Source organism: Nonomuraea sp. NPDC049695 (assembly GCF_040674955.1).
GTDB lineage: Bacteria > Actinomycetota > Actinomycetes > Streptosporangiales > Streptosporangiaceae > Nonomuraea > Nonomuraea helvata.
This window is the reverse complement of sequence record NZ_JBFANV010000013.1, coordinates 112,433-168,480: the sequence shown is the minus strand read 5'-3', so window position 1 is coordinate 168,480 and position 56,048 is coordinate 112,433. Positions and strand designations below refer to the sequence as shown.

Below are 56,048 nucleotides of genomic sequence, written 5' to 3'. Positions count from 1 at the left end.
TGCCCGCTCCGGCGCACCAGCCCCGGCAGGATCCGGGTCTTCTCGCCGACCAGCCGCCCGTCGCCGTCCGCCTGGCGTTCCAGGTCCGGGCCCAGGTCGTCCCAGAGGCCGCGGAGCGTGTCTGCGTCGAGGAAATCCTCGATGATCACCGCTCCGTCGTGCTCGACCACGTCGATCGCCTCGTCGACCGTGGCCGACACGGGCAGTGTGGTCAGCTTGGAATCAGTCATTGCCAGCCTCCTGTCCGGGTGCGCCGAACCATCGGGTGAGAGCGTCCCGCAGCGATGCCGGGTCGGCGGGCGTGCTCCAGGCGACGAAGCCGTCCGGCCGGATCAGCAGGGCCTCCGCCGGGGCCTGCTCGCATTCGGCCGTGACCACGTCGACCCGGTCGGCCCAGGGTTCGGCGAGTGCGCGCAGCTCGGGACCTGCGCCGAGGTCGAGCAGCAGCGGCCGCCCGGTGCGCTGCAGTTCCGCGACCCGTACGGTGTCGCCGGCGCGCCGCAGCCGCAGGTCCGGGCTGTAGCGCCCGACCAGCGGACCGGTCAGCGACGGGTCGCCCATGTCGTAGCGGATGTGCAGGTCGTCGACCAGGGAGGTGAGCTGCCGGTTCGCCTCGTCGCGGAGCAGCAGCTCCCTGAGCAGCCGGCGCAGCGCGTCGACGTACGGGCCGGGCCGCATCAACGCGATCGAGGCACGCTGGATCTCCAGCGTCTGCTCGCCGATCGGGTGCCGCTCGGAGGTATAGGTGTCGAGCAGGTCCTCATGGCACCAACCGCGCGCGACCGCGGCGAGCTTCCAGCCGACGTTGAGTGCGTCTCCCATCCCGAGCCGCAATCCCGGGCCGCTCCAATGGGAGTGGACGTGTGCCGCGTCGCCGACGAGCAGCACCCGTCCGCTGCGGTACGTCTCGGCCTGCCGCGCGTTGTCGGTGAACCGGGTGATCTTCTTGACCTCGGTGACCTTCACCTTGGTGCCGCTGAGCCGGCGCAGCGCCTCCTGGAACTCCTCGAGCGTGATGGGCGCGTCCCGGTTCGCCGGTGGGCCGTCGAACTCCAACGTGATGAACCGGGGTGGGCCCTCCTCGTACACGAGGAGTCCGCCGTCCTTGCGGAACCAGCCGGGGAGGTGGAATCCGGGGTCGTCGATCTCGGCGAAGGCCCGGTATCCGGTCGTGACGCCGTCCGTTCCGGGAAAGGCGATGCCGGACAGCTTACGGACCACGCTCCGGCCGCCGTCGCAGCCGGCGAGCCATTCCGTCTCCATCCGGTACGGCCCGTCCGGGCCCTCGACGTCGATGAGCACCCGGTCGTCGTCCTGGACGAAACCGGTGACCGTGTGGCCGCGCCGTACCTCGATGCCCAGCTCCGCCGCGCGCCGCGCCAGGTCCTCCTCCAGGAGTTGCTGGGGCACCAGCAGGTCGGGGGACTCCGGGCGGAGCAGGAACATGGTGGCGAAATGCCGCGCGCCGGGGAAGGCCTTGGGGAGCAGGCTGTCCGGCCGTCGCTCACCTTCGGCGACGCGTGCCCGCTCCTCTGACGTCGGCGGCCTGGGGAGAGCGTCGGTGACGCCGATCATGAGACCGCGACGGTCCATGATGTCGATGGCCCGTCCGGTGATGCCCTCGGCCTTCGGCCGCCATTCGATCTCGGGCAGTCGTTCGAGCACGACCACCGGAACGCCGTGCAGGGCCACCTCGCACGCGAGCAGGAGCCCTACCGGGCCTGCACCGACAACCGCTACCTGCGCATCCAGATACGCCATCAACACCTCTGCTGGGGAAGACCGAGACTGCTGAAAGAGCTGCCGGGTTGCCGATCACAGACCGGGGATACGTACCGCGGTCTCGCAATCCGGGCGTTGACAGATGGATCTTCGGACGGTCAGCGCCGATGCTAATCGGATGATCCATAAATAACTAGTGGTGTCATTTTTCGGACTTAACGGTCATAATCGTCAGCGCCGATGATCAACAGCGTGCCGGGACGACCCCTGCCCGGTACGCGGATGGGAGATTGCCGGATGAGTGACGGTCAGACGGCCCAGCCGTTGGAGACCGACCGACCCACCCCCTTCGACCCGCCCGTCAAACTGCGGGAGCGAGCCCCGCTCAGCCGGCTCGCCTATCCCGACGGGCACATCGGCTGGGTGGCGACCGGGTACGGCGTCACCCGAGCCATCCTGGCGGATCCACGCTTCAGCACCCGGCGCGAGCTGCTGCACCAGCCGGTCGGCCGCGAGCGCGCGCACCAGCGGCCGACACCCGCGCCGCCGGGGATCTTTCCCCACATGGACCCGCCAGAACACACCCGGTACCGCCGCCTGCTGGGCCACCATTTCGGGCCTCGACGCGTCGCCGAGCTGACGCCCGCGATCCGGCGGTACACCGCGGAGGCGCTCGACGCGATGGCGGACGCAGGGCCGACCGCCGACCTCGTCACGTCGTTCGCCATGCCGATCCCGGCGCTGGTCATCTGCGAGCTGCTCGGCGTCCCGCCGCAGGACCGGCACGTGGTCCAGGCCGCGACGGCGGTGATGAACGACCTGGACTCCACGCCGGAACAGACCGCCGACGCCGTGGGGTCGATCATCGGGGTCATACGCGGCCTGCTCGCGCGCCTGCGCGCCGGGGCCGGCCCGTCGGACGACGGGCTGCTGGCTCACGCCATGGCGACGGGCGACCTGAGCGACGACGAACTCGGCAACCTCGGGATGGTGCTGCTGGCCACCGGCCATCTGCCGACGTCGAGCATGCTCGCGCTCGGGACGTTCGTGCTGCTGACCGACCCGGCCCAGCGAGCCCGCCTGGCCGCGGACCCGGAACTCGCGGAACCGGCGGTCGAGGAGTTGCTGCGGTACCTGTCGATCCTCCAGTTCGACGTACGGCGCACCGCGCTGGTCGACGTCGAGATCGGCGGCGAGGTCATCGCCACCGGCGAGACCGTGGTGCTGGCGCTGCCGGTCGCGAACCGGGATCCCGAACGCTTCCCCGACCCGGACACACTGGACGTGGCACGCCCCGCGACCGGGCACCTGGCGTTCGGGCACGGTATCCACCAGTGCCTCGGGCAGCACCTCGCACGGACCGAGCTCCGCATCGCGCTGACCGCGCTCCTCGAACGCTTCCCCGACCTGCGCCTGGCCGTTCCTGCGGCCGAGGTGCCGACCCGTGACCGCATGGCGGTGTACGGAGTTGACCGGCTACCGGTCACCTGGGGCGCTGCTCCGGCGGACCGTCCCGACGAAAGGTGACTTCGGAATCATGCGTTACAGGACCTTGGGCGCCTCGGGACTGCGGGTGTCAGTGGTCGGGCTGGGCTGCAACAGCATCGGCGCGCGCCTCGACGTGGCCGGCACCAGGGCGGTGGTGGACGCGGCGATCGAGGAGGGTGTGACGCTCTTCGACACCGCCGAGGCGTACGGCGCGGTGCACGGCGCCTCCGAGGAGATCCTCGGCGAGGTGCTGGCCGGCCGGCGGGACAAGGTGGTGCTGGCCACCAAGTTCGGCAGGCCTGGCAACCGCCCCGATCCCGGGCAGGGCGAGGCGCGCGGGACGCTGGGCGGCCGGTCGTACATCAGGCGGGCGGTGGAGGGGTCGCTGCGGCGCCTGCGTACCGACTACATCGACCTCTACCAGTACCACGTCCCCGACGGCGTCACTCCGATCGAGGAGACGCTGGATGCCCTGACCGAGCTGGTGCGTGAGGGCAAGGTGCGCTACATCGGCAGCTCCAACTTCGCCGGCTGGCAGATCGCCGAGGCCGCGCACGTGGCCCGCGAGAGAGGGTGCGCGTCGTTCGTGTCGGCGCAGAACCACTGGTCGCTGCTGGAGCGTGGCGCCGAGCGCGAGGTGGTGCCGGCGGCCCTGCACTACGGGGTCGGCGTGCTGCCGTACTTCCCGCTGGCCCACGGGCTGCTGACCGGGAAGGTGCGGCGCGGGCAGGAGCCGCCGGCCGGGACCCGGCTCGCGGAGCGTCCCCACCTCGTCACGCCGGAGAAGCTGGACCGGGTGGAGACGCTGGTTTCCTGGGCCGACAAGCATGACCGGTCACTCCTGGACGTGGCCATGGGCGCGCTGGCCGCGCTGCCCGGCTGCGGCTCGGTGATCGCCGGTGCGACGGGCCCGGATCAGGTCCGCGCCAACGCGGCCGCCGGCGACTGGGAACCGACCGCCGAGGAGCTGGCCGAGATCACCGGGTTGGTGCCGCTCTCCTGACAGAAGCGTCCTTCCAGCGGGCCGCGCGATCGCTGTCAGGTCCGCACCGATGTGGCCGATTCCGCGGTGATGTGGCCATGCACCAGGTCGCGCAGTAGGTCGATGCTCTCGGGGCACGACGTGGTCGGCCCGTCGCTCGGGTCGCTACCAGGGGCAAGGTAGCGCTGAGTAACGAGTTGACATAGAAGTACTCACCGGGCATCGCGACCTGCGAAAACCTGGTCGCCGTCGCTATCACGATGTCCGGCGCCCGACTCATTCTTGACCGTCCGGACCGAAACCTAGGAGCGGCGCGGGCAACTACCACCGGTGGCTACCTGCGGAAACACTCTACTTTGCCCGACTGGTCTGGGTGCGGACGGCCCGGCTTTGGGTAGCTACTTTTTGAGCATGAACAAATACACTAAGTAATCAGAGAGGGATCTATGGGGCTCCCAAACGGACGGTTCTCCATCTACCGGGGCACGGCGCTAGACGCGGCCGGCCGGATGGACTTCGTGTATGGCACGCCGGGCACCGGCGCCCACCCTACGCGTCTGGTGGACACCGAGTGGCTGTGCTGGGGCGCCGTCGGGTCCACCCAGGCGCGCTTCCACGTGGTGGACGGCCAGGAAGAGGACGGCGGCTGGAGCTGCCGAATGAAAATCGACGACGGCCCCTACAACGGCTACTGGCTGGACTCCAGCGACGGCTACGTCTGCGCCGTAGGTTCCTCCAACCAGCGGTGGAGGTTCCTGGGCAGCGGCGACCAGTGCGAATGGTGGCAAGGCGAACGGCCGGTAGTGATCACCGACACCAAGCCCTCCGGCGCGGGCAACGGCTATCACCTGCGGGCCCAGTACCGCGCCACGCCGCAGATGTACACCATCAGCCGGATCGACGGCTAAGAGCCGGTCGCTAAACCCTGCCCATCGCGATCACGGCAGCTTTTGCGATCGCGATGGGCAGGGTTGTGACACGCGCACGCCGAGTGCGGCTGGCGGACCGGGGAAACCCATCGAGCAATTACGGCAGGGCGCCCCGGTCCGCCCTAACCCGACACCCCGGAACCTAAGCGGCGCAGGCAACAGTCACCGCCGTTCACCTGCGGAAACGCTCTACTTCACCCCGGTGACGGCGACCCGACTTCTATGCCTGATCGCCCTCGCTGGCCACGATGGTGCGACTCGTTCCGAGAAATGGCCAGATCAGATGAACGGGTGCGGGCACGAGATGTCCGGGGTGAAGTGGTCACCCGCAGGTAGGAAACGTGATCAGTGGCCAGATCAACCCAAAACTGACAATCGCCACTGGATCGCGCGGCCCGGAACCGGCTCTCAGGCGTAGGAGTGCTCAGGCGCGGGGAAGGCGCCCGAGGTCACGTCGGTGGCGAAGGCGCGGACGGCGCGGTCCATCTCCGAGGCCAGGTCCGCGTAGCGCTTGACGAAGCGGGCCGGCCGCGGCGTGAGCCCCATCAGGTCCTGCCACACCAGGACCTGCGCGTCCGTCCCCGCGCCCGCCCCGATGCCGATGGTCGGGATCGCGAGCGACGCCGTCACCCGTTGCGCCAGGTCGGCCGGCACGCACTCCAGCACCACGGAGAACGCCCCCGCCCGCTCGAGGTCCTTCGCGTCCGCCATGAGCTCGTCACCCGACTGCCCGCGCCCCTGGACGCGGTAGCCGCCGAGGACGTTCACCGACTGCGGGGTGAGCCCGAGGTGGGCCATGACCGGGACCCCGGCCGAGACCAGCGCCTCCACCTGGGGCAGGACGCGCCGGCCGCCCTCAAGCTTGACCGCGTGCGCGCCCGCCTCCTTCATGAAGCGTGCCGCCGACTCCAGCGCCTGCGCAGGCGAGGACTGGTACGACCCGAACGGCAGGTCCGCGACCACGAGCGCCCGTGACGAGCCGCGTACGACGGCCGCCGTGAGGGGCAGGAGGTCGTCGACCGTGACGGGCAGCGTGGAGTCGTACCCGTAGACGACCATGGCCGCCGAGTCGCCCACCAGCAGGACGGGGATGCCCGCGTCGTCGAACACTCTGGCCGTCATGGCGTCGTAGGCGGTGACCATGGGCCACCGCTCTCCGCGCTCCTTTGCGGCGGTGAGATCGCGGACGGTGACGCGGCGCCCGGAGGCGCCCCCGTACAGCGTGGTTGAAGAGGACATGAGTTGTGAACCCTCCAGAAAACGTCTCGAGGCGCCCCAGCGGCGTCCCCGGACTCCTTCCGATGATGTCACGCGCTGTCACGCGGCGGAAAACCCGTGGCGAAACTGTCGGTGCCTCTTGCCAGAATCGGTGCGGAGGTTGAAACGACATGGCTCTCGCCCCTTACCGACGACTGCTCAAGATCCCGGGTGTCCCCGCGTTACTGCTGGTGGGGCTGCTGGCGCGGATCCCGTCCACGGCCATGGGCATCACGCTGACCCTGCACGTCGCCGTGGTGCTCGACCTGGGATACGGCAAGGCCGGCCTGATCACCATGGCCAGCACGATCGGCATGGCGATCGGGTCCCCGTTGTCGGGAAGGCTGGTCGACAAGCACGGCCTGCGTCCCATCCTCATCGTCACGACCGTGGCTCAGGCGGCGTTCTGGGCGTGCGCGTGGACGCTGCCGTTCCCCGTCCTGATCGGGGCGGCGGCGGTGGCCGGGCTGCTGGCGCTGCCCGTCTTCAGCGTGACCCGGCAGTGCCTGGCCGCGCTGGTGCCGGTGGCCCAGCGGCGCAGCGCTTTCGCGCTCGACTCGATGATCGTCGAGCTGTCGTACATGGCGGGTCCCGCCCTCGCGGTGGTGGGCATCACGGCGTACGGCAGCGGGGTGACGATGACCGTCATCGGCGTCGGCACGGCGGCCGCAGGCCTGGGCCTGATCGCGCTCAACCCGCCCACCCGATCGGCCGAGGAGCTGGAGGAGCACGCGACGAAGGTGCCCAGGCGGCAGTGGCTCACGCCCGGGCTGGTGGCGCTGCTCGGCACCGCCGCGGCGGCCACGTTCGTCCTCACGGCGACCGAGTTGTCGCTGGTCGCGACCATGAACAAGGCAGGCCAGACCGAGTGGGTGGGCCTCGCCGTGGCCATCTGGTGCGTTTACTCCCTCATCGGCGGGTTCGTGTACGGTGGCCTCTCGCGTGGGTTCTCGCCACTGACGCTGATCGCCTTCATGGGCCTGCTGACCATCCCGGTGGGGCTGGTGAGCGGCGGCTGGCAGTGGCTGGTCCTGGCGCTCCTACCGGCCGGGCTGCTCTGCGCGCCGTCGCTGTCGGCCACGGTCGACGTGCTCTCCCGGTGGGTGCCCGCCGGGGCGAGAGGCGAGTCGATGGGCCTCCACGGCACGGCCCTGCTGATCGGCGGCGCCCTCGCGGCCCCCGTCATCGGGGCAGTGATCGACGGGAGCGGGCCGGCGTGGGGGTTCATGCTGGCGGGCCTGGTGGGCGCGGCCATGGTGCTCGTCGCCGCCCCGTTCTGGTCCCGTCGACCGCCCGAGTCACGTACGACGCCGCTCGAGGACGAAGGGGCAGCGGCGGACGAACCGGCACCTTCCAGGGTGTAAGCCTCCGGGACTCTGTTGAACGTGCCTGGTGTCGGGCAGATCACACCGTATTTACGAAACGGGACCGTTGCGTATCGGAATAGCTTGCGATACGGTGTCGTTGCGAAACTCAGACGTATCGAAATTAGGGACGCAATCATGAAGGACACAGTCGTGGACCCGGCAACGGGTCATCCACGCCGTTGGGGGATCCTCGGCGTGCTGGTGTTCAGCCTGCTGGCCGTCGTGCTGGACAACACCATCCTCAACGTGGCGATGAAGACCATCGCCGACAAGACGGTCGGTTTGGGAGCGACGCAGAGCGAGCTGGAGTGGGCGATCAACTCCTACACACTCGTGTTCGCCGGCTTGCTGTTCACGTTCGGCGTGATCGGCGACCGAACAGGGCGCAAGCGGATGCTGTTCATCGGCATGGCGCTGTTCGGGCTGGCCTCGCTGGCCAGCGCCTACTCCCAGGATCCGATGCAGTTGATCCTGGCCAGGGCGGCGATGGGCATCGGTGCCGCGGCGATCATGCCGGCGACGCTGGCGATCATCTCCAACGTCTTCCCGCCCGGCGAGCGGGGCAAGGCGATCGGCATCTGGGCCGGTGGCGTCGGGCTCGCCGTGGCGATCGGACCGATCACGGGCGGCCTGCTGATCCAGCACTTCTGGTGGGGCTCGGTCTTCCTGATCAACGTGCCGATCGTGATCATCGCGATGTTCCTCATCGCCGGCCTCGTGCCCGAGTCGCGTGACCCCAAGCCGTCCAAGCTCGACCCGGTCGGCGTGGTGCTGTCCATCATCGGGCTGGTGGCCGTGGTGTACGGCATCATCCGCGGCGGCTACCTGGGCACCGTGGCCAGCGCCGAGGTGCTGGTTCCCACCCTGATCGGCCTGGCGGTCCTGGGCGTGTTCGTGTGGTGGGAGCGCCGCATCGACCACCCCATCTTCGACGTGCGCAACTTCGGCAACGTCCGCTTCAGCTCGGCCATCGGCATGATGGGCATGGTCTTCTTCGCGATGATGGGCGGGATGTTCTTCCTGACCTTCTACCTGCAGATCGTGCTGGGGTTCTCGCCGGTGCAGGCAGGGGCGTTGATGATCCCGTTCGCCGCCGCGCAGCTCATCTTCGCGCCGCTCAGCCAGCGCGTGAACGAGCGGTTCGGCGCCAAGCTGTCGGCCACCGTGAGCATGATCGTGGTGACGGCCGCCCTGGCCAGCTACGCGTTCATGGAGCAGGACACGCCGGTCGTGCTGATCGAGCTGATCTTCTTCGTGCAGGGCGCCGCGATGGCCAACATCATGCCGCCCGCCACCACCGCCATCATGGAGTCGCTGCCCAGGGAGAAGGCCGGTGTCGGCTCGGCCATGAGCAACACCGTCCGCCAGGTGGCCGGCGCCCTCGGCGTGGCCGTCCTCGGCTCGATCCTCTCGTCGAACTACCGCAGCGAGATCACCCCCTCGCTGACCGGTCTCCCCTCGAACGTCCAGCACACCGCGGGCGAGTCTCTCGTGCAGACCATGGGCGTCGTCCAGGCGCTCGGTGACAGGGGCCACGCCCTGATCAAGCCGGCGTTCACCGCGTTCCTCGACGGCATGCACGTCACGGCGCTGGTGTCGGCGGTGATCGCGCTGCTCGGTGTCGCGGTCGTGGCAAAGTGGATGCCGGGCAAGGCACGCCCGGTCCAGCAGGCGGAACAGAAGGAACCAGCGGTAGTGTGAGGCCGCGATGACGATCCAGGAATCGGGGACTGCCCGCCCGGCGGGCCGTCCGCGTAGCGAGAAGGCCGAAAAGGCGATCATCGAGGCGACCCTCGATCTGATCGGCGAGGGCATGGGGGTCTCCGAGCTGTCCATCGAGGCCATCGCGTCGAGGGCGGGCGTCGGCAAGACGACCATCTACCGGCGCTGGGCCAACAAGGAGGACCTGGTCGTCGACGCCCTGTCCACGCTCAAGGCGCCGCTGCCGCCGCTCAGCGGCACGTCGGTGCGCGACGACCTGATCTCCCTGCTCGACGCGATGCGCCGGGAGTCGGGCAACGTCCGCAACCGGTGCGTGATGAACATCGCGATGAGCGAGGCCGATCGCTACCCGCGGCTGATGGAGCGCTTCATGAAACGGGCGGTCGAGCCCCGCAGGGAGGCGATGCGCGCCGTGATCGAGCGCGGCATCGCCACCGGCGAGCTCCGCGCCGACCTGGATGTCTCCATGGGCATGGCCGTTCTCACCGGCACCATGATCTGGCACACCAAGTGGGCTCCGGCCGGAGACCTCGCTCCGGATCTCGCCGAACGTGTCGTGGACGTGGCCCTGGCGGGAATGGCCCCCTGACGGCCTCCCCGGATGATCGAGGACTCGCGGGCCTCGAGGCCGGGGAGGGCATCGGTTGCGTTTGAGTGATCTCCATCGTGCGGTGGTTCTCGTGGTGGCGCAGGGCGAGGGCGGCGATGATCGCTCCGGTCCGCGAGGGTTCGAGACTGACCCGGCGTAGGGAGAAGATCAGATTTGCCGAGCTCCCGATAGCGCTGGTTATGCGAAGGCGGTGACACCCTCGTACGCGCCTTGGCGTGCTCGGCCGGTCACCTCGTACTCCAGGAGCAGCAGGCCGTTCGGCGTGGCTTCGTGGCGGAGCAGGTGGAGGCCGGACGGGGCGCCCGCGCCGGTCAGCAGCCGCCGGCCGGTCCGGAGGACCGCGGGTGCGACCGCGAGGCGGATCATGTCGATCAGGCCCGCCGACAGCAGTGAGTCGCCGAGGCGGGCGCTGCCGTGGATCTGGAGTTCCCGGCCTGGCTGTGTCTTGAGTTCGGCGACCGCATGGACCGGGTCGCCCTTGAGTACGGTCGTGGGGTTCCAGGTTCCTTCGGTGAGGGTGTTCGTCACGACGTACTTCGGCAGGGTGTTCATCCGCTCGGTGAACGGGTCGGCCGGGTCGGTGATCTTCGGCCAATCGCGGGCGAACGCCTCGTAGGTCCGCCGTCCGAGCAGGAGGCCGTCGGCGAGGTCGAGCCATTCGGAGGCGCGCTGGACGAACGTCCGGTCCATGTGGGGGACGAGCCAGCCGCCACGGGTGAATCCGTCGCTGGTGTCCTCGTCCGGCGAGCCGGGGCCCTGACTGACCCCGTCGAGCGTGACGAACTCGGTGAGAGCGATCTTCATTGCCTGCCCTCGGTGAGTGCGGCCAGTTGGGCGGTGACCGTCCCCCAGCCGTCGGCGAAGCCGAGCTTCTCGTGCTGAGCGCGGGCCTCCGGGTCGCCGTGCCGGACGACGATCCGGTAGTCCGTGCCGTCCGGGTGATCGTTCAATGTGATCGCGGCGGTCATCACGACCGGGGTGCGGCTCGCGGGACGCCACGTGCTGTCGATCGCGTTGGTGAACACGATCCGCTCCAGCTCGTCCACGGCGAGAAAGCACGCGTTCAGGTGCGGGACGAACTCGGACCCGTCCTCGCTCAGCCGCGTCACGAACGCCCCGCCGGCCCGCAGGTCCAGGCGCTCCACCCGGCAGCGGGACGGAGCCGGGACCCACCACTGCTCAAGCCGGGACGGGTCCGTCCAGGCCCTCCATACGGTCGCGCGCGGGGCGCGGATGATCCGCTCCAGACCAAGGTCGAGATCGGGATTCACTGCCTGTTCTCCTCTGGGTCGGTGACGAACCGTTCGAGGCGGTCGGTGCGCTCTGTCCAGATCCGGCGCTGCTCCGCGAGCCAATCGTCGACCAAGGCGAGCCGCTCGCGGTTGAGCACGCAGGTGCGCACCCGGCCGGACTTGACCGTGCGGATGAGCCCGTTCGATTCGAGTGTCCGCACATGCTTCATGAACGAGGGGAGAGTCATCGGGAACTCGCGGGCGAGGTCGCCGACGCTCGTGGGCCCGTGGCCGAGGCGCCGGACGACGGCGCGCCGGGTCGGGTCGGCGAGGGCGACGAACACCCCGTCGAGCTGCGCCGAATACTGTGCCATGCGGCTAAGTATGGCGGTCTCGAAATAGTTAGCACAAGGGCTAAGTATCGAGGCCGCACAGTCGATCACAACATGTGACGTCACCGGCCCAGGGGGGTCGGTCGGACCGAGGCGAGCATGGCGTCGAGGGCGCGCTGGGAGGTCTGGAGCTGCTCGATCGTGGCGCTGATGCGCTCGCGCTCTCTGCGCAGGTTGCTCACCATGCCCGGACAGGCCGTCGGCACGATCCGGTCGCCGTCGTCGTGGACGCAGTCCAGCAGGCGGGCGATGACCGCCGTGGGCAGGCCGGCGGCGAGCATCGCGCGGATGTGGCGGACCGCCGCGACGTCCGGCTCGCCGTACTCGCGGTAGCCGTTGGGCAGCCGCACCGGGCGTAGCAGCCCCTGCTCCTCGTAGTAGCGGAGCAACCGCCTGCTCACCCCGGTCCGCCGGGCCAGGTCTCCGATCTTCATGCGCTCCTTGACCTTCACATCGATGTGACGCCTTAGCTTGCGATCACAACAACGGAAAGGAGCCGATGATGCCTGGAGTTGTGATCATCGGAGCGGGGCCGGGGATCGGCCGGTCCGTCGCCCGCCGGTTCGCGCGGGAGGGGCTGCCGGTCGCCCTCGTCTCGCGTACCGGCACGGCGCTCGATCTGGACGGGGTGCTCACGTACCAGGCCGATGTCGCCGACGAGGACGGGCTTCGGGCGGCCCTCGACGCGGCCTCCGCCGAGCTGGGCACGCCGGATGTCGTGGTCTACAACGCCGCGATCATCCGGCCGGACACGCCGGGCGAGGTGAGCGTGCGGGCCCAGCTCGACGCCTGGGCGGTGAACGTGGTGGGGGCCATGGTCGCGGCCGCGCACGTGGCGCCCGCGATGGCCCGGCGCGGCAGCGGGTCGTTCCTCGTCACCGGCGGGATGCCCGAGCCCAAGGCCGCGTACGTCAGCCTGTCGCTCGGCAAGGCGGGCGTGCGGACGCTGGTGCAACTGCTCGACCAGGAGTACGGGCCGTCCGGCGTGCACGTGGCGAGCATCACCGTGGCCGGGCCCGTCGCGCCTGGCACGGACTTCGACCCGGACGACATCGCCGAGCACTACTGGCGCCTGCACACCCAGCCCCGCGACCGATGGGAGCGGGAGGCACTCCACGCTAGGGCGTGAGCTTCCAGAGCCAGCCGACGGGACGGAGCCCGAGCCGCCCGGCCACCCGCTGTGAGGAGCGGTTGTCGGCGCCGGTGCTGTAGAAGATGGGGATGTCCGGCAGGAGGCGGGCCCACGCGGCGGTGGTCGCCGCGGCGTACCCGCGCCCTCGGAAGGCGGGCGACGTCCAGGTGCCCGCCTCGGCGCCCTCGGGGGTCAGGCGCGCGCTGTGGCAGACCGCGGCCACCTGCCCGTCCTCGACGATCATCGCCCACGGCGCCCCCTCGCCGCCGCCGACGAGCGCGTCCCATTCGCCGGGCGTCCAGGTGGAGGGCCGCAGGGGGCGTACGCGCTCCGCGTGTGCCGGATCGTCCGATCTGAGGACCTCGGCGGGCACCTCGTAGCGGACCCGCCGGCGCACCAGGTAGCTCGGCCCTCCGGACACCGCGTGATCGTCGCCGAGGAGCTCCCGGCACCGCGCCAGAACGTCCGGGGGGTGGCCGGGAGGCGACGGGACGCCCTGGGAGACGAGGTCGAGGAGGCGCGCGGCGAGCGGGCCGGGCACGCGCCCGGACACCGCCGCGGTCATGCCGTCGGCCGCCACGCCGATCACCACGTCCTCCGGCCCCGGCAGGCGGCCCCGCTCGTCGAGCCGCCAGATGACGCCCAGCTCCACCCGGAGCAGCTCCACGCTCACAACCGTCAGGCCCGGCCGGTGGTCTCGCGCCACCGGTTGGTGATGGGCAGGCGGCGGTCGCGGCCGAAGTTCTTCGGCGTGATCTTGGGGCCGGGCGGGTACTGGCGGCGCTTGTACTCGGCCAGGTCCACCAGCCTGATGACCCTCGTGACCAGCGCCGGGTCGTGGCCCGCCGCGATGAGCTCCTGCGAGCCCATGTCCTTCTCCACGTAGTCGTCCAGCAGGCGGTCGAGGACCTCGTACTCCGGCAGCGAGTCCGTGTCCCGCTGGTCGGGGCGGAGCTCGGCGCTCGGCTCCTTGACGATGGAGTTCTCGGGGATGGGGGCCTTCGCCTCGAGCAGGAACTCGGGCAGCGAGTTGGCGTTGCGCCACCTGGACAGGTCCCAGACCAGGGTCTTCGGCACGTCCTTGATGGGGGCGAAGCCGCCGGCCGAGTCGCCGTACAACGTCGAATAGCCGGTCGCGAGCTCGCTCTTGTTGCCCGTCGTCAGCACCAGGTGGCCGTGCTGGTTCGACAGGCCCATGAGGATCATGCCGCGCACCCTCGCCTGGAGGTTCTCCGCGGCCAGGCCCGAGAGGTCGATCTCCTTCTCGAAGGCGTCGACGATGTCGGCGATCGGGACGACCTGCGAGGTCACGCCCTGCCTGCGGACCAGTTCCTCCGCGTCCGCCAGCGAGTGGTCCGAGGAGTAGCGGGACGGCATGAGCACCACGTTGACGCGCGACGGGCCGATGGCGTCCGAGGCGATGGTGGCCGTCAGGGCCGAGTCGATGCCCCCGGACAGGCCGAGGATGACCGACTGGAAGCCGTTCTTGGCCACGTAGTCCCGCACGGCCAGGACCAGGGCCGAGTAGACCTCGGCGTGCAGGTCCAGGCGCTCCGCGATCGTCGCGGGGACCGGCTCATAGGGCTCCACGGGGGTGTCCGAGAGCACCGTGCGGTCCACCGTGATGGTGGTGCCGTCGCTCGCGTCGTACGGGAACGTGCCGGTCTCCGCGTCGGAGACCGGCAGGTCCAGGTCCACGACCAGGAGCTCCTCCCTGAACTGGCCCGCCCGCGCCACCAGCGAGCCCGAGCCGTCCACCACGATGGAGTCGCCGTCGAAGACCAGCTCGTCCTGCCCGCCGACCTGGTTCACGTAGACGAGCGCGCAGCCCGCCTCACGCGCCCGCCGCTCGCACAGCTCCAGGCGTACGTCGTCCTTCTCCTTCTCGTACGGCGACGCGTTCGGCACGACCAGCAGCCCGGCGCCGGCCTGCCCCACGACGGACACGGGGCCGCCCTCCTGCCAGAGGTCCTCGCAGACCGCGATCGCCACGTCCACGCCGTACAGCCGGAAGATCGGCAGCCGGTCGCCGCGCACGAAGTAACGGTACTCGTCGAACACTCCGTAGTTGGGCAGATGGTGCTTGGCCGTCCGGGTGACCACCTCGCCCTTGTGGAGCAGCGCGGCCGCGTCCAGCGGGGCGCCCTTCGGCTGGCCGACCCGGGGGGCCAGGCCCGCGCGGTCGACGTAGCCGACGACCACGGGCAGGTCTCCCAGACCCTCCCGCTCCAGCCTGCGCGCCACCTCCTCCAGGGTGCGGATGCTGGCGTCCACGAAGGACGTACGCAGGACGAGATCCTCCACGGGATAGCCGGTGAGGAACATCTCGGTGAAGACCACAAGATGGGCTCCGCGCGCGGCGGCATCACGGGTCCACGTGATCAGCCGGTCGGCGTTGGAGTCAAGGTCGCCGACGGTCGGGTTCGTCTGTGCGAGGGCTATGCGCAGTTGGGCCACGCCGCCAAGCCTAGTACGGCGTGATTTTTATCGTCAAAGAGACGAAAAGGAAGTCTTTTCGCCCGGTGTCACCAAACCTGACTCGTACGCCGCCATGACCAGCTGCGCCCGGTCGAACAGCCCGAGGTGCTCCAGGAGCGACTTGACCATGACGGCCACCTCCTCCTCGGGCAACGAGAGCGAGTGGCCGATCTGATGGTTCGTCAGGCCGCGCGCGACGAGTTTCAGCACGTCGAGCTGGGAGTCGGAGAGCCCGGCCAGCGCCGGGGGAGCGGCCGGGTCGGTGCGCCCGGCGAACGACGCGATCAGCCGGGTGGTGATCGTCGGGTCGATGAGCGCGTCCCCGGCCGCCGCCGCCCTGATCGCGGCCAGGAACTGCTCGGGGGCCGACGTCTTCAGCACGAATCCGCTCACTCCCGCTCGCAGCGCCGCATACAGGTTCTCGTCGCTGCCGAACGTGGTCATCATGATCACCTTGGGCGGCCGGTCCTCCGCCAGGATCCGGCGGGCGGCGGCCAGCCCGTCGAGGCGCGGCATCTGGATGTCGAGCAGGACCACGTCAGGACGGGTCCCGGCCACCCGCGCGATCGCCTCCTCGCCGTCGGCCGCCTCGCCGGCCAGCGTGACCCCGGGCTCGCCGGCCAGCATCGCCCGCACGCCGGCCCGTACGAGCGCCTGGTCGTCGGCCACGAGCACGCGCAGCGGCGCGGTGTCCGGTGCCTTCGGGGGAGCCTCCTCCATGGGCGGAGGACGCTCGTCCAGGCGCTGGGCGAGCATGTCGGCCTCCAGGCCCTGCAGCGCGGCCGACAGGTCGAGGCCCAGCTCCTCGCGCCAGGTCGCGCGCGCCCTGCGCAGCGCCGCCAGCGCGTCGCCCTGGCGTCCCAGCCGGTAGAGCGCCACCGCGAGCAGCCGCCACGCCTCCTCGCGCAGCGGGTACGCCGACGCGTGCGCCTCCAGGTCGGCCACCAGCGACGTCGCCCTGCCCAGCGCGAGACCGGCGTCCGCCCGGCGCTCGACGGCGATGAGCCGCAGCTCCTCCAGCCTGCCCGCCTCCGTCGCGGCCCAGCTCAGCTCCCCGAACTCGGCCAGCGCCGGCCCACGCCACAGCCCCAGCGCGGTGTCCATGGCCGCCCACACCTGCGCCGGCGCTCCGTCGGACTTCACGAGGCTCTCGAACCGCCAGGTGTCCACCTGGTCCGTCCCGGCGCGCAGCGCGTAGCCGGGCGGCGCGGAGACGAGCACGCGGGCCTCCTCGCGGGGCGCGCGATCGGGCTCGAGCGCCCGGCGCAGGCGGGAGACGTACCCCTGGATGGTGGACAGGGCCTGCGCGGGCGGCGCGCCCGGCCAGAGCTCGTCGATGAGCGTGCTCACGGGCACGGCGCGGCCGCCGGCGACGAGCAGGCGCGCGAGCACCGCCTGCTGCCGCTGGCCGCCGAGGTCGAGGAGGGAGCCGTCGGACCAGGCCTGGAACGGTCCGAGCGCGGTGAAGGTCAGCATGTCAGGCGTAACTTTAGAGGGAGAAGGCGCGCGGGTACATGGCGAATTCTCCCCACGGCCGGGGGGCGCCCGGCGTCGGTCAGCGGCGTCTGATGGCCGGTCCGAGGAGCAGCATGCCCGCCGCAGACACCAGCCCCACCCCGCCGATCGTGAACCACAGCGCCCACGTCCCGATCGCCAGCAGCGGCCCGCCGAGCAGCGGCGCCAGCACCGCGGCCAGCGACCATGCGAACCCGAACAGCCCCGAGTACCGCCCCCGCAGCTCGGCCGGGGCGAGCGCGGCCACGATCGCGCCGGCGATGCCGGCCTGGATGACCTCGCCGGCCGTCCACACGGCGATCGTCACCGCCAGCCCGAACGTGTCGTGGACGAACGCGGTCATGGCGAACCCGAGCGCCATCACCGCCACACCCAGCGCGAACGTACGAGGGGCGTCCCTGCGTCCCAGCCACCCCGACACCAGCGGCTGGACGATGACGATCAGCACGCCGTTCAGCGCCATGGCCAGCCCGAACTGCCCCGGCGACAGCCCCACGACCTTCGTCATCGCCACCGGCAGCATGGTCATCGTCTGCGAGTAGACCAGCGCCATGCCCAGGGTCACCAGCGTGAAGCCCACCATCAGCCGGTCCCGCAGCACCACGCCGAACCCGCCGGCGGACTGCTGGACCGCCGGCCTGGTCTCCGGGACGGCCCGCCACACCAGCACGGCGAAGGCCACGCTCGACACCGCGTCGATCCAGAACAGCCAGACGAACCCCAGCCCCGCGAGCCAGCCCCCGGCCGTCATGCCGACGGCGTACCCGAGGTTGATCGCCCAGAACAGCAGCCCGTACGCCCGGGGCCGCTCCTCCGGCGAGACCAGGTCCGCCACCAGGGCGTTCGAGGCGGGCCTGTAGACGTCGATCACCAGCCCGAGCACGAACATCGAGGCCAGGATCGCGGGCAGCGAGGTGCTGTAGCCGAGCGCCAGCATGGTCGCGGCCGTGGCCAGCATGCCGCCCGACAGCGTGGCCCGGCGCCCGATCCGGTCCGCGAGCACCCCCGCGAGCAGCTGCGACAGCAGCGAGCCCGCTCCGAACAGGCCCATCACCAGGCCCGCGGCCGTCACCGACAGGCCGCGGGCCTGCGTCAGGTAGACGCCGGTGAAGGGCATGACCATGGTGCCCAGGCGGTTCACCAGCGTGCCGCCCCACAGGGCCCAGAACGGGCGGGGCAGCCCGCCCACCATGGATCGCAGGAAGGCGGATCGCTCAACAGTTGCGCTCGTCACGCCATAAAGGGTGATATTTGGGGGTTTGTCGGGGCGAACGATTTAGTGCACGCTAAAAGCATGTCCGTTTCGTGGGTGATGAAGCCGGAGGACGTGGCCCGGATCCGGTTCGCGTTCTCGCCGGTGTGGGAGCTGGTCGCCAGCCTGCGGACCCTTCAGCGGCCGTCGCGGCACTCGATCCACCTGCCGTGGCTCAAGGCCGTGCGCCCCCGCCTCGCGGGGCTCGACCTGTCCGAGCTGTTCGCGCTCGTGCCCCTGACCGGCTACATCGCCGACTTCATCACGCCGCCCCCCGACACGCCGATGCCGGAATTCGCCGCCGAGCTCGACCGGGTCAGGCGTACGCCGCCCGAGCTGGCCCGCCGGGAGGCGGCGAAGATCGTGGGGGCCGACCGGGCGGTGATCGAGCGGTTCATGGCCGACCCCGAGGCAGGCGTGGCCAGGGTGGCCGCCACGCTGGAGACGTACTGGGAGAGGTGTTTCGCGGAGTTCTGGCCGCGGGTCTACGGGCTGCTGGAGCGGGACGTGCTGCGCCGCTCGCGGCAGCTCGCCCAGGGCGGGGCGCACGAGCTGTTCGCCGCGCTCGATCCGGCCGTGACGTGGACGGGGGAGCGGCTGATCATCGACCGGCCGTGGTGCGAGGCGGGCGGCCTGCACGGCGACGGGCTGGTGCTGGTGCCCAGCGCGTTCTGGGGGCAGGCCGTGGCGGTGATGACGGCGCCGTACCAGTCGACGCTGATCTACCCCGTGCTCGGCGTGGGCACGCTGTGGGAGCAGGGGCCGCCGCCCGCGCCCGGCGGGCTCTCCGCGCTGATCGGCAGGAGCAGGGCACAGATCCTGCTCGCGCTCGCCGAGCCGGCCACCACCTCCGCCCTGGCCGCGCGCATGTCGCTCACGCCCGGCGCGGTCAGCCAGCACCTCGGCGTGCTCAGCGGCGGCGGGCTCGCGGTGGGGATGCGGGTCGGCAAGCAGGTCGTCTACCGCCGCACCCCCATAGGGGACACCCTGGCGAGTCAGGCGTAACGCTTGGACTCCAGGAGCCAGTCGAGGTGGGCGCGCGGCGCCGCCAGGTACGCGCACGCGACCTTGCTGACGTCCCGCGCCTCCTTCGGCTCCAGGTCCTCCAGCGGCAGCCGCCTGGCGGCCTTCTGCATGTCCTGGCAGCGCGCGGCGATCCGGTCGAGCACCCAGGCCGTCGCCTCGCGCTCGCCCAGCCCGAGCTGGCGCATCGCGAGCACGACGAAGTTGTGCACGTCGCCGCGCTCCTTCGGCCGCGAGGCCACGTCGTTGCACCACGCCGTGATGTCACTGCACGCGCTCACGAGCTCCTGCCACGGCTCGCCCTCATGCACCCACGCCGGCACCTCCACCCGCAGGCACGGCTCGACCAGGTCATACAGGTACGGCCCCACCGTGCCCCTGCGCAGCGCCGGATACTCCTCCAGCGTCGGCATCCGGCCCGCCGCCCGGTTGTCGGCCTCGGTACGGCAGGCGTCGTGCTGACGCCGCAGCCCGACCGCGAACCTGGCCCGCCACCGGTCGCTCATCCGCGCGCTCGTCACCCGCCACAGGTCCGCGAACGCCGCCTCCAGCGGATGCCGCGCCGCGCCCTTGAGCATGCCGTCGAAGATGTCCAGCGAGCACGACCCCTCGTCCAGCTCGTCATCCAGGTGGAACAGCCACGTCAGCCACTGCGCGAACAGCGCCGCCGCGGCCGCGTCGAACTCGGCGAACGCCCGGCCGGCCATCCGGTGGTAGCCCACGCCGGGCGCGGCGCGCAGCCCCGTCCTCCTGGCCCAGTCGATGACGGCGGCCTCGATCGCGTACACGGCCGGGTGCATCCGGCACGGAGCCGCCATCGCGGGCACCCGCTCGGTGAGCGGCAGCAGCGCCAGCGCCGCCGAGCCGCCCCTGCGCGGCAGCGGCAGCATCGAGGTCAGGGCGGAACGGAGCGCGGTACGCGCGGTGGCGACCATGCTGGCGAACACCGTGGTGCTCATGGTGTTCACGGACGTCTTCTCAGAGGTGTTCACGGACGTCTTCACAGGGCTTTTCACAGGGGGCCGAAAAGCCAGTTGCCCGCGGCGTTCGGGTCCTCGCTGCGGTAGTAGTCGGAGGCCGCCAGGACCAGCTCGTCCACGGTGAGCCTGCCCCTGCCCGTCCGGTCGAGCCGGTCGAACGCCTCGTCCACGTCGTCGTAGGCGACGCCGAACGCGCTCAGCATCGTGCGGAACTCGCCGGGGCCGATCTCGCCGTCCCGGTCGCCGTCGCACAGCTCCGCCACCGCCACCGTGGCCGGCCGGAACACCGCGTCATACCGGTCGCCCATGACGAACGCCGAGATCATCCCGGTACGGAAGTCCAGCCGCGAGATGGTGAAGTCGGGGTCGCGCTCGAGCGTCTGCGACAGCGTGGCCCAGATCCCGCCGAAGCCGTCGACGAGGCTGGCCCCGGTGAGCGAGGTGGGGGACTCCCCGAAGCCCACCAGGATGCGGGCGCCGAGCCCCAGTAGGTCCTCACGCTCCACGACGCCGTTGCCGCTCGCGTCGATGTGGTCGAATGCCCGATCGAGCTTGTGATTGAGCAGGTCGATGGCCACCAATGCCTCCCCCGAGACTGAATGCGTGATCACATTAAGTCTGGGCGGGGGGCTTTGTCAGCGAGGCTCGCACCGGCGCCCCCCGTAACGTGTGTGAAACACGGACACGGCATGCTGGTACATAGACCCGTACTGTCAGATAGAGGGGACGCTGTGGACCGCCAGCAGGAGTTCGTGCTCCGCACGCTCGAGGAACGCGACATCCGGTTCATCCGGCTCTGGTTCACTGACGTGCTCGGCTTCCTCAAATCAGTGGCGATCGCCCCGGCCGAGCTGGAGGGTGCGTTCGCCGAGGGCATAGGGTTCGACGGCTCGGCCATCGAGGGCTTCGCCCGCGTCTACGAGTCCGACATGCTCGCCAAGCCCGACCCGTCCTCGTTCCAGATCCTGCCCTGGCGCAGCGAGACGCCTGGCGCGGCGCGCATCTTCTGCGACATCCTCATGCCGGACGGCTCGCCGTCGCACGCCGACCCGCGCTGGGTGCTCAAGCGCACGCTCGCCAAGTGCGCCGACATGGGCTTCACGTTCTACACCCACCCGGAGATCGAGTTCTTCCTGCTGAAGAGCCGGCCCGAGCCCGGCCAGCGGCCCGAGCCGATCGACTCCGGAGGCTACTTCGACCACACGCCGCACAGCTCCGGCCATGACTTCCGCCGTCAGGCGATCATGATGCTGGAGTCGATGGGCATCTCCGTCGAGTTCAGCCACCACGAGGGCGCGCCCGGGCAGCAGGAGATCGACCTGCGCTACGCCGACGCGCTCACCACGGCCGACAACATCATGACCTTCCGCCTGGTCATGAAGGAGGTCGCGCTGGAGCAGGGCATCTGGGCCTCGTTCATGCCCAAGCCGTTCACCGAGCACCCGGGCTCCGGCATGCACACGCACATGTCGCTGTTCGAGGGCGACAGGAACGCCTTCTACGAGGCCGGGGCCGAGTACCAGCTCTCCAAGATCGGCCGGTCGTTCATCGCCGGGCTGCTCAGGCACGCCGCCGAGATCACCGCCATCACCAACCAGTGGGTCAACTCCTACAAGCGGCTCTGGGGCGGGGCCGAGGCCATCGCGGGCCAGGGCGGCGAGGCGCCCTCCTACGTGTGCTGGGGCCACAACAACCGCTCCGCCCTGGTCAGGGTGCCGATGTACAAGCCGCACAAGGGCGGCTCGACGCGCATCGAGTTCAGGTCGCTCGACTCGGCGTGCAACCCGTACCTCGCCTTCGCGCTGATCCTGGCGGCCGGTCTCAAGGGCATCGAGGAGGGCTACGAGCTGCCCGCCGCGGCCGAGGACAACGTGTGGACGCTGACCAGCGCCGAGCGGCGCGCCCTCGGCATCCAGCCGCTGCCCGGCTCGCTCAACGACGCGATCGAGGTCATGGAGCGCAGCGAGCTGGTGGCCGAGACGCTGGGGGAGCACGTCTTCGACTTCTTCCTGCGCAACAAGCGGGCCGAGTGGCGCGAATACCGCCGCCACGTCACCGAGTTCGAGCTGGGGCGCTACCTGCCGGTGCTCTGAGCGTTCGCGCCTGTCTCGTCGAACACGATCTCCTGCAGCACGTCCGCCCCCGCCCGGTCCATGATGTACGCGCCGGAGGCGGGGGCGGGATCGCCGCCCTTCACCCTGGTCAGCAGGCTCTCCCACCTGCGCTGATGGCGGGCGAACGTCCTGGGCGCCACCACCCGGCCCCTGGTGTGCTGCCCCGCCAGCGCCGCCTCCGGCGGCGCGTCCAGGAGGAGCAGGTGGAAGCCCGCCCGGTGCCTGCGGGCCAGCCAGGCGAAACCGCGCAGCACGTACGGGCCGCAGCCCCGGTTGTGCGCGATGACCGAGTGGCCCCGGGTCAGCGCCTGGCGGATGCGGCTCAGGTGGGTGACGAAGACCACGGCGCGGCGTACCGGCTGCGGGGCCCAGGCGAGCCGCCCGTACCAGTGCTGCTTGGACTGGAACGAGTCGATCACCGCGACCGTGCCTATGGTGACGGGCAGGCTCTCCGCGCCCTGCATGCCGTACAGGCGTCGCAGCAGGGTGGTCTTGCCCGCGCCTGGAAGCCCCGTCAGGACGACCAGGGATCCGGACGGATACCGCAACCTCGCACCCCGCACAGGCTCACCTTCGCTTTCTCTCATGCTGCCGTGCTCTCCAGCCTTCCCGAACGCGGCCGAAGACGCGCACCTCGGTGGGCGGCCGTATCCGAGTATGGGTCGCGGGGTGGGGGTAAGCCGGGATAAGGTACTCCCAACGCCTTGATCGGCCTCACTCCAGGTGGAAGTCCGGAGTGAGGCCGATTTTCGTTGCTTCTGACCCCTGAGTCACATCCCGGCGATGTGCGGCGCCTAGCGTCTCGAGACACCTGGTGACAGGCCGGTCGAGGACGGGTGGGAAGTTTCGGGCCCCTTCGAGGCGTTATGCGTGGTGCCGATCAGCCTCAGGACCCCCGAGATCTGGCGAAACCGGGAGTCCAGTAAAATCGGCCTGCTTCTTTTGACGTTTCCGGACTTCTCGCCACATGTGGCGATATTGGAGGTTGTGGCATGACGACGGCTGCCCTGCAGACCGTGTTGACCGTTCCGCAGCGTTTCCGGGGCCCCGCGGGAGTCGCCAACGGCGGCTGGATAGCGGGCACCATGGCGGAGGCGCTGAACGGTGGTCGATCAGCCGTCGAGGTCACACTCCACGCGCCCACGCCGTTGGAGACCGAGCTGCGCCTCGAGCACGTCGCCAACTCCGTGTCCCTCTCGGACGGCGACAAGCTGCTGGTCGAGGCCATCCCCGTGGCCGAGGACCTGGAGGGCCCCGGGTTCGTGCCGTTCAACGACGCCGCGCGCGCCGAGGCCGGGTTCGTGGGCCTGAAGGCGCACCCGTTCGCCGAGTGCTTCGCCTGCGGCCTGCGTGAGCCGGGTGACGGCCTGCGCATCTTCCCCGGCCCGGTGGAGGGCACGGACCTGGTGGCGGCCGGATGGCGGGTGCCGTTCACGGTGACGGGCGAGGACGGGGTGCCCGCGTCGATCGTGGGCGCGGTGCTCGACTGCATCACCGGCTGGGCCCACTTCGGCCCCGGCGAGTCCGCGCTGCTCGGACGGCTCGCGGTGCAGATCCACCGCCCGGTCTACCCCGGCGGCCGCTACTCCGTGGTGGCCCGCCCGACCGGCCGCGACGGACGCAAGATGTACGGCCAGAGTGCCATCTACGAGGTGGACGGAACGCTCGTCGCCGCCGCCCGCGCGACCTGGATCGCTCCACGCTGACCCCCTACGACGGCTACGACGCGAAACGGCCCCTGAGCAGCTGACAAGCAGCTCAGGGGCCGTACGTCATTCACTCAGGTGTGTCACCACCGGTGTGTGCGGCGCCACCAGTGGCGGCCCCGCCACGCCCCGCGGCCGATGCCGTACAGCGCACCGGACAGGCCGCCGATCGCGCTGTTCTCCCAGTACGCCTTGGCGCACCCTCTCATGGTCCGCCTGCGGAGACAGCTGTAGGTGCCGAAGCCCACGCCGACGATGAAGGAGCCCCGGCTGACCCAGCGCCGGCCGCTGCTCGCCCACCGGTGGACGAAGCCGCCCAGGCCCCGGCGGGTGTTCCAGCCGTACCGGAACGACCGGTAGTGGACCTTGGCCCGGCGCCAGACGTGCCTGGCCTTGTGGCGGAGCTTGCGGCACCAGCCGCAGCCCCACTTGCCGTCCAGGTCGGTGCAGTTGACCGGGTCGCCCGAGCAGTACTCGTAGGCGTTGGCGCTGCCGCCCTCCACCGGGTCGAGCTGCAGGAACCGGCCCAGCGACGGGTTGTAGAGCCGCACGCCCATGAGCATGGTGCCGTCCAGCGTGTCGGCGGCGCGCTGCTTGCCGCCCAGCCAGCCGTACCTGCGGGCCGGGCCGCGCGCCACCCCGTACTCGTCGGCGTCCACCACGGTGGCGGTCGCGGTGCCCAGCGTGTACTCGGTGCCGACGTCGCCGTGCAGCGTGGTCAGCTGCAGGCGGATGTCGCCGTTCGCGCCGGTGATGGCCGCCAGGTCGCCGTCGAAGCCGGAGACGTTCCTGAGCACGTTGCCGCCGGGCTCGGCGCTCCAGCGCGGCGAGTCGCCCTCGGAGCCGTAGTGGTTCACGACGGTGCCCGCCGCGGCGGCGGTGGACCTGAACCGGTCGGCCGGGTCCAGCGACCAGGTCATCGTCTGGTCGCCCGCGGTCTGCCGGCGGGCCAGGTCGTTGACGTGGTAGTCGAACGTCGTCCCGCCCGGCAGGGCGGTCGTACGGCCGAGCGCGTCGTAGCGGTAGCCGTCACCGACCAGCCGGTCCCCGGAGTCGTAGGCGTAGGAGGTGATCTCCGCCGCGGCGTCGTCGGCCTCCGGGCACGTGCCCTCCTGGGACTGGGTGGCCAGGCGGGTCCGGTTGGAGTTGTCGTCGAAGGCGTAGCGGCGCAGCGTGCACACGCCGCCCGCCGACTCCCTGGCCGAGGTCAGGCGGCCGGCCTTGTCGTAGCCGTAGGCCCGCTCGTACCCGGCGTCGCCGCGCGCGTCCGCGGCCCACTGGCCGTGGACCGACTCGATGACCTGCTCGCTCAGCACGGGCTGGTCCAGCCCGTCCTTGGTGTAGACGCGCGAGACATCGGTGCCGGTCTCGTCGTCGGTCACGCTCACGTGCAGGCCTCCGGGCAGGTCGCCGGAGGCGAACTCCCCGTCGGCGTCGTAACGGGCGGTGAACGTGCCCGCCACCGAGTCCGTCATCGTCACGGCCAGGCCACGCGGCTCGGCCGCGGTGTCGTAGCCGTAGGTGACGGTGGACGGCGCGGAGTCGGTCACCTTCGTGGTCCGGTCGAGCAGGTCGTACTCGGTCTTGACCACCCCGGCGTCGGCGTCGGTGTAGGACATCCGCCGGCCGAGCTTGTCATAGGCCGAGACGATCCGCTCGGTGACGTTGCCCGCGGCGTCCAGACGCTGCAGCTCGGCCACCTCGCCGGAGTCGGGCGCGTACACCGTGGCCACGGCGCCCAGCGCCTCGCCGACGCCGCCGGTGATCCACTGGCGGATCTGGCGTCCCGCCGGGTCGTAGGCGGTGTTGGTGACGCGGGTGACGCCGTTGGCGGTCTCGGAGACCGTCAGCGGGTTGCCGTAGCGGTCGTAGGTGGTGATGGCGGTGGGCAGTTCGTCGGGGTTGTCGCCGCCTCCGGTGATCTTCCCGGCGGGCGCCGTCCGGCACACCAGTCCCGCCCACGCCGGCTTGCCGCCGCACGGCGCGCTGCCGGAGGCGGTGTAGTACGTGGTGATCGTGGTGGCCGCGTCGTTGCCCTTGGGCAGCACGCTCTTGACGGGGTTGCCGTCGCCGTCGTACGACGTGGCCGTCACCAGGTTCAGCCCGCCGGGGTCCTTGACGGTCTTGAGCGGCTTGCCGAGCGCCCAGTCGTACTCGGTGGCGGTCACGCGCGTGTCCCGGTCCTCGCCGCTGAGCAGGCGTGCGCTCACCTCGGTCCTGGTCACCAGGTCCTTGGTGGGCGCGTCACCGGGACGCCCCTGGTCGTAGGTGCTGACGGTGTGCTCCCTGGCCGCCGTGTCCTCGCCGCCCACCGACACGACGTGCAGCGGACCGAGGGTCTCCAGCTCCCGGGTGCCGTCGTCGTTGTACGTCGAACGCTTGGACAGCAGCTCGGCCCGTTCGGCCGTGGGCAGCCCGGAGAGGCCGAGCTCGGCCAGGCGCGGTGAGGCGCCGAGCGCCAGCTCGCGGTTGCCCTCCGACAGCTCGCGCACGACGTTGCCGAACTTGTCGTGCTCGGTGGCCGACAGGTGGCCGCCCGGCGTGAGCTGGTTGACCTGCCGCCCGTTGGCGTCGAGGTAGGTGACGGTGGCCCTGGTCCAGGAGCGGCCGTCGGGGATCTGGTCGCCGGGGAAGACGGCGGTGGCGTCGGTGGGGTTGTCGTGCTGCCCCCAGGCCGCGGTGTGCTGCGGCCGCAGGTCGGCCGGTCCACCTGCGGCCTTGTCCAGCGGCACGTTGTAGACGATGGAGGTGCGGTTCTCGCCCTCCACCTGGTCGGCCGTGCCCGCCTTGAGCGCCTGCCTGACCGCGCTGGTCAGCCTGCCGTCGGCGTCGTAGACGAACGTCCACGGGAGCTGTCCCGGGGAGGTGAGCGAGGTGAGGCGGCCGCCGGTGTCGTAGCCGTACGCCGTCTTGAGCGCCGGTGCGATGCGCGGGTCCCACGACTGGACCAGGCGGCCGGCGCCGTCGTAGGCGTACTGCGCGACGGCCACGGGCGTGCCGGAGTCGTGGAACAGCACCTGCTTGACCCGGCCCGCGTAGTCGCCGCCGCCGGTCTGCGTGGCGTAGACGAGCTCCAGCACCCGGCAGCCGGTCTTGGGCGAGGGCAGTGCGCAGTCCGTGCCGAGGTCGGACACCCCGCTGGTGGGCGCGATGACCGCCTTGAGCCGCTGGGCGCCGCTCGCGGCCTCGTAGACGTAGCGGGTGATGTTGTTCGCGCCGGGCGGGGTCGTCGTGGCCGGCAGGTACGACGTCGCGCCCGAGGGCTTGGTGAACGTGGTGACCACGCCGTCGGCGTCCTTGAGCGTGTAGGAGCCGGTCAGCGTCAGGTCCTCGGCGCCCTCCTCCGGCTTCCAGCCGCTGCCGGTCTTGGTGAACTGGATGGGCGTCCCGTCCACCAGGGTGACCTCGACGGAGCTGGCGGAGGTCTCGCGCAGCGCCGCGTACTCGGAGTCGGCGACGTCCGACACGCCGCCGGCCGACCATTCTGGGCCGAACGGAGACGCCTGAGAGGCGATCTTGGCGCCGGCCTTGGGGTCGCGCGAGGAGATCGTCCTCGACAGCGCCAGGCCGAACAGCTCGGCCTCGCTCTCCTCCACCCGGAAGTCGCCGGTCAGCAGGTTGACGCTGCCCGGTCCGACGTTCTGCGTCTCGGCCCCCGACGCCTGCCGGTCCGCGACCACGTCGGCGGCCGGCGTGCTCGCCGAGTCCGAGGCGTTGGCGAACACGGCGCGGACCTGGACGGCGCCGTCGCCGCCGAGCTGGTCGACCAGGTTCCAGGTCAGCCCCGACACCGTCGCGGTGCCGTCGGCCACCTTCGCCGCGACCGGCCAGGCCGTCAGCGGCTTGCCGTCGGCGCCGAGCACCTGTGCGACGGGGATGTCGGCCCAGGTGTCGGTCGACGCGCGCCGCCACTGGAAGGTCACCCGGTCGTACTCGCCGCGCCCGGTGGCGGCCAGCTCGGTGCGGCGGGCCGTACGCGTGCCGTCGGCCGGCGCGGCCAGCGCGCCCGCCCCGACGTTGAAGCGGTACGTCACCGCCTCAGAGGCGTTGCCCGCCCGGTCCAGCGCGTACGTCGTCAGCGTGTGCGGCCCCGCGGCCTGCGGCGCCACCGTGAACGTGACGGCCGCGCCGGTCGTGGCCGCCGTGGCCGTGTCACCGTCGTCGAGCCGGTAGGCGATCTTGGCTACGTCGGAGTCGGCCGGTGTGGCGGTGAACGAGGCAGCCTCGCCGGCGTCGCCGTGCCATCCGGAGTCCGGGTGGGAGCCGCTGGTCAGCTTGGGCGCGGGCGGCCGCGTGGTGTCGACGGTGAACTGCCGGGACTGGGGCTGCAGGGAGTCCAGCGAGCCGTCGTTGCCCCAGCCCTTGAGCGTGTAGGTGCGGCCGTTGGCCAGCTTGCCGGCCGGCACCGCGGCGTCCGAGAAACCGCCGGAGGCCACGTACGCGCCGTACAGGCCGGTGATGACCGCGGTGCTGCCGTCGTACACCTCGAACTTGGCGCGCACGTTGCCGCCGTCGGCGTCGCCGACGTGGGCGTACAGCCGCGGCGTCGCCGAGTTGGTGTAGAGGGTGCTGTTCACCTCGCTGTTCGGGCTGGTCCAGACGGAGAGCGGCGTGCTCGGGTTGCCGTTGTAGGTCACCGCGATGTACGGCGTGTGCGAGGCCGCGTTGCCGGAGTTGAACCGCTTCCATCCGTACGGGTCGGACTCGTCCGAGGCGCGCAGCCCCATGCCGGACTTGGCCCAGCCCTTGTCCGCCCAGTACTGGGCCAGCGACGTGACGTTGGCGCTGACCCAGCCGTCGGCGCAGCTGGAGCTGAAGCCCTTGGTCTGGCTGGAGGTGGCGTACTTGGCCGCCATGGCGGGGCCCGGGTAGCGGCTGGAGGCGGAGGCCTGGTCGGCGCTCCACACCTCCCAGTTCTTGGCCGTGCACGACCAGGAGTGGAAGTTCCACAGGTTGAGCGTGGCGGAAATGATCTTCTGTCCGGCCAGGCCGGAGGTGTTCCAGGTGATGAACGACTTGGCGATCTGCCCGCTGCCGTTGTTGCCGAGCTTGAGTTCGGTGGAGGCGGAATTGTCGGTGTTGTAGCCCTGCTGCACGAACGTGTCGAACACCTCGCCCACGTTGACCGACGGGTCGACGGTGACCGGGTAGGCGGTGGCGGGGTCGTTCAGGAAGGCGGGGTCGGGCGTGAGCACGAGGTCCTTGCCCGACACCTCCATCTTCACCGGCGCGCGATGCGGGTGCTCGCCGGAGGACTGGTCCACCCGCGCGTCCCACATCACGGGCGCGGGCACGGTCGCGGCGACCTTGCCGCCCTTGCCCACCAGTTCGACGCCGCCGTCCTTGGCCTGGCGGGCCTTGAGTCCGGGGGCGTCCAGCCTGAGCCGGTAGGACAGCGGGGCGGTGGGCCGCTGCTTGAGCAGCAGGAACTGCTCGGCGCCCGTCCTGGTCGCGGTGACCGTCAGGTCGGCGCCGGGCAGCACGCCGGGGTAGGTGACGCTCTGGCCCGACACCTGCGGCGACGGGAGCGCTCCCGGCCAGCGCAGGGTCACGCGGGCATCCCCGGCGGCCACGCTGATCAGGTCGGTCCCGGCGGCCGCGGCCTGCTTGGCGCCGCTCGCGCCGCCGCCGATGCGCAGCGCCCTGCCGTGCGATTTAGGGGTTACCGTGCCGTCGGCGGCCGCCGTGAGCGCGAGATCGACGGGCTTCCACCCGGCGCCGTCGCGCACCCTGACCGGCCCGGCGAACATCTCCTCGGTGAGGGTGCCGTCGGGGTTGGCGTAGGTGGAGGAGGCCTCGGTACGTGCCGATTCGATCTCGACCCGCTTGCCGGTGAGGCGGGCGGTGAGCTTGGCCGAGCTCTCGTCGGGCGCGCTGGGCCCGGCCGGAGCGGTGGAGGGGTCGGGCGGGATGGCCGCCTGTGGGGGTTGGGGTGAGGGGGTGTCTGCGTACGCCGTGGGGATGTCCGCGACGGTTACGGCCAGTGCCACGGAGAGCACGGCCGCGATGGCCCGGTCCGCCGGGGTCGTCCGGTGGACGCGGGTGCGGGATAATGCCACTCTTCGATCTCCGATTCGCGCGCCTCTGGGAGAGGTTTGACCATCGTTGCGGCGTGATCGTAAGAGGCATGATCAACATGAGGGAACAGGTGGCGGCGATCATTAAGCTACCCGTCAGTTCGCGTTCATGTTCGGTCACGGGGTGGGGAGCCGCCGCGACCGCCGGTGACCGCCGAGGGGGGATCAGGCCGGAGAGGTGAGGTGGGTGACGACGGCCGACGCGCAGCGGTCGTCGAACAGGATCGTGTAGTGGTTGCAGTCCGGGATCACCTCGTCGCGCAGCCCCGGCAGGCGGGCGGCCCAGGGCAGGGCCAGATCGTCGGGGAGGAAGCCGATGTCCTGGTTGAGCAGTCCGCGGGGTGCTCTGAGCAGGGTGAGCGGTGCCCGGACGGATCCGAGGGCGGCCGCGATGGCCTCCGGTTCCAGCCGCAGCCAGCGCCCGTCCTGCAGCACCGCCTCCTCCACCGCTCTTGATCGCAGCGCACCCTCGGGGCCCGTCAGGTCGTAGCGGACGTACGCCTCCACGTCGGCGTTCCACTGTCCGGCGAAGGCCGGATGCGCCTTGAAGAAGTCGACGTACGCGTCGGCGGTGGGGAACGTCCGGCGCAGCCGGGCGATCGCCGGTCCGAGCGTGGCCTCCATGACCGCGTCGACATCCGCGTCCTCGGGCAGCGGCGGCAGGGGGAGGCCGCCGTCCACCAGCACCACCCGTGCGAAGTCCCGTTCGGCGGCGGCCAGGGCGGCGACGTACGCGCCCATCGAGTGCCCGGTCAGCACCGCGTCCGGACCCGCCCCGACGTGGTCGGCGACGCGCAGGACGTCCTCGGCGTGCCTCGGGAGCCCGTACGGGCCGGGCAGCGAGGCGCTGTGCCCGCGACCGCGCAGGTCCATCGCGACCAGACGCCATCCCTCCGGCAGCCGCCGCCCCACCGCGCCCCATGCCATCAGCGAGGCCGTGATCCCGTGGACCGCGATGATCGTGCGCGGTCCCGTTCCGAACGTCGCGATGCGCTGACCGGCGACATCGTCGAACTCGAATCCCATAGTCGGAGCTTAGGGAGAAACGTCCGGCCACGGTACGCCTGGCCCACAGGTGATCGCCCGCCCGCGTGGCGGTTACATTGCCTGATATGCGTATCACCGTGATCGAGCACGAGGCCGAGGCGGGCCTCGGGTACCTCGGCGAATGGCTCGGGCCGGCCTGCGACGTCGTACGGCCGTACCTGGGCGAGGAGATTCCCGCGCGCCCGGCGGACGGGCTGATCGTGCTCGGCGGTGCGGCGGCGGCCTGGGAGGACGAGCGGAGCCCCTGGCAGCCCGCCACCCGCGACCTGCTGCGCCGGGCCGTCGACGAGAGCACGCCCACGCTGGCCATCTGCCTGGGGGCGCAGCTGCTCACCCTGGCCTGCGGCGGCACGGTCGAACGCGGCACGAACGGGCTCGAGGTGGGCGCCCGCGAGGTGGTCGCGCTGCCCGCGGCGGCGGACGACCGGCTGCTGGCGGGGGTCGGCACGGCCGTGGCCGTCCAGTATCACCAGGACACCATGACGCGGCTGCCCGACGGCGCGGTGCCGCTCATGACCGGGGCCCAGTATCCGAACCAGGCCTACCGGCTCGGCGCCGCCGCGTGGGCGGTGCAGTTCCATCCCGAGGCCACCCCGGAGATCTTCACCTCCTGGACCTCCGGGTCCGGCCTGGACACGGCCGAGGAGCTGAACGCCGAGGTCAAGGCGGCCGAGAACGCGCTCGTCGCCACCTGGCGGCCGGTCGCGGAGGCGTTCGCCGAGGTGATCAGAACCAGCGGTCGCGCCTGAACCCCGGCCTCCGGAGCGCCGGAGGCCGGGTGTCCTTCCCGTGCGCCCGGGGGCGGGTGAGCGCGTGGGCCAGGACGTGGACGCCGCCCACGAGCAGCGGGAACGCCGCCACCCCCGGCCAGCCGGACGCCCCCGCCCGCACCGGCACCCCGTCGGCCCGCAGGCGCCGCCAGGCCCACACCGAGAACGGGATGACCACCACGGGCGCGGTCACCACCCCGGGCGTGTACCTCCGGGCCACCGCCGCCTGCGCCAGGTGCGCCACCCCATGAGCCCCGAACCCCAGCAGCGCGGCCTGAAAGACCGGGCTCCGCCCGCCCGTACGCGCCCCCAGCGCCGAGGCCCCCGCCACCACACCGCCCATGAGCCCGATGGCCACGTTCACGTGCCGCTGCGACACCTCGGGAACCCAGGGCCACCGCTCCCGGGCCTTGCGCGTCCAGCCCGCCATGGTCGCCAGCTCCTCGGCGTCGTGCACCGCCCACGCCGCCAGCAGCCCCCACGTGACGGTTGAGGGAACCATGGACCTCACCTCCAGAAGAAATGCAACGCAACGTTGCGTTCCCTATGGTATGCCGAAGCGGGCTGACAAGATGGAGGGGTGCCCAGGATCGAATCCACCGCCGCGAGGCTCGCCAAGCTCGGGTTCGCCGATGGCGCCAGGGCCGCCCAGCTCGTCCGTCAGGCGGGAGTCGACGTGGACGATCTCCTGGAGTTCCTGGTGGACGTGGCCGACCCGGACCAGGCGCTGGTCTCGCTGACCCGCCTGGCCGAGCGCGAGCCCGCCGTGCTCGACACCGTCCGCGGCGACGAGCACCTGCGCGCGCGGCTGCTGGCCGTGCTCGGCGTCAGCGCCGCCCTCGGCGAGCACCTGGTGCGCCACCCCGGCCAGGTCGCGCTCCTCGCCCAGCCACACCTGGGCGACCCACGGACCGCGTTCCTGAAGGCGGTCGGCGCCGAGCCAGGGGAGGTGGCCGCCAGCGGAAGCGCCGACAGCGGGAGTCCCGCAGCCGCCAACGCCCGGGGCGCCGGCGCCGCCACCGGCGATGACCCGCTGAATGCGCTCCGCGTGGCCTACCGCGGCAGGCTGATGCATCTCGCCGCACGCGACCTCACGGGGGAGGCCACGCCCGCGGAGGTCATGGCCGAGCTGTCCGACCTCGCCGGCGCCGCGCTGGAGGCCGCGCTCGCCATCGCGCGGGCCGAGATCGACGACAGCGAGGTACGCCTGGCGGTCATCGGCATGGGCAAGTGCGGCGCCAGGGAGCTCAACTACATCAGCGACGTAGACGTGATCTTCGTGGCCGAGCCGCGGGAGGGGGCCGACGAGACCAAGGCGCTGCGTACCGCGACCCGGCTGGCCCAGGCCATGATGCGGGCCTGCGCCGACACCACGTCCGAGGGCTCGCTGTGGGAGGTGGACGCGGGCCTGCGGCCCGAGGGCAGGTCGGGCCCGCTGGTGCGCACGCTCGGCAGCCACCTGGCCTACTACCGGCGCTGGGCCAAGACGTGGGAGTTCCAGGCGCTGCTCAAGGCCCGCCCGGTCGCGGGCGACATGGAGCTGGGAGCCGCCTACGTGGAGGCGGTCAACGACCTGGTGTGGTCGGCGGCCACCCGCGAGCACTTCGTCGAGGACGTGCAGGCCATGCGCCGGCGGGTCGAGGCGCACGTGCGCGCGGAAGGGGACCGCCAGCTGAAGCTGGGGCCGGGCGGGCTGCGCGACATCGAGTTCGCGGTGCAGCTGCTCCAGCTCGTCCACGGCAGGCTCGACCCCCTGCTGCGCCGCAGGGCCACGCTGCCCGCGCTGGCCGCGCTCTCCAGGGGCGGGTACGTCGGCCGTGACGACTCGCGCAGTCTCGCCGAGGCGTACTCGTTCCTGCGCCAGGTGGAGCACCTGCTGCAGCTGCACCGGCTGCGGCGCACCCACATCGTGCCCACCGACGAGTCCGACCTGCGCAGGCTGGGCCGGGCGCTCGGCATGCAGCCCGATCCGGTGGGAGAGTTCACGGCGCGGTGGCGGCGGCACGCCAGGGAGGCGCGGCGGCTGCACGAGAAGCTGTTCTACCGGCCGCTGCTGCAGGCCGTGTCGCGGCTGCAGGAGTCGGAGGCGCGGCTGTCGGCCACGGCGGCCCAGGCCAGGCTGGAGGCGCTCGGCTACGTCGATCCCGCCGGGGCGCTGCGCCACATCACCGCCCTGGCCGCCGGCGTGTCCAGGCGGGCCGCGATCCAGCGCACGCTGCTGCCCGTCATGCTCGGCTGGTTCGCCGACACGCCCGACCCGGACGGGGCGCTGCTCGGGTTCCGGCAGGTGAGCGACAAACTGGGCAGCACGCCGTGGTATCTGCGGCTGCTGCGCGACGAGACGGCGGTGGCGTCCAGGATGGCGCGCGTGCTCGGCGCCGGCCGCTACGCGACCGGCCTGATCCTGCACGCGCCCGAGGCGGTCGCGATGCTGGGCTCGGACCAGGAGCTCGCCGTCCGGTCCCCGGAGTCGCTGCGGGGCGAGGCCGCCGCGGCGGTCACCAGGCACGCGGGCGATGCCGAGACCGCCGTGGCGTCCGTACGGGCGCTGCGCAGGAAAGAGCTGTTCCGTACGGCCGTGGCCGACATCTTCCGGCTCATCGACATCGAGACGGTCGGGGGCGCCCTGTCGGCCCTGACCGACGTGACCCTGCAGGCCGCGCTCGACGCCGCCCTGGCCAAGGTCCCGGACGTCACGAGGTTCGCCGTCATCGCCATGGGCCGGCTCGGCGGCATGGAGTGCTCCTACGCCAGCGACGCCGACGTCATGTTCGTCCACTCGCCGCGGCCCGGGGTGGCGGAGCGCGAGGCCACGGACACCGCGTTCGCCGTGGCCAACGAGGTGCGCCGGCTGCTGTCGCTGCCCGCCCCCGACCCGCCGCTGACCGTCGACCTCGACCTGCGTCCCGAGGGGCGGCAGGGCCCGCTGGTGCGGACGCTGGCCTCCTACCGCGCCTACTACGCGCGCTGGTCGTCGCCGTGGGAGTCGCAGGCACTGCTGCGGGCCAGGTTCTCGGCGGGCGACCGGGAGCTGGGCGAGCAGTTCACGTCGATGATCGACGAGCTGCGCTACCCGCAGGGCGGCCTGCACGACGACGCGGTCAGGGAGATCAGGCGGCTCAAGGCCCGCATGGAGGCCGAACGCCTGCCGCGCGGCGCCGACCCGGCCCTGCACACCAAGCTGGGACCGGGCGGGCTGTCCGACGTGGAGTGGGTGGCCCAGCTGCTGCAGCTCCGCTACGCGGGCGGGCTGCCGTCGCTGCGCACCACCCGTACGCTCGAGGCCCTGCGCGCGGCCGTGGGGGAGGGCCTGCTCGCGCCGGCCGACGAGGCCGTGCTCGCCGAGGCGTGGCGCTTCGCCTCCCGCATCCGCGACGCGATCATGCTGGTGAAGGGCCGCGCCGGCGACAGCGTCCCGCGTGACGCGGGGGAGCGCAAGCTGATCGCCCAGACGCTCGGCTACCCGCCGGACGGCTCGGAGGACTTCCTGGACGACTACCGCCGCGTGACGCGCCGCGCACGACAAGTGGTGGATCGAGTTTTTTACGGGGCTTGATCGGACTCGTCAGCGGGTGTATCAAGGCGCGGTGTTATCCGTTTACGTGGATCTGGCCCTCGGCCTGGTGGTGTCGTTCCTGCTGCTGTCGCTGCTGGTGAGCGGCCTGAACGAGGCGTTCGTGCGGCTGCTCGCCATCCGTAGCAAGTTCCTGTGGGCCTACCTCAGGGACACCATGGACGGCTCCGACAAGCAGGGCAGGTCATGGCTGCCGGCCAAGGTGCGTGACGTCTTCGCGTCGCTGCCCTTCGCCCGCGACCCGCGTCCCAAGCACAGCGACCAGCCCGCGCCCGCCGAGCCGGGCGTGGTGCCGGCGCAGGAGACCAAGGCCGAGGACGCCATGGTCAACCTGTTCTACCAGCGCGTCCAGGGGATCGACCACCCGAAGAGCGGCCGGACCAGCATCGCGAACATCCCGCCAGGACGCTTCGCGGTGGCCCTGATGGAGCTGGCGGCGGTCGAGCCGGACGGCGTCGAGGGGCTCTTGGCGAAGCTCAAGGAGATGCGCAGCCCCCTGTACGGCCACCTCAAGGGCGTGTGGGAGACGGCGCAGCGCGACCTCGACCGGTTCAGGCAGGGCGTGGAGAGCTGGTTCGACGGGGAGATGCAGCGGCTGTCCATGCTCTACAAGCGCTACGTCAAGTGGGTCGTCGCCGTGCTCGGCCTGTTCGTGACGCTGGTGTTCACCATGGACGGGCTGGAGTACGCCAAGGCGCTGATGCGCGACAACGCCTTCCGCGCCTCGGTGACGGCCGTCGCGGAGTCGGGGCCGGACGCGTACAACGAGCTCAAGGCGCGCTGCACGGGCGGCGACCCGATGCCGTGCGTCACCGAGACGCTCAGCGAGCCCGCGCTGGTCAAGATGCTCGGCCAGTCGCTGGTCAGCGTGTCGATCCCGGAGCAGGGCGACCCGTCCGTCCGGTGGAACGGCGCCCTGTGGTGGGACCGGATCAGCACGCCGAGCCACTGGCCCGGCTTCCTGCTGACGTACGTGGCGCTGCTGTTCGGGGCGCCGTTCTGGTGGGACGTGCTCCGGCGCATCACCGGCATCAAGTCCCGGCGGTGAGCCCCCCTCTGGCCGCCAGGGTGATCACGTCGGCCAGGTCCGCCAGCTCGGTGTCGTCGTCGGTGAGCCTGGCCGTGGCCAGCCGCAGGTGGTGCGCGGTGGCCGGCCGGATGACGTACCGGCTGCCCGCCGCCACGGAGATCCCGTGCGCGGCCAGCGTGACCAGCGCCGCCGACTCCTCGCGCACCGGCACCCAGAGCACGAGCCCGTCCCGGCCGCCCGTGCGCACGCCGCGTGCCGCCAGCTCCGACGCCAGCCGCGCCCGCCGCCCCGCGTAGACCGCGCGGGCGTGTTCGACGCGGGCCCGCACCTCGCCGTCGCCGAGCAGGTGGGCCAGCGTGTCCTGGAGGATCCGGCTGGTCCAGCCGGTGCCGAAGCTCCGCAGCACGCGCACCCGCTCCACCGCGTCCGCCGCCCCGCCGAGAACCGCGATGCGCAGGTCGGGGCCGTGCGACTTGGAGTACGAGCGCACCAGCACCGTACGGTCGGGAAAGCGCGTCCCCATGCTCACCATCGGTGAGACGGACAGCTCGCCGATCCCGTCGTCCTCCACGATCAGCGTCGACGTCGGCTCCAGGAGATCGGCCAGCTCGGCGGAGCGCTCGGCGGTCACGGCGTGGCCGCAGGGCGACTGGCCGCGCGGCTGGTAGACGAACGCCACCGGCCTGGCCCGCAGCGCCCTGGCCAGCGCGCCGGGGATCGGCCCGTGCTCGTCGCAGGCCACGGGGATGATCTGGACGCCGATCGTCTCCAGGATGTCCAGCAGCCGGGCGCCGGTCGGCTCCTCGATGGCGATCCTGTCGCCGGGCAGCGCGGTCGTCTGGCAGAGCAGCTGCACCCCCTCGTACCCGCCGCCCACCGCGAGCCAGCCCCGCGCCGGGAACGGCCAGGCCGGCTCCACGGCGGCACGCAACCGCGGCGTGATCGTCTCACGTGTGTAGTCGTTGAGCCGGTCCGTGCCGGCGGCGGCGATCAGCGCGGCCTCCAGCGGCGGCAGCAGCGCCGGGTCGGGCGAGGCGATGGCCAGGTCGATGGCCAGCCGGTCGCCCCAGTGGCCGATGCGCTCGTACCGGATGGGACGCGGCACATCGGGCGGCCCGAGCACCACCGTGCCGCGGCGGCGGTCGGTCTGGATCATCCCGTGTCTGCGCAGCTCCGACCAGGCCTCGGCCACGGTCCCCGAGCTGACGCCCAGCTCCCTGGCCAGGCTCCGCACCGTCGGCAGGCGCGTCTGCGCCGTGACCGTGCCCTGCCTGATCAGGTCGGTCAGAGCGGCGGCGATCCCGCGCGCGGTCGGCTCGCCGATCTGCTGCGCCAGCCGGCTGGCTTCCACGTGACCTCCTGTAAATCTTTGTTCAGCAACAAAGATCTTCTTGTGTGGGGTGTTCGCCTGAACATATGGTTTCCAGCAATTCACGGCAAGGGAACTTTTGGGGTGTTTGTGCGTATTCGGCTAGGTCTGCGGGATTGGGACCATCTCGTGCCGGTGGCGACGGGGCAGGTACGGCCCGAGGGATTCGAGCTGGACCTCGAGTCCCGCGCCGTCACCCCCGACGTCCTGAGCGAGCCGGGCCTGGACGGCGGCGAGACGTCCTTCAGCAGGTACGTGCTCGGCCGCGCCGCCGGCGACGACCGCCTGGTCGGCCTGCCCGTCTTCGTGATGCGCGGCTTCCGGCAGCGCTGCGTCCTCGTCCGCCGCGACAGCGAGCTGACCTCGTTCGACGAGCTCAAGGGCGCCCGCATCGGCCTGACCGGCTGGCCCGACTCCGGCAACACCTGGACGCGGGCCCTGCTCAGGGCCGCCGGCGTGGACATCGGGGGCATCGAGTGGACGGTCGGCCCGCTGGTCACCGGCGAGACCGGCAAGGACCGTGTCGGCCCCGTGCCCTTCCCCGACAACGTCACGCTGACCGGCGACGGCCTGGCCGAAGGGCTCGCCGAGGGCCGCTACGACGCGATCATGACGCCGTTCATGCCCGACGAGCTGTTCACCTCCGAGAGCCGCTTCCGCCACCTGCTCCCCGACCACCGGGCCGCCGAGCTGGCCTACTACCGGCAGACCGGCTTCGTGCCCGGCATCCACCTGGTGACGCTGAAGCGCGAGGCCGTCGAGCGCGACCCGGGGCTGCCGCGGGCCGTGCAGGACCTGTTCGAACGGTCCAAGCGCCACTGGCTGGCCCGGCGGCGGCTGCTCGCCGACACCACGCCGTGGCTGCTCGCCGACCTGATGGAGACGGCCAGGACCTTCGGTCCCGACTGGATGCCGTACGGTCTCGCGCCCAACGCCGCCATGGTCGCCGCCTTCTGCGAAGAGCTCCACGCCCAGGGAATCTCGTCCCGCCCGATCCGACCCGAGGAGGTCTTCGACCTATGAGAATCGCCGTTGGACAGTTCGCCTCCTCGGAGGACTGGACGGACAACCTCAAGACCTGCCAGGACCTGATCGACCGGTCCGTCGAAGGCGGCGCCGACCTGCTGGTGCTGCCCGAGGGCGCGATGGCGCTCTTCGTCGACGAGCCCACGCGCATCCGCGAGGCCGCACAGCCGTTGGACGGGCCGTTCGTCAGCGGGCTGGTCGAGCGTACGCGCGGCTCGTCCACCACCGTGATCGCCGGCGTGCACACCCCGTCGGGCGACGGCCGCGTGTTCAACGTCCTGGTGGCCGCCAGGGACGGCGAGATCGTCGGGACGTACACCAAGCTGCACCTGTACGACGCCTTCGGCCGGCGCGAGTCCGACAACGTCGTGCCCGGCACGAACGCGCCCGTGGTGATCGACGTCGCCGGCTGGAAGGTCGGCATGATGACCTGCTACGACGTGCGTTTCCCCGAGCTGGCCAGGCTCCTGGCCGACCAGGGCGCCCAGGTCATCGCGCTGCCCACCGCGTGGGTGCGCGGCCCGGCCAAGGAGTGGCACTGGGAGGTCATGGTCACCGCCCGCGCCCTGGAGAACACCGTGTACGCGGCGGCGTCCGGCGAGTGCGGCCGCCGCAACATCGGGACCAGCATGGTCGTCGACCCGCTCGGCATCACCCGGGCCCGCCTCGGCGACGCGCCGGGCCTGCTGTGGGCCGACGCCTCGGCCGAAGAGCTCGAACGAGCCCGCCTCAGCCTCCCCGTCCTCGAGAACCGGCGCTTCGCCGTCGACCCCCGATTGGAGCGACATGTCTAAGTACGCGACGGCTGCCCTGCTCGGCGCCGCCCTCCTGCTGGCGGGCTGCGGCGCCAACCCCGAGGAGGCGGAGGGGGCCCTGAGCTCGCAGCCCGCCGCCTCCGGCGCCGTGGCCGCCCAGGGCAAGGACCAGGCCCTGTACGACCGGCTGCCCGACAAGGTGAAGAGCGCGGGCAAGCTGGTCTCGGTGAACAACGGCTCCTTCCCGCCGTACGAGATCGCCGGGGCGGACGGCAGATCCATGACCGGCGCGGCGGCCGACCTGTCGGAGGCGCTCGGCCAGGTGCTCGGCGTCAAGATCGAGCACGTCACCGTGGACGGCCTGCCCAGCCAGCTCACCGGCATCGCCTCGGGCCGCTACGACGTGGCCATCGGCCCGGTGGGCGACTTCCAGGACCGGCAGAAGTCCAACGACTTCGTGGACTGGGTCAAGGAGTTCGTCGTCTTCGCCGTGCCGAAGGGCAACCCGCACAAGATCAACTCGGTGGCGGACACGTGCGGGCTGAAGATCTCGGTCATGGCCGGCGGCTCCGCCGAGGCGGTGATCAAGGGCCAGTCCGAGACGTGCGCCAAGGAGGGCAAGCCGAAGATCACCGTGCAGTCGTACAAGGACCAGCCCACCTCGGTACTGGCGGTCAGCTCGGGCCGGGCGGACGGGTTCTTCTCCTCCCAGGCGCCGCTCACGTACTTCGTGGCGCAGGCCGGCGGCAAGCTGGAGCTGGCGGGCAAGGGGCAGAGCAACGGGTTCGACGACCTCTACCAGGGGGCCGTCGTCGCCAAGGACTCGCCGCTGCGTGACGTGCTGAAGGACGGCATCCAGAAGCTCATGGACAACGGCACCTACGCCAAGATCATGGATAAGTGGGGCACGTCCGACAACAAGCTGGACAAGGCCGGCGTCAACCTGGCGGCGTCATGAGCCTGCCGGAAGTCGACGTCGCGGGCGCCTCGCGCACCCGCCATCCGCTGCGCTGGGTCGCCTCGATCGTCCTGCTGGTGCTGGCGGCCCAGCTCGTCAGCCTGCTGGTCACGAACCCCAACTTCCAGTGGGACGTGGTCTTCAGGTACGTCAACGCGCAGATCATCGGCCAGGGCATCTTCACCACGCTGCTGCTCACCGTGATCGCGATGGTCGTCGGCGTGGTCCTCGGGGTGCTGCTGGCGATCGGCCGGCTCTCGGAGAACCCGGTCGCCCGGGGCGCCTGCGGGCTCTACGTCTGGTTCTTCCGTGGCACGCCGGTGCTGGTGCAGCTCGTGCTCTGGTACAACCTGTCGTACCTGCTGCCGAAGATCTCCTTCGGCATCCCCTTCGGTCCGGAGTTCCTGAGCGCCGACACCAACCAGCTCATCACCCCGCTGCTCGCGGCCATCCTCGGGCTCGGGCTGAACGAGGGCGCGTACATGGCCGAGATCATCCGCGGCGGGCTCATGTCGGTGGACCCCGGCCAGACCGAGGCCGCCTCGGCGCTCGGCATGAGCAACGCGCGTACCTTCCGCAGGATCGTGCTGCCCCAGGCCATGCGCTTCATCATCCCGCCCACCGGGAGCCAGGTGATCAGCATGCTGAAGGCCACGTCGCTGGTGAGCGTCATCGCGCTGGCCGACCTGCTCTACACGGTGCAGTCGATCTACAACCGCACCTTCCAGACCATCCCGCTGCTCATCGTGGCGTGCGTCTGGTACCTGGTGATCACCTCGATCCTGTACGTCGGCCAGTCGTTCATCGAACGCCACTACGCGCGCGGCGCCACCAGGAACGCCCCGCAGAGCTTCTGGGCCTTCCTCATGTTCCGCTCTCCCAAGAAGGTGACGCCGTGACCGTCCCCATGGTCCACGCCCGCGCCGTACGCAAGCACTTCGGCCACCTCGAGGTCCTCAAGGGCATCGACCTGGACGTCCAGCCGGGGGAGGTCGTGGTCATCCTCGGCCCGTCCGGCTCCGGCAAGTCGACGTTCCTGCGCTGCGTGAACCACCTGGAGACCATCGACGGCGGCGCCATCCACGTCGACGGCGAGCTGATCGGGTTCGAGGCGTCCGGCGGCAAGGTGCGGCACCTGCGCAAGCGCGAGATCACCCGCCAGCGCCGCGAGATCGGCATGGTCTTCCAGCAGTTCAACCTGTTCCCGCACTTCACGGCGTTGCAGAACGTCATGGAGGCGCCGGTCGGCGTCCGCGGCGAGTCGCGCGAGCAGGCCAGGGAACAGGCGCTCGCCCTGCTGCGCCGCGTCGGCCTCGAGGACAAGGCGGGCAGCTACCCGAGGCAGCTGTCCGGTGGGCAGCAGCAGCGGGTCGCCATCGCCAGGGCGCTGGCCATGCGGCCCAAGCTGATGCTCTTCGACGAGCCGACCAGCGCGCTCGACCCCGAGCTCGTGGGGGAGGTGCTGGCCACCATGAAGGGGCTCGCCGAGGACGGGCTCACCATGATCGTGGTGACCCACGAGGTCGGGTTCGCGCGCGAGGTGGCCGACCGGGTGGTGTTCATGGACGGCGGCGTCGTGGTCGAGTCGGGCACGCCCGCGGACGTTCTGGACAATCCGAGCAGCCCGCGCACCAAGGCCTTCCTCAGCCGCGTGCTGTGAACGCCCGTCCCGCACTATCGTGGCTCGGATGCGGACCCAGCGATTGATCATGCGCAGATGGCGCGACGAGGACCGGGAGCCCTTCGCCGCCATGAACGCCGACCCCGAGGTGATGGAGCACTTCCCGGCCTCGCTCACCCGCGCCGAGAGCGACCGCATGGTCGACAAGATCGAGGCGGAGTTCGACAGGCACGGCTACGGGTGGTGGGCGCTGGAGGTGCGCGAGAGCGGGGAGTTCATCGGTGCCACCGGTCTGATCTGGCCGTCGTTCGACGCGCCGTTCCTGCCCGCCTGCGAGGTGGGGTGGCGGCTGGCGCGGCCGGCCTGGGGCCACGGGTACGCCACCGAGGCGGCCAGGGAGGCCGTCAGGTACGCGTTCGACGAGGCCGGGCTGGACGAGATCATCTCCATGACGGCCCAGCGCAACACCCGGTCCCAGGCCGTGATGAAGCGCCTGGGGATGACCCACCTGGCCGACTTCGACCACCCGCGGCTCGCCCCGGACAGCCCTCTTTATCCCCAGGTGGTCTACCACCTCAAGCGCCCGTAAGTTCGTCAGGCGCTCATGGCGTAGAGGACGTCGCGCAGGGCGGGCTCGCGGCCGCGCAGCCAGACCAGCCGCAGCGCCAGCGCCGGCGCGTCGAAGTCGAGCTCCACGAGCGCGCCCGAGGCCAGGTCGGGCTCCAGCGCGAAGTCCGGCAGCAGCGCGCTGCCGAGCCCCTGCCTGGCCCACTCGCGGGCGGTCGCGATGCCGGTCAGCTCCCTGCGCGGCACCTCCGGGCCGAACGCCCGCTCGGCCGCCAGCCGGATCGAGCAGCCGGCGGCGCTGACCAGCAGCGGCTCCCGGTCACCGCCCGGCGCCGCGACCAGCGACAGCCTGACCTCGCCCACATCCAGGAAGTCCAGGTCGGGCGCCCTTGATCCAGCGGCCGCCCCCGAGCCCGTGTCCTCGGGCATGGTGAAGCCGAGCCCGCCGACCCACAGCCCCGTGTCCAGCAGCAGGGCCACGTCCAGCTCGCCGCTCGTCACCCCGGCCAGCAGCGCCCCCCTGGTCAGGGTACGCACGGCCACGTCGAGGTCGGGGCGGCGTTCCGACAGGAGGCGGATCACGGCGGGCAGCCGGGCCGCGGCCAGCATCTCCAGCGTGCCGATCGTCACCCGGCGGCGCTGCCCGGTGACGGCGCGGCGTACCTCGTCGGCGTGGTCGAGCAGCTCCTGCGCCCGCGCCAGCAGCGTGGCGCCCCGCTCGGTCAGGCGCATCCCCTGAGGAGTGCGCTCGAAGAGGGTCACCCCGAGGCTCTGCTCGAGCCTGCGCACCTGCTCGGACACGGACGCGGGGGCGAGACCGAGGGTGTTCGCCGCTTCGGTGACGGTGCCCGCCCCGGCCACCGCGACAAAACCCCGCAACTGGCGCAAGTCCATAGAAAGCAGCATACGGTTTTTCCGAACGCCCCCTCAGACCGCGCCTGTTGAGGGTGGATGCGGCGTTTCAGCACGCTGAGGGGCATGATGTTCGGATTCTCCCTCGCCTACTTCCTCGTGATCCTCGACACGACCGTGCTGACGATCGCGCTGCCCGACCTGCGGGCCTCGCTGGGCGGCTCGCTGGCCGGGCAGCAGTGGGCGGTGAACGCGTACACGGTCGCCTTCGCCGCCGCGCTGCTCACCGGGGGAGCGGTGGCCGACCGGTACGGCGCGGCCCGGATCTTCAAGGCCGGCGTGGCGGCGTTCGGCGTGATCTCGCTGCTGAGCGCCGCGGCCCCGCACCTGGGCGTGCTGATCGCGCTGCGGGCCCTGCTCGGCCTGGCGGGGGCGCTCTGCACGGGCGGCTCGCTGGGCCTGCTCCCGCAGCTCTTCCCCGACCCGGCCGCCCGCGCCCGCGCCACCGGCCTCTGGGCCGCCATCACGGGCACCGCGCTCGCCGCCGGCCCGCTGCTCGGCGGCCTCCTCGTGGACCTGTCCGGCTGGCGCGCCGTGTTCCTGCTCAACCCGCCCATCGCCCTGATCAGCCTGCTGGCCATGCGCCGGGTCCGCTCGCCGCGCGGCCACCGCCTGATCGACTGGCGGGTGCAGGCCCTGGCCTGCGCGTTCCTGGGACTGGTGGCGGAGGCCCTGATCGACGCCTCGACGGTGGCGGGCATCCTGGCGGCGGTCGCCCTGGCGGCGGTGGTGCTCGCGGAGCGCCGCAGCAAGGCGCCGGCCCTGCCGGGCGGCCTGCTCGCCGCCACCTGGCCCGAGCTGCTGGCGGGCACGGTGGCCAACTTCGCCTTCGCCGGCGCCCTGTTCGTCCTCACCCTCCTCCTTCAGGACACCCGCCACCTGGCCCCGCTGGCCGCCGGGCTGGCCTTCCTCCCGCTGACCCTCCCCATGACCGTGAACCCGCTGCTCACCGGCCGGCTGGTGGCCCGCTACGGCCCCCGCCCGCCGATCCTGGGCGGCCTCGCCCTGCTCGCGGCCGGCCTGACGGGGGTCGCCCTGACGGACGTGGCGGCGCCGTGGCTGGTGGTGATGGGGTTCGGGCTGTCGTTCGTGCTGCCCGCGCTGATGGCGGGCATGATCAACAGCGCGCCCCCGGGCACGGCCGGTACGGCGGGCGGCGTCCTGAACGCCTTCCGCCAGGTCGGCGCCACCCTCGGCGTGGCGGTCATGGGCGTCGTGAGCCACCCCCTGCCGACGGCGGCCGTCCTGACCGCGCTGACCTGCGCCTGCTACGGCCTGGCCGCCCGCCGCGCCCGCACCGCCGCTCCGCCCGCCGCCACGGGCCCGACGCGAGTATCGTGATCGATCTCAAGTGGTGCTATGACGAGGTGACCGTGCGTTTCCAGCATTCGAGTGACATCTGGCGTGACTTCCCCGAGCTCGTCCCCGGGGTGCTCGTCGCGAAGGGCATCACGGCGGACGTCTCCGTTGACGACCAGGTCGCCCGGTTCGCCGAGCTCGCCGCCAAGCGGCTCGCGACCTCCTCGGAAGGCGAGCTGCCGGAGATCCAGGCGTGGCGGCGGGCGTTCTCGAAGATGGGCCTCAAGCCGACCCAGTACCGCTGCGCGTCGGAGTCGTTGCTGCGGCGCTTCAGGAAGGAAGGCGCGCTGCCGCGCCTGCACCCGCTGATCGACCTCTGTAACGCGGTCTCCATCGCGTACGCCGTCCCGGTGGCGGTGTTCGACCTCTCCAAGATCTCGCAGTACGTGGAGGTCAGGTACGCGGCGGGCGACGAGACGTACCTGACCTTCTCCGGCGAGACGGAGCACCCGCCGCCCGGCGAGGTCGTCTTCGCCGACGCGGAGGGCAGGGCGCACGCCCGCCGCTGGACCAACCGCCAGAGCGGCCACTCGGCCGTCCGCGACACGACCACCGACGTCCTGATCGTCGCGGAGGCGCTGCACGACACGGCCGGTGCGGACGTCGAACGCCTGACGGCCACCGTCGCGGACGAGCTGGCCGCCGTCTGGACCGGCGCCTCGAAGACAGCGATCCTGACCCCGTCCTCTCCCCGGTTCGAGTTCTAGCCGCTCGGTCCTTCAGACGGCTTCCTCATGGCCCACCGGACCAGGCCGGCGGCGCGTCGCCGGCGGGCCCTGCGGGCCATCTGCCTGTGCAGCACGTCCAGCTCGCGTGCCTGCCGCTCCAGTTCGCTCTCCATGCGGGCCATAGCGCCCTCGTACGTCTCCCGGGCCCGCTTGTAGGCGTCGGCCTCGACCTGGTGCAGAGCGGCGCGCTCGGCGGACTCGGCGCTCCTGCCGGCGCTCCTGGCGGTGGCGACAGCGGCGACGACGGCCGCGGCGATGCTCGCCAGCGCGCCGATGAGGGCGACGATCACCGCAGTGGGATCCATCGGGGCCTCTGGTGACGAAAGGGGTGCAGGCCCGGCGGCAGGGTCTTTTCGGTCATGGGGGTCATGCCACCTCCCCGGTATAGCGAGATGTTGCATCCGTGCCCCGGACGCTACAACATGCAACATCATTACAGCAATGAGCAGCACCGGTCAGCGCAAAAATGAGTTGATGTTGAAGCTGAAAGCCTCGGGGTGCCACAGCTGTGCTACAACTTGCAACATGGGTGAAGACGGCAGGCGGGCGGGTCCCGCGCGGCCCTTCTACGACCGCGTCAATCATGAGCGGATCAGGCGCGGCTGGACCCAGTTGAAGCTGGCGGAGCAGTCGGGCGTCGACCGGGCCACCATTCATCGGCTGCGGTCGGCGAAGCCGCAGCCGGACACGGTGTTCGCGCTGGCGGCGACGCTCGACATCGACCGGGACGAGGCGCTGCGGCTGGCCGGTCTGGTGCCGGGTGGCGCGGGCAGCACGCTTGCCGCTCTCGCCGAGGACCCGGAGGTCGACGCGTTGCTGGCGAAGCTTCCGGCGCGGCGGCGGGCGATCCTGGAGCAGTTCAGGGATTCGGAGCGTGAGCGTGTCCGGCGGTTGCAGGAGCAGGCCGAGGCTGAGGCGGCCGAAGCTGGCAGGCGCTTCAAGGAACTTGTCCGCATTGAAGTAGAGGAATCGGAATAGCCCCAAAAGCGGGATTCGCCATATTGCGCGGTAATTCAACGACTACTCTCGGTAGTCAGCTCGCGGCGGCGAGTTCTTTTACTCGGCGCGATCTTCGCCACAATGTATTTCGATGATTATTTGGGCGATGCTACGAGTAGCGGAAAGCCTTCCGCACCGTACAAAGGGGGGCCCAATGCGTCACATCCTCCCCATCGCCGCAGCGATCCTGTGGCTCGCCAACCTCGTCTACGTGGCGGCGATCACCTGGATGCCTCTGGCGTGGCACGAGAGCAACCGCCTCGAACCGGTCCAGCTGCTCACCGTGGGGGCCGCCGTCGCGGTCACCGTCGCCTGGCAACTCCACCGGCAGGGGATCGAATATCGGATCGGATACCGGCATGGCCGCGCCGATCGCTGAACGTACGGGGCAGAGCCGCCGAACGCGACGGCCGCCTCTGGCCGGACTCCGAGGAGTCGACCAGGGCGGCCGTGGACGCGGCCCCGCAACCGCTAGACGTCGTAGTACATCTCGAACTCGTGCGGGTGCGGACGCAGCCGGATCGGGTCGACCTCGTTCTCCCGCTTGTACGAGACCCACGTCTCGATCAGGTCAGGCGTGAACACGCCGCCCTCGAGCAGGTAGTCGTGGTCGGCCTCCAGCGCGCTGAGCACCTCGGGCAGCGAGCCGGGCACCTGCGGGATGTTGCGGGCCTCCTCCGGCGGCAGCTCGTAGAGGTCCTTGTCGACCGGCTCCGGCGGCTCGATCTTGTTGCGGATGCCGTCGAGGCCCGCCATCAGCATGGCCGAGAACGCGAAGTACGGGTTGCACGACGGGTCGGGCACCCGGAACTCGATGCGCTTGGCCTTCGGGTTGGAGCCCGTGATCGGGATGCGGACGCAGGCCGAGCGGTTGCGCTGGGAGTAGACCAGGTTGACCGGGGCCTCGTAGCCGGGGACCAGACGGTGGTAGGAGTTGACCGTCGGGTTGGTGAAGGCCAGCAGCGACGGGGCGTGCCTGAGCAGGCCGCCGATGTAGTAGCGGGCCGTGTCGGACAGGCCCGCGTAGCCGACCTCGTCGTAGAAGAGCGGCGAGCCGTCCTTCCACAGCGACTGGTGGCAGTGCATGCCCGAGCCGTTGTCGCCGAAGATGGGCTTGGGCATGAACGTGACCGTGTGGCCGTACTCGAGGGCCGTGCTCTTGATCACGTACTTGTAGAGCATCAGGTTGTCGGCGGTCTTGAGCAGCGTGCCGAACTTGAAGTCGATCTCCGCCTGGCCCGCCGTGCCGACCTCGTGGTGCTGCATCTCGACGTCGATGCCGCACTCGATGAGGTTGCGCACCATCTCGGAGCGCAGGTCGGTGAAGTGGTCCATCGGCGGCACCGGGAAGTAACCGCCCTTGTAGCGCGGCTTGTAGCCGAGGTTGCCGCCCTCGGTCGACTTGCCGGTGTTCCAGGCGCCCTCGATGGAGTCGATGTAGTAGTAGCCGGCGTTCTGCCTCGTCTCGAAGCGCACGTCGTCGAAGATGTAGAACTCGGCCTCGGGGCCGAAGTAGACCGTGTCGGCGATGCCCGTGCCCTTGAGGTATTCCTCTGCCTTGCGTGCCACGTTGCGCGGGTCGCGGCTGTAGGCCTCGCCGGTCAGCGGGTCGTGCACGAAGAAGTTGATGTTGAGCGTCTTGTGCTGGCGGAACGGGTCCACGACCGCGCTGGACGGGTCGGGCAGCAGAAGCATGTCGGACTCGTGGATCGCCTGAAAGCCTCGGATCGACGAGCCGTCGAACATGAGTCCGTCGGTGAAGACACTCGCGCTGAAGTTTTCTACCGGGAAGGTGAAGTGGTGCGTCGTCCCCGGCAGGTCGGTGAACCTGACATCGACGAACTGCACCCCTTCGTCACTGATGAACTTCAGGACGTCGTCGGCGGAGTTGAACACTCTCGAACCTCCCTGGGGACTGGCCATCATGCCGACGCTAGGACGCGGCCGTTTCCGTATGGTGTCTCGTTTGTTTCACACATGTTACGCAGGTCAGGTGGGTTGCGACGTGGCGCAACCCTTCGGATTGTCCTCTCTCAGCTCGTACGGATCCGTAGGCGCGCCGGTGGGCGCCACCGTGCTCCGAGGCGTGTCGTCGTACTCGGGGTGAATGAAGCCGTCGTGCGTGTCGCAACGCGCGGGGGTGCTGTCGTTCCCCCATTTCACCGGCCACACGACCAGCCGCCCGGCTTCGCGGTACAACCGCATGCCGCCGATCGGATGCGTGACGACCCGGATGGTGGCGTCCGGCTGGTCCGGGCGGTGCACGGCGTAGACGACCAAGTGGTTCAGCTTCACCTCGGCACCGCGCCGGCCACGCTCCTTGAACGTGCCCAGCTTGACGCGCCCGTGCACCTTGATCACATCGGTGGAGAAGTCGGCCGTGCCCTTGGCGAACTGGACGACGAAGGCCGCGGCGTCCTTCTTCTTGTTCTTCTTCCTGAGGTCGTCGAGGAACCACTCGCGCAGGTCGGGGTCGAGCAGCTTGATGAACGCCGACGGCCTGCCGCCCATGAGCGTCTTCTTGTCCAGGAAGGCCGCCGCGAGCAGCTCGCGCGTCCGCTTCAGCCCCTTGGCCACGTCCTTCTTCGACAGCCCGCCCAGCGCCTTGGCCTCCGGCATCACGAACCCGGCGACCCCGTCGGCGTACTTCTCGGCGGGCGACCCGGCGAACGGGCTCGCCGGCTCCTCGCCGCCCCCGTCCGCCTGATCGTCACCCGGGTTCTCCACCGGACTCGGCGAGACCTCGCCCGACGGCGCCGCGATCACCGCGTCCTTGGGCGCCGGCTCCTCGGGCACCGCGCCCGAGGGGGTGAGCAGGTCGGGGCGGAAGGTCACGACCACGCCCGCGGCCGCGATCAGCCCCGTGATCACGGCCATCGCGATCCAGGCCCGCCCGATCCGCCGCCGCGGGGCCGCCTGTCTCTCGGATAAGCCCGAGCGTCTCTGTAACCGGTCGGTACGCCGCTGCTCTTTCGCGCCTTTGACGGCCGCGGCCCGCATCCTGCGCTGTTGCTCCTCGTCGATCTGCGCGACCAGCTCGTTGAAGCGCGCATCAAGGTCATCCCCGTGTGGCATGGCGTACATGATGGCCGGTTTGCGACGCGGTTGGGTCACGACGCGGACCGGCACTCCAGGCGGATACCGTTGAGGACATGAGCAGCAAGGGGCCTCGGTGGACGCAGACCTGGCTGGGCGGGATCAGGTCCGCCGGGATCGATCTCGGCTACCCGGGTGAGCGCCTGGGCCTGCCCGAGGAGGGCAGCGGGTCGATCGCCGGCTGGGGCCGCAGGATCGCCGCGCTGGTCATCGACTGGATGATCTGCACGTGGGCCGTCGTGCAGCTGCTGCTCAGGATGAACCCCGCCGAGCAGCCGTGGGCGCCCGCGGTCGTCTTCGCCGTGCAGTACCTGATCCTGGTCGGGTTCATGGGGCAGACCTTCGGGCACCGGCTGGCCGGCATCAGGGTGGCCGCGATGGACGGCGGGAACCCCCGCTGGCTGCCCGTGCTGGTGCGCACCCTGCTGCTGTGCCTGGCCGTGCCCGCCCTCATCTGGGACCGCGACCACCGCGGGGTGCACGACCGCGTGTCCAACACGATGGTCGTCCGCATGTAGCTCTTCGGCGAGGAAAGCCATACCGGGTTTAAAAATGAACCTGGTTCGCTTTATGCTGTCCTCATGGGGCTCAGGGAGCGGAAGAAGGAGCAGACGCGGCGGCGGATCGCCGAGGTGGCGCTGCGCCTGTTCGACGAGCGCGGCTACGACGCGGTGACCGTCAACGAGATCGCCGAGGCGGCCGGGGTCGCCAAGGTGACGCTGTTCAACTACTTCCCGACCAAGGACTGCCTCGTCACCGAGGGCGTCAAGGACGACCTGGCCGCGATTGTGGCCGGGCGTCCCGAGGGGGTCACGCCCCTCGGCGCGCTGCGCGAGCACTACCGGGCGCAGGCCGCCCAGGGTGCGGGCGAGGTGGACGTGGAGTCCCTGCTGGCCACGGTCCGCGTCATCTCCTCGAGCCCGGCCCTGATGGGCGCGCTGCACGGGGTGCGCATGAGCGAGCGGTACGAGCTGGCCGAAGCACTCAAGGAGGCTCATCCCGGCGATGACCTGACCGCGCAGCTCATGGCCGCGCAGATCACCGCCGCCGTCACCACCGTCCAGGAGGCGTTCTTCCAGCGCATCGCCGCGGGACAGCCCCTGGAGGAGGCGGGCGGACGCTTGGCGGGCGACGTGGAGCTGGCCTTCGACCTCCTGGAACACGGGCTCACAACAAAAGGGGATAAGTCATGAAAAAGGGGATCAACTATGACGTCGGGTTCCTCCCGGGCGACGACCTGAGCCGCACGTCGTTCCACATCGAGGACGTCCGCCGCGACATGCGCACGATCGCGGAGGACCTGCACTGCGCGTCGGTGCGCATCTCCGGCCGCGACCCCGAGCGCGTCGAGGCGGCGGCCAGGGAGGCCGCGGCGGCCGGGCTGGAGATCTGGTTCACCCCGTTCCCCGTGGACCTCACGCAGGACGAGATGCTCGAGCTCTTCGCCGACGTGGCCGGCCGCGCCGAGGGGCTGCGCCGCGACGGCGCCGACATCGTGCTGGTCACCGGCTGCGAGATCACCGCCTTCGGCAAGGGCTTCATCGAGGGCGACGGCTATCGCGACCGGCTCACCGCCATGATGAGCGGCGACGTCGAGTGGTGGACGTCCCTGATGAAGGCCATGCCCCGCTTCAACGGCTACCTGGCGAAGGTGGCCGAGACCGTGCGGCCGCTGTTCGGCGGCAGGCTGAGCTACGCGTCGGGGCCGTGGGAGCCGGTCGACTGGGCCCCGTTCGACGTGGCGGGCGTGGACGCCTACCGCGCCTCCTACAACGCCCACAACTTCGTGGACGAGCTGCGCGCCCAGTTCAAGCACGGCAAGCCGGTCGCGGTGACCGAGTTCGGCACGTGCGCCTACCGCGGCGCGGGGGAGCTCGGCGGCTCGGCGTGGGTGGTGCCCGACGGCGCCGTGCGCGACGAGGGCGAGCAGGTGCGCTATTTCACCGAGCTGATGGACGTCTTCGAGCAGGAGGGCGTGGACACCGCGCTCTGGTTCACGTTCGCGTCCTACAACCGCGCCGGCGAGAACGACATCGGCTCGTACGGCGTGGTGAAGATGCTCGACGAGCGGCGCTGGGAGCCCAAGGAGGTCTTCCACGCCATGGCCGCTAGGTATGCGCGCAGCTGAAGATCGCTGTGCCGGGGAGGTGGCGGCCGCGCAGCGGGCTCCAGCCGCCCCACACCCGCTCGTGCCCCTCGGGCCACTCGGGCTCCAGCAGCCCGGTGACGCTCAGCCCGGAGGCGACCAGCAGGCTCACCCAGTCGCCCATGGTGCGGTGGTGCTCGACGTACGTGACCGTGCCGCTCTCGTCCTGCTCCTCATAGGGGGAGCGGTCGAAGTAGGACCGGTCGGACGTCAGCCCGCGCGGCCCCGGATCGTCGGGGAACGCCCAGCGGATCGGATGGCTCACCGAGAACACGAACCGGCCGCCCGGCCTGAGCACCCTGCGCACCTCGCGGAAGACCGCGAGCGGGTCGGCCACGAACGGCAGCGCGCCGAACGCCGAGCAGGCCAGGTCGAAGGCGTCGTCGGCGAACGGCAGCGACTCGGCGTCGGCCTGCACCACGGGCACGTGCAGCCCGGTGTCGAGGTCGATGCGCTGGGAGTGGCGCAGCTGCCGGTGCGAGATGTCGAACGCGGCCACCCGCGCCCCCTGCGTCACCAGCCACCGCGCGCACTGCGCCGCCCCGCAGCCGATCTCCAGCACACGCCGGCCGCGCACCTCGCCGAGGAGGTGCGCGTCGGCCTCGTCCACGCCCTCGGGGCACCAGACGAACCCCGTGTCACGCAGGAACTCGCCGTGCTCGACCTGGTAGTCGTCGGCGTTGCCGTCCCACCACCAGCGGTTGGCCCGCGACGAACCCGACAGCACTAGCGCATCTTGGGGCCGCGCGGCATGCGGGCGCCCCTGGGCATCGGACCCTTGGGCATCGGCATGTTCTTCGGCAGCGAGCGCAGGCGGTCCTTCACCTCGTTGACCGCGGGCTTCTTCAGGTTGCGCGGCAGCTTCATGATGTGGCGCTGCAGCTTGCCGAGCGGCACCTGCCCCTCGCCGTCACCGCACTGCACGTCGTAGATCTCGATGCCCAGCACCACTCGGGCGACCCGCTTCTTCTCGGCCGCCAGCATCTTCGCCACCCGGTTGCCGGGGCCCTCCGACACCAGCACGACGCCGGGGAAGCCGACCACGAGGTGGATGAGGTCCTGGTCGCGGTTGACCGCGATGGCCGGGGTGACCTGCCAGTTGCCGCGCATGCCCTGCAGCACCGCCGCCGCGGCGCCGGTCTGGCCGTGCAGGATCGAGTATTGAGCCTTCTGGGCGAGCTGCCCGAACACCACCAGACCGACCGTGAGCGCGGCCAGCACGCCGATGAACACCGAATACCACAGGTAGTCCGTGACCAGGCCGATCACGACGACCACCGCCAGCGTGCCCACCGCCGAGAGGAAGACTATGGGCATCCCCTTGGGGTTGGCCTGCTTGATGATCTGCGCGATCATGCGGAGCTGCTTGATGCGCCCCGGCTTCTCTGGTTCCTCGGACTTTGCCATGCTCTGAAGGATACAAACCAACTGGTGCAGTACGGAAAACGCGACCCGGCCATTTCTCGCGCGGCTTACACCTTCACGGTAGCCGACAGGCGCGGATCGCCCACGCTGGGGCCCGCCTCCACCGCGTGCTCGCCCTCGACCGTCCGCCAGCCGCCGTCCCAGACCTGGAAGGCCCGCTCCGGCAGGAAGATCGTGGTGAGCACGGTCTCCCCGGGCGCGGCCTCGACCACGTCGAAGCCGGCCAGCGCCCCGGCGACGTACACCTGCACGACCTCGCGGCCCGGGCGGTCGCCGGTGTTGGTGACGGCGACCGTGACGGTCGTCCCCTCGGCCGCGATCGAGTCGTACGACCAGGTCGTGTAGCCCAGGCCGTGCCCGAACCAGAACGCGGGCGCGCGCCCCGACCGCTCCCAGGCCCGGTACCCGATCGAGACGCCCTCCTCGTACGCCAGCACACCGTCCACCGGCGTCACGTCCACCACGGGAGCGTCCTCCAGCCGCTTCGGCCACGTCGTGGGCAGCCGCCCGCCCGGCTCGGCGTCCCCGAACAGCACGTCCGCCAGCGCCGCCCCCGCCTCCTGCCCGGGGAACCAGGTGAGCAGCACCGCCGCCACCTCCTCCGTCCACGGCATCTCGACCGGCGAGCCGGCGTTGACGACCACGACGGTGCGCGGGTTGGCCGCGGCGACGGCGCGGATCAGCTCGTCCTGCCGTCCGGGCAGCCTGAGGTCCGTACGGTCGAAGCCCTCGCTCTCCACCTCCGGCGTGGTGGCGGCCACGACCACCGCCACGTCGCACTCCGCCGCCACCCGCGCGGCCTCGGCCATCAGCTCCTCCTCGCCGGGGCTCGGATTCGCGTGGCCGACCGTGAACGACACGAACGCCATCCCGCCGAACGCCCCCGCCGGGTGCGTCACGACCACCTCGTACGGCTCCCCGGCGGTCATGGCCACGCCCACCCGCCGCTCCGGCGGTGACAGGAACGCCGCGGCCGGGTCGTCGCCTTCCACCTCGAGGATCTCGTCGAGGACGGTCTCGCCGTTCACGACGACGGTGAAGGCCCCCACCCCGGCGACGGAGAGCTGGTGCCCGCCCGAGACGTCCGGCGTGTACGTGGTGCGCAGCCGGACCGCCGTCAGCCGGTCGCCGTCCACGCCGGGCGGCAGCTGGCCGATCCACCGGGCCTCGGCCGCGGCCAGCGGCTGCTCGGACAGCGCCGCACCCTCCGCGTCCAGGAAGGCGGCCGTGGCCGGGCCGGGGATCGGGGACAGGCGGATCCGGGGATCGGTGCCGAGCGCGTACCGGACCTCGGCCCGCTCCCCGAGCCCCTGCAGCGGCGAGACGATCCTGTCGGGGAAGACCTGCGCGCTGCCCCCGCCCATGACGCGGGACTCGGCGGCCGCCGCCCCGATCACGGCGACGGTCCTGACCTGCCGGAACGGCAGGATGCCGTCGTTGGTCAGCAGCGTGAAGCCGCGCGTGGCCACCTCGCGGGCCAGCGCCACCCCGTCGACGCGCTCCCTGGCGGGAGGCGGCGCGGAGCGCTGTTCCGGCCCGCGCAGGGCGCCGACGCGCCAGGCCAGGCGCAGGATGCGGCGCACGCGGTCGTCCACGACCGACTCCGGCACGCGCCCCTCCCGCACGGCCGCCTCCAGCTTCTCGCCCCAGGGCCCGGACGGGCCGGGCATCGCCACGTCGGTGCCTCCCATGGCGGCGGCCTCGGTCGTGCGCAGCGCCGTCCAGTCCGACACCACGAACCCGTCGAACTCCCACTCGCCCTTCAGCACCCCGTTCACCAGCTCGGAGTGCTCGGTCATGGTGGTGCCGTTCACCGAGTTGTAGGCCGTCATGAGGCCCCACGCCCCGGCCCGCACCACCCGCTCGAACGGCCGCAGGTACACCTCCCGCAGGGCCTTCTCGCCCACCTGGACGTCCGCGGTGAAGCGTTCAGTCTCGAAGTCGTTGGCCACGAAGTGCTTGGGCGTGGTGGCGACGCCGCCCTCCTGGACGCCCTCGACGTAGGCCGCGCCGATCTCTCCCGTCAGGTACGGATCCTCGGAGAAGCACTCGAAATGGCGGCCTCCGAGCGGCGAGCGGTGCAGGTTGATCGTGGGGGCGAGGAGCACGTGCACGCCCTTGCGCCTGGCCTCCTGCGCCAGCAGCGCGCCTGCCCGCCGCACCAGGTCCACGTCCCACGTGGCGGCCAGCGCGGTCGGGCTGGGCAGCGCGATCGAGGGGTCGGCCGAGCTCCACTGCTCCCCGCGTACGCCGATCGGGCCGTCACTCATGACGAGCCGGTCGAGGCCGATCTCGGGCAGGGGAGGGAGCGACCACATGTCGGCCCCGGTGAGCAGTCGGATCTTGGTGCTGAGGTCAAGCCGGGCGATGAGCGCGTCGAAGTCCACCACCACAGTCTTCACCAGGTCACCGAACGTCCGGAAGCCCGCCGCCGTGCCGGCACGGACTCAGGCGGCGACGAAGAACTCCAGGAGCTCGGGGACCAGCGCCTCGGGTGCGACATTGTGGGCCTGGTCCTCCAGCACCCGCCGCACCGCGCCCGGCACCGCCGCCGCGACCGCCAGCCCCGCGTTCGACATCCAGCCGGGGCTGTCCTCGCCGTTGAGCACGAGCGTCGGCTGCCTGACGGCGGCCAGCCGCCCGGCGGGCAGCGCGTTGCCCGGCCCCAGGACGGCGGCCTCGTAGGCG

General features: G+C 71.1%; 52 protein-coding genes (2 of these 52 running past the window's edge). 26 read left to right on the top strand and 26 right to left on the bottom strand.

What is annotated here, in order from left to right:
• On the bottom strand, window positions 1-230 hold the 5' end (the start) of the coding sequence (locus AB0J64_RS14980) for a phytanoyl-CoA dioxygenase family protein (RefSeq protein ID WP_364026205.1). Its footprint begins 643 nt before the window's first position; 230 of the gene's 873 nt are visible here — the first part of the coding sequence; the start codon lies at window positions 228-230; its stop codon lies beyond the left edge, outside the window.
• Window positions 223-1,761: an FAD-dependent monooxygenase gene (locus AB0J64_RS14975; protein ID WP_364026202.1), complete on the bottom strand. Its 1,539-nt coding sequence runs from the start codon at window positions 1,759-1,761 to the stop codon at window positions 223-225. The genes AB0J64_RS14980 and AB0J64_RS14975 overlap by 8 nt, the downstream gene beginning before the upstream one ends.
• Window positions 1,762-2,019: 258 nt before the next feature.
• Between AB0J64_RS14975 and AB0J64_RS14970 the strand changes: the two genes are divergently transcribed.
• From AB0J64_RS14970 to AB0J64_RS14960, 3 genes are all read left to right on the top strand, one after another.
• Window positions 2,020-3,249, top strand: coding sequence for a cytochrome P450 (locus AB0J64_RS14970; RefSeq protein ID WP_364026199.1), 1,230 nt, complete (start codon window positions 2,020-2,022; stop codon window positions 3,247-3,249).
• Window positions 3,250-3,259: 10 nt separating this feature from the next.
• On the top strand, window positions 3,260-4,213 hold the full coding sequence (locus AB0J64_RS14965; RefSeq protein ID WP_364026196.1) for an aldo/keto reductase: 954 nt from the start codon (window positions 3,260-3,262) through the stop codon (window positions 4,211-4,213).
• A 425-nt stretch (window positions 4,214-4,638) separates the two neighbouring features.
• Window positions 4,639-5,100, top strand: coding sequence for a hypothetical protein (locus tag AB0J64_RS14960; protein ID WP_364026193.1), 462 nt, complete (start codon window positions 4,639-4,641; stop codon window positions 5,098-5,100).
• A 429-nt stretch (window positions 5,101-5,529) separates the two neighbouring features.
• Here the strand turns inward: AB0J64_RS14960 and panB are convergent, their stop codons facing one another.
• Entirely contained in the window at window positions 5,530-6,360 is an 831-nt protein-coding gene (panB, locus tag AB0J64_RS14955; RefSeq protein WP_364026190.1) for a 3-methyl-2-oxobutanoate hydroxymethyltransferase, read from the bottom strand.
• 149 nt (window positions 6,361-6,509) lie between these two features.
• Between panB and AB0J64_RS14950 the strand changes: the two genes are divergently transcribed.
• From AB0J64_RS14950 to AB0J64_RS14940, 3 genes are all read left to right on the top strand, one after another.
• Window positions 6,510-7,742 (top strand): MFS transporter, encoded by a 1,233-nt coding sequence (locus AB0J64_RS14950; RefSeq protein ID WP_364026187.1) that lies wholly within the window; start codon window positions 6,510-6,512, stop codon window positions 7,740-7,742.
• Between the two features lie 138 nt (window positions 7,743-7,880).
• Window positions 7,881-9,446 carry an MFS transporter gene (locus tag AB0J64_RS14945; protein WP_364026184.1) on the top strand — a complete coding sequence of 522 codons (1,566 nt, stop codon included), beginning with the start codon at window positions 7,881-7,883 and terminating at the stop codon, window positions 9,444-9,446.
• A gap of 7 nt (window positions 9,447-9,453) precedes the next feature.
• Window positions 9,454-10,056, top strand: coding sequence for a TetR/AcrR family transcriptional regulator (locus AB0J64_RS14940; protein ID WP_364026182.1), 603 nt, complete (start codon window positions 9,454-9,456; stop codon window positions 10,054-10,056).
• 198 nt (window positions 10,057-10,254) lie between these two features.
• On the opposite strand, the gene AB0J64_RS14935 is transcribed toward AB0J64_RS14940, so the two are convergent.
• The 4 genes from AB0J64_RS14935 to AB0J64_RS14920 all read right to left on the bottom strand — a co-directional run bounded on the left by AB0J64_RS14935 (window position 10,255) and on the right by AB0J64_RS14920 (window position 12,135).
• A complete protein-coding gene (locus tag AB0J64_RS14935) occupies window positions 10,255-10,881 on the bottom strand; it encodes a dihydrofolate reductase family protein (protein ID WP_364026179.1) in 627 nt (208 codons plus the stop codon).
• Entirely contained in the window at window positions 10,878-11,348 is a 471-nt protein-coding gene (locus AB0J64_RS14930; RefSeq protein ID WP_364026176.1) for an SRPBCC domain-containing protein, read from the bottom strand. The genes AB0J64_RS14935 and AB0J64_RS14930 overlap by 4 nt, the downstream gene beginning before the upstream one ends.
• On the bottom strand, window positions 11,345-11,683 hold the full coding sequence (locus AB0J64_RS14925) for a metalloregulator ArsR/SmtB family transcription factor (RefSeq protein WP_364026173.1): 339 nt from the start codon (window positions 11,681-11,683) through the stop codon (window positions 11,345-11,347). Before AB0J64_RS14925 ends, AB0J64_RS14930 begins: the two co-directional genes overlap by 4 nt.
• Before the next feature lie 80 nt (window positions 11,684-11,763).
• The gene (locus AB0J64_RS14920; RefSeq protein WP_364026170.1) at window positions 11,764-12,135 is read right to left on the bottom strand and encodes a MerR family transcriptional regulator; all 372 of its coding nucleotides are present in this window, start codon (window positions 12,133-12,135) and stop codon (window positions 11,764-11,766) included.
• Between the two features lie 65 nt (window positions 12,136-12,200).
• Between AB0J64_RS14920 and AB0J64_RS14915 the strand changes: the two genes are divergently transcribed.
• Entirely contained in the window at window positions 12,201-12,830 is a 630-nt protein-coding gene (locus tag AB0J64_RS14915; protein ID WP_364026167.1) for an SDR family NAD(P)-dependent oxidoreductase, read from the top strand.
• On the opposite strand, the gene AB0J64_RS14910 is transcribed toward AB0J64_RS14915, so the two are convergent.
• The 4 genes from AB0J64_RS14910 to AB0J64_RS14895 form a co-directional block, all read right to left on the bottom strand.
• Window positions 12,820-13,500 carry a GNAT family N-acetyltransferase gene (locus AB0J64_RS14910; protein ID WP_364026164.1) on the bottom strand — a complete coding sequence of 227 codons (681 nt, stop codon included), beginning with the start codon at window positions 13,498-13,500 and terminating at the stop codon, window positions 12,820-12,822. The genes AB0J64_RS14915 and AB0J64_RS14910 overlap by 11 nt on opposite strands.
• An 11-nt stretch (window positions 13,501-13,511) precedes the next feature.
• Window positions 13,512-15,290, bottom strand: a complete 1,779-nt coding sequence (locus tag AB0J64_RS14905; protein WP_364026161.1) for an NAD+ synthase — start codon at window positions 15,288-15,290, stop codon at window positions 13,512-13,514.
• Window positions 15,291-15,323: 33 nt separating this feature from the next.
• Window positions 15,324-16,787: a BTAD domain-containing putative transcriptional regulator gene (locus tag AB0J64_RS14900; protein ID WP_364026158.1), complete on the bottom strand. Its 1,464-nt coding sequence runs from the start codon at window positions 16,785-16,787 to the stop codon at window positions 15,324-15,326.
• 79 nt (window positions 16,788-16,866) lie between these two features.
• On the bottom strand, window positions 16,867-18,060 hold the full coding sequence (locus tag AB0J64_RS14895; protein WP_364026155.1) for an MFS transporter: 1,194 nt from the start codon (window positions 18,058-18,060) through the stop codon (window positions 16,867-16,869).
• A 60-nt stretch (window positions 18,061-18,120) separates the two neighbouring features.
• Between AB0J64_RS14895 and AB0J64_RS14890 the strand changes: the two genes are divergently transcribed.
• The gene (locus AB0J64_RS14890; protein WP_364026152.1) at window positions 18,121-19,083 is read left to right on the top strand and encodes a DUF5937 family protein; all 963 of its coding nucleotides are present in this window, start codon (window positions 18,121-18,123) and stop codon (window positions 19,081-19,083) included.
• Here AB0J64_RS14890 and AB0J64_RS14885 read toward each other — a convergent pair.
• Complete coding sequence (locus tag AB0J64_RS14885; protein WP_364026150.1) at window positions 19,074-20,093, bottom strand: terpene synthase family protein; 1,020 nt, start codon at window positions 20,091-20,093, stop codon at window positions 19,074-19,076. The genes AB0J64_RS14890 and AB0J64_RS14885 overlap by 10 nt on opposite strands.
• Window positions 20,094-20,113: 20 nt before the next feature.
• Complete coding sequence (locus AB0J64_RS14880; RefSeq protein ID WP_364026147.1) at window positions 20,114-20,692, bottom strand: EF-hand domain-containing protein; 579 nt, start codon at window positions 20,690-20,692, stop codon at window positions 20,114-20,116.
• Window positions 20,693-20,812: 120 nt separating this feature from the next.
• On the opposite strand from AB0J64_RS14880, the gene glnA (AB0J64_RS14875) reads away from it, so the two are divergent.
• Window positions 20,813-22,174 carry a type I glutamate--ammonia ligase gene (gene glnA, locus AB0J64_RS14875; RefSeq protein WP_364026144.1) on the top strand — a complete coding sequence of 454 codons (1,362 nt, stop codon included), beginning with the start codon at window positions 20,813-20,815 and terminating at the stop codon, window positions 22,172-22,174.
• Here glnA (AB0J64_RS14875) and AB0J64_RS14870 read toward each other — a convergent pair.
• The gene (locus AB0J64_RS14870) at window positions 22,156-22,758 is read right to left on the bottom strand and encodes an AAA family ATPase (protein WP_364026141.1); all 603 of its coding nucleotides are present in this window, start codon (window positions 22,756-22,758) and stop codon (window positions 22,156-22,158) included. The genes glnA (AB0J64_RS14875) and AB0J64_RS14870 overlap by 19 nt on opposite strands.
• 429 nt (window positions 22,759-23,187) lie before the next feature.
• Here AB0J64_RS14870 and AB0J64_RS14865 point away from each other — a divergent pair, with 429 nt between their 5' ends.
• The gene (locus AB0J64_RS14865) at window positions 23,188-23,901 is read left to right on the top strand and encodes a hotdog fold domain-containing protein (RefSeq protein ID WP_364026138.1); all 714 of its coding nucleotides are present in this window, start codon (window positions 23,188-23,190) and stop codon (window positions 23,899-23,901) included.
• Window positions 23,902-23,984: 83 nt separating this feature from the next.
• Here the strand turns inward: AB0J64_RS14865 and AB0J64_RS14860 are convergent, their stop codons facing one another.
• A complete protein-coding gene (locus AB0J64_RS14860; RefSeq protein WP_364026135.1) occupies window positions 23,985-29,960 on the bottom strand; it encodes a DNRLRE domain-containing protein in 5,976 nt (1,991 codons plus the stop codon).
• 183 nt (window positions 29,961-30,143) lie between these two features.
• Entirely contained in the window at window positions 30,144-31,004 is an 861-nt protein-coding gene (locus AB0J64_RS14855) for an alpha/beta hydrolase (RefSeq protein ID WP_364026132.1), read from the bottom strand.
• A gap of 86 nt (window positions 31,005-31,090) precedes the next feature.
• On the opposite strand from AB0J64_RS14855, the gene AB0J64_RS14850 reads away from it, so the two are divergent.
• Window positions 31,091-31,774, top strand: coding sequence for a type 1 glutamine amidotransferase (locus AB0J64_RS14850; protein ID WP_364026129.1), 684 nt, complete (start codon window positions 31,091-31,093; stop codon window positions 31,772-31,774).
• On the opposite strand, the gene AB0J64_RS14845 is transcribed toward AB0J64_RS14850, so the two are convergent.
• Window positions 31,752-32,297 (bottom strand): HXXEE domain-containing protein, encoded by a 546-nt coding sequence (locus tag AB0J64_RS14845; protein ID WP_364026127.1) that lies wholly within the window; start codon window positions 32,295-32,297, stop codon window positions 31,752-31,754. The two genes, AB0J64_RS14850 and AB0J64_RS14845, sit on opposite strands and share 23 nt — an antisense overlap.
• Window positions 32,298-32,375: 78 nt before the next feature.
• On the opposite strand from AB0J64_RS14845, the gene AB0J64_RS14840 reads away from it, so the two are divergent.
• Window positions 32,376-35,351: a bifunctional [glutamine synthetase] adenylyltransferase/[glutamine synthetase]-adenylyl-L-tyrosine phosphorylase gene (locus tag AB0J64_RS14840; protein WP_364026124.1), complete on the top strand. Its 2,976-nt coding sequence runs from the start codon at window positions 32,376-32,378 to the stop codon at window positions 35,349-35,351.
• Between the two features lie 31 nt (window positions 35,352-35,382).
• A complete protein-coding gene (locus AB0J64_RS14835; protein WP_364026121.1) occupies window positions 35,383-36,417 on the top strand; it encodes a hypothetical protein in 1,035 nt (344 codons plus the stop codon).
• On the opposite strand, the gene AB0J64_RS14830 is transcribed toward AB0J64_RS14835, so the two are convergent.
• Window positions 36,401-37,750: a PLP-dependent aminotransferase family protein gene (locus AB0J64_RS14830; protein ID WP_364026118.1), complete on the bottom strand. Its 1,350-nt coding sequence runs from the start codon at window positions 37,748-37,750 to the stop codon at window positions 36,401-36,403. The genes AB0J64_RS14835 and AB0J64_RS14830 overlap by 17 nt on opposite strands.
• Before the next feature lie 147 nt (window positions 37,751-37,897).
• Between AB0J64_RS14830 and AB0J64_RS14825 the strand changes: the two genes are divergently transcribed.
• Genes AB0J64_RS14825 through AB0J64_RS14800 form a run of 6 tightly spaced genes read left to right on the top strand, consistent with a single transcriptional unit; the run spans window position 37,898 to window position 42,717 of the window.
• Entirely contained in the window at window positions 37,898-38,791 is an 894-nt protein-coding gene (locus AB0J64_RS14825; protein WP_364026115.1) for a hypothetical protein, read from the top strand.
• A complete protein-coding gene (locus tag AB0J64_RS14820) occupies window positions 38,788-39,588 on the top strand; it encodes a deaminated glutathione amidase (protein ID WP_364026112.1) in 801 nt (266 codons plus the stop codon). The genes AB0J64_RS14825 and AB0J64_RS14820 overlap by 4 nt, the downstream gene beginning before the upstream one ends.
• Window positions 39,581-40,507: an ABC transporter substrate-binding protein gene (locus tag AB0J64_RS14815; protein WP_364026109.1), complete on the top strand. Its 927-nt coding sequence runs from the start codon at window positions 39,581-39,583 to the stop codon at window positions 40,505-40,507. Before AB0J64_RS14820 ends, AB0J64_RS14815 begins: the two co-directional genes overlap by 8 nt.
• Window positions 40,504-41,406, top strand: coding sequence for an amino acid ABC transporter permease (locus AB0J64_RS14810; RefSeq protein ID WP_364026106.1), 903 nt, complete (start codon window positions 40,504-40,506; stop codon window positions 41,404-41,406). Before AB0J64_RS14815 ends, AB0J64_RS14810 begins: the two co-directional genes overlap by 4 nt.
• 8 nt (window positions 41,407-41,414) lie before the next feature.
• Window positions 41,415-42,167: an amino acid ABC transporter ATP-binding protein gene (locus AB0J64_RS14805; protein WP_364026219.1), complete on the top strand. Its 753-nt coding sequence runs from the start codon at window positions 41,415-41,417 to the stop codon at window positions 42,165-42,167.
• A 28-nt stretch (window positions 42,168-42,195) separates the two neighbouring features.
• The gene (locus AB0J64_RS14800) at window positions 42,196-42,717 is read left to right on the top strand and encodes a GNAT family N-acetyltransferase (protein WP_364026103.1); all 522 of its coding nucleotides are present in this window, start codon (window positions 42,196-42,198) and stop codon (window positions 42,715-42,717) included.
• A 5-nt stretch (window positions 42,718-42,722) separates the two neighbouring features.
• Here AB0J64_RS14800 and AB0J64_RS14795 read toward each other — a convergent pair whose 3' ends face one another.
• Window positions 42,723-43,589, bottom strand: coding sequence for a LysR family transcriptional regulator (locus AB0J64_RS14795; protein ID WP_364026100.1), 867 nt, complete (start codon window positions 43,587-43,589; stop codon window positions 42,723-42,725).
• Window positions 43,590-43,673: 84 nt separating this feature from the next.
• Between AB0J64_RS14795 and AB0J64_RS14790 the strand changes: the two genes are divergently transcribed.
• Together AB0J64_RS14790 and AB0J64_RS14785 are read left to right on the top strand one after the other, a co-directional pair.
• Window positions 43,674-44,948 (top strand): MFS transporter, encoded by a 1,275-nt coding sequence (locus AB0J64_RS14790; protein ID WP_364026097.1) that lies wholly within the window; start codon window positions 43,674-43,676, stop codon window positions 44,946-44,948.
• Complete coding sequence (locus AB0J64_RS14785; protein WP_364026094.1) at window positions 44,945-45,673, top strand: phenylalanine--tRNA ligase beta subunit-related protein; 729 nt, start codon at window positions 44,945-44,947, stop codon at window positions 45,671-45,673. The genes AB0J64_RS14790 and AB0J64_RS14785 overlap by 4 nt, the downstream gene beginning before the upstream one ends.
• Here the strand turns inward: AB0J64_RS14785 and AB0J64_RS14780 are convergent.
• Entirely contained in the window at window positions 45,670-45,999 is a 330-nt protein-coding gene (locus AB0J64_RS14780; protein ID WP_364026091.1) for a hypothetical protein, read from the bottom strand. The genes AB0J64_RS14785 and AB0J64_RS14780 overlap by 4 nt on opposite strands.
• Window positions 46,000-46,135: 136 nt before the next feature.
• Between AB0J64_RS14780 and AB0J64_RS14775 the strand changes: the two genes are divergently transcribed.
• Entirely contained in the window at window positions 46,136-46,672 is a 537-nt protein-coding gene (locus tag AB0J64_RS14775) for a helix-turn-helix domain-containing protein (RefSeq protein ID WP_364026088.1), read from the top strand.
• 175 nt (window positions 46,673-46,847) lie between these two features.
• A complete protein-coding gene (locus AB0J64_RS14770) occupies window positions 46,848-47,072 on the top strand; it encodes a hypothetical protein (protein ID WP_364026085.1) in 225 nt (74 codons plus the stop codon).
• Between the two features lie 92 nt (window positions 47,073-47,164).
• Here AB0J64_RS14770 and glnA (AB0J64_RS14765) read toward each other — a convergent pair whose 3' ends face one another.
• A complete protein-coding gene (gene glnA / locus AB0J64_RS14765) occupies window positions 47,165-48,589 on the bottom strand; it encodes a type I glutamate--ammonia ligase (protein ID WP_364026082.1) in 1,425 nt (474 codons plus the stop codon).
• Window positions 48,590-48,682: 93 nt separating this feature from the next.
• Complete coding sequence (locus AB0J64_RS14760) at window positions 48,683-49,768, bottom strand: hypothetical protein (RefSeq protein WP_364026079.1); 1,086 nt, start codon at window positions 49,766-49,768, stop codon at window positions 48,683-48,685.
• Window positions 49,769-49,845: 77 nt separating this feature from the next.
• Between AB0J64_RS14760 and AB0J64_RS14755 the strand changes: the two genes are divergently transcribed.
• The 3 genes from AB0J64_RS14755 (at window position 49,846) to AB0J64_RS14745 (ending at window position 51,917) form a co-directional block, all read left to right on the top strand.
• Window positions 49,846-50,307, top strand: a complete 462-nt coding sequence (locus AB0J64_RS14755) for an RDD family protein (RefSeq protein WP_344985434.1) — start codon at window positions 49,846-49,848, stop codon at window positions 50,305-50,307.
• A gap of 63 nt (window positions 50,308-50,370) precedes the next feature.
• Complete coding sequence (locus tag AB0J64_RS14750) at window positions 50,371-50,982, top strand: TetR/AcrR family transcriptional regulator (RefSeq protein WP_364026076.1); 612 nt, start codon at window positions 50,371-50,373, stop codon at window positions 50,980-50,982.
• Window positions 50,979-51,917 (top strand): hypothetical protein, encoded by a 939-nt coding sequence (locus AB0J64_RS14745; protein ID WP_364026074.1) that lies wholly within the window; start codon window positions 50,979-50,981, stop codon window positions 51,915-51,917. Before AB0J64_RS14750 ends, AB0J64_RS14745 begins: the two co-directional genes overlap by 4 nt.
• Here the strand turns inward: AB0J64_RS14745 and AB0J64_RS14740 are convergent.
• The 4 genes from AB0J64_RS14740 to AB0J64_RS14725 form a co-directional block, all read right to left on the bottom strand.
• Window positions 51,898-52,662: a methyltransferase domain-containing protein gene (locus tag AB0J64_RS14740; protein ID WP_364026072.1), complete on the bottom strand. Its 765-nt coding sequence runs from the start codon at window positions 52,660-52,662 to the stop codon at window positions 51,898-51,900. The genes AB0J64_RS14745 and AB0J64_RS14740 overlap by 20 nt on opposite strands.
• The gene (locus tag AB0J64_RS14735; protein ID WP_344985430.1) at window positions 52,662-53,342 is read right to left on the bottom strand and encodes a DUF4191 domain-containing protein; all 681 of its coding nucleotides are present in this window, start codon (window positions 53,340-53,342) and stop codon (window positions 52,662-52,664) included. Before AB0J64_RS14735 ends, AB0J64_RS14740 begins: the two co-directional genes overlap by 1 nt.
• Window positions 53,343-53,407: 65 nt before the next feature.
• On the bottom strand, window positions 53,408-55,762 hold the full coding sequence (locus AB0J64_RS14730) for a glycoside hydrolase family 3 C-terminal domain-containing protein (RefSeq protein WP_364026069.1): 2,355 nt from the start codon (window positions 55,760-55,762) through the stop codon (window positions 53,408-53,410).
• A gap of 45 nt (window positions 55,763-55,807) precedes the next feature.
• Window positions 55,808-56,048 carry the end of an alpha/beta hydrolase gene (locus tag AB0J64_RS14725; RefSeq protein ID WP_364026066.1) on the bottom strand. Its footprint extends 575 nt past the window's final position, so 241 of the gene's 816 nt are visible here — the last part of the coding sequence; its start codon lies beyond the right edge, outside the window; the stop codon is at window positions 55,808-55,810.

Coding starts and splice junctions, on each gene's coding strand:
- AB0J64_RS14820 (WP_364026112.1), top strand. CDS start 38,788: ATGAGAATCGCCGTTGGACAGTTCGCCTCCTCGGAGGACTGGACGGAC.
- panB (WP_364026190.1), bottom strand. CDS start 6,360: ATGTCCTCTTCAACCACGCTGTACGGGGGCGCCTCCGGGCGCCGCGTC.
- AB0J64_RS14865 (WP_364026138.1), top strand. CDS start 23,188: ATGACGACGGCTGCCCTGCAGACCGTGTTGACCGTTCCGCAGCGTTTC.
- AB0J64_RS14920 (WP_364026170.1), bottom strand. CDS start 12,135: ATGAAGATCGGAGACCTGGCCCGGCGGACCGGGGTGAGCAGGCGGTTG.
- AB0J64_RS14850 (WP_364026129.1), top strand. CDS start 31,091: ATGCGTATCACCGTGATCGAGCACGAGGCCGAGGCGGGCCTCGGGTAC.
- AB0J64_RS14965 (WP_364026196.1), top strand. CDS start 3,260: ATGCGTTACAGGACCTTGGGCGCCTCGGGACTGCGGGTGTCAGTGGTC.
- AB0J64_RS14940 (WP_364026182.1), top strand. CDS start 9,454: ATGACGATCCAGGAATCGGGGACTGCCCGCCCGGCGGGCCGTCCGCGT.
- AB0J64_RS14845 (WP_364026127.1), bottom strand. CDS start 32,297: ATGGTTCCCTCAACCGTCACGTGGGGGCTGCTGGCGGCGTGGGCGGTG.
- AB0J64_RS14800 (WP_364026103.1), top strand. CDS start 42,196: ATGCGGACCCAGCGATTGATCATGCGCAGATGGCGCGACGAGGACCGG.
- AB0J64_RS14960 (WP_364026193.1), top strand. CDS start 4,639: ATGGGGCTCCCAAACGGACGGTTCTCCATCTACCGGGGCACGGCGCTA.
- AB0J64_RS14950 (WP_364026187.1), top strand. CDS start 6,510: ATGGCTCTCGCCCCTTACCGACGACTGCTCAAGATCCCGGGTGTCCCC.
- AB0J64_RS14925 (WP_364026173.1), bottom strand. CDS start 11,683: ATGGCACAGTATTCGGCGCAGCTCGACGGGGTGTTCGTCGCCCTCGCC.
- AB0J64_RS14805 (WP_364026219.1), top strand. CDS start 41,415: ATGGTCCACGCCCGCGCCGTACGCAAGCACTTCGGCCACCTCGAGGTC.
- AB0J64_RS14890 (WP_364026152.1), top strand. CDS start 18,121: ATGTCCGTTTCGTGGGTGATGAAGCCGGAGGACGTGGCCCGGATCCGG.
- AB0J64_RS14775 (WP_364026088.1), top strand. CDS start 46,136: ATGAGCAGCACCGGTCAGCGCAAAAATGAGTTGATGTTGAAGCTGAAA.
- AB0J64_RS14975 (WP_364026202.1), bottom strand. CDS start 1,761: ATGGCGTATCTGGATGCGCAGGTAGCGGTTGTCGGTGCAGGCCCGGTA.
- AB0J64_RS14815 (WP_364026109.1), top strand. CDS start 39,581: ATGTCTAAGTACGCGACGGCTGCCCTGCTCGGCGCCGCCCTCCTGCTG.
- AB0J64_RS14900 (WP_364026158.1), bottom strand. CDS start 16,787: ATGCTGACCTTCACCGCGCTCGGACCGTTCCAGGCCTGGTCCGACGGC.
- AB0J64_RS14915 (WP_364026167.1), top strand. CDS start 12,201: ATGATGCCTGGAGTTGTGATCATCGGAGCGGGGCCGGGGATCGGCCGG.
- AB0J64_RS14795 (WP_364026100.1), bottom strand. CDS start 43,589: ATGGACTTGCGCCAGTTGCGGGGTTTTGTCGCGGTGGCCGGGGCGGGC.
- AB0J64_RS14770 (WP_364026085.1), top strand. CDS start 46,848: ATGCGTCACATCCTCCCCATCGCCGCAGCGATCCTGTGGCTCGCCAAC.
- AB0J64_RS14760 (WP_364026079.1), bottom strand. CDS start 49,768: ATGCCACACGGGGATGACCTTGATGCGCGCTTCAACGAGCTGGTCGCG.
- AB0J64_RS14735 (WP_344985430.1), bottom strand. CDS start 53,342: ATGGCAAAGTCCGAGGAACCAGAGAAGCCGGGGCGCATCAAGCAGCTC.
- AB0J64_RS14970 (WP_364026199.1), top strand. CDS start 2,020: ATGAGTGACGGTCAGACGGCCCAGCCGTTGGAGACCGACCGACCCACC.
- AB0J64_RS14755 (WP_344985434.1), top strand. CDS start 49,846: ATGAGCAGCAAGGGGCCTCGGTGGACGCAGACCTGGCTGGGCGGGATC.
- AB0J64_RS14745 (WP_364026074.1), top strand. CDS start 50,979: ATGAAAAAGGGGATCAACTATGACGTCGGGTTCCTCCCGGGCGACGAC.
- AB0J64_RS14790 (WP_364026097.1), top strand. CDS start 43,674: ATGATGTTCGGATTCTCCCTCGCCTACTTCCTCGTGATCCTCGACACG.
- AB0J64_RS14810 (WP_364026106.1), top strand. CDS start 40,504: ATGAGCCTGCCGGAAGTCGACGTCGCGGGCGCCTCGCGCACCCGCCAT.
- AB0J64_RS14780 (WP_364026091.1), bottom strand. CDS start 45,999: ATGGATCCCACTGCGGTGATCGTCGCCCTCATCGGCGCGCTGGCGAGC.
- AB0J64_RS14750 (WP_364026076.1), top strand. CDS start 50,371: ATGGGGCTCAGGGAGCGGAAGAAGGAGCAGACGCGGCGGCGGATCGCC.
- AB0J64_RS14935 (WP_364026179.1), bottom strand. CDS start 10,881: ATGAAGATCGCTCTCACCGAGTTCGTCACGCTCGACGGGGTCAGTCAG.
- AB0J64_RS14855 (WP_364026132.1), bottom strand. CDS start 31,004: ATGGGATTCGAGTTCGACGATGTCGCCGGTCAGCGCATCGCGACGTTC.
- AB0J64_RS14945 (WP_364026184.1), top strand. CDS start 7,881: ATGAAGGACACAGTCGTGGACCCGGCAACGGGTCATCCACGCCGTTGG.